The organism is Treponema bryantii (genome assembly GCF_900111035.1).
GTDB classification, from domain to species: domain Bacteria; phylum Spirochaetota; class Spirochaetia; order Treponematales; family Treponemataceae; genus Treponema_D; species Treponema_D bryantii_C.
Window position 1 is genome coordinate 173,015 of the sequence record NZ_FOFU01000001.1, and the last position, 57,671, is coordinate 230,685.

52 protein-coding genes (2 of these 52 running past the window's edge) are annotated in these 57,671 nt (G+C 39.7%); 45 read left to right on the forward strand and 7 right to left on the reverse strand.

What is annotated here, in order from left to right:
- Positions 1 to 901: the 5' portion of a class II fructose-bisphosphate aldolase gene (locus BMY21_RS00825; RefSeq protein ID WP_074640875.1), read on the reverse strand. The gene continues 98 nt to the left of window position 1, outside the view; the window shows 901 of its 999 coding nt (coding positions 1–901); its start codon is at positions 899 to 901; its stop codon lies off the left edge, out of view.
- Positions 902 to 1,238: 337 nt separating this feature from the next.
- On the opposite strand from BMY21_RS00825, the gene BMY21_RS00830 reads away from it, so the two are divergent.
- Positions 1,239 to 1,997, forward strand: a complete 759-nt coding sequence (locus BMY21_RS00830) for a flagellar filament outer layer protein FlaA (RefSeq protein ID WP_074640005.1) — start codon at positions 1,239 to 1,241, stop codon at positions 1,995 to 1,997.
- Entirely contained in the window at positions 1,997 to 2,719 is a 723-nt protein-coding gene (locus BMY21_RS00835) for a flagellar filament outer layer protein FlaA (RefSeq protein WP_074640007.1), read from the forward strand. Before BMY21_RS00830 ends, BMY21_RS00835 begins: the two co-directional genes overlap by 1 nt.
- Before the next feature lie 53 nt (positions 2,720 to 2,772).
- On the opposite strand, the gene BMY21_RS00840 is transcribed toward BMY21_RS00835, so the two are convergent.
- The gene (locus BMY21_RS00840; RefSeq protein WP_074640008.1) at positions 2,773 to 3,522 is read right to left on the reverse strand and encodes a DUF8091 domain-containing protein; all 750 of its coding nucleotides are present in this window, start codon (positions 3,520 to 3,522) and stop codon (positions 2,773 to 2,775) included.
- Positions 3,523 to 3,684: 162 nt separating this feature from the next.
- On the opposite strand from BMY21_RS00840, the gene mraZ reads away from it, so the two are divergent.
- The 29 genes from mraZ to hslU all read left to right on the forward strand — a co-directional run bounded on the left by mraZ (position 3,685) and on the right by hslU (position 37,090).
- Entirely contained in the window at positions 3,685 to 4,128 is a 444-nt protein-coding gene (gene mraZ, locus BMY21_RS00845) for a division/cell wall cluster transcriptional repressor MraZ (protein WP_083379651.1), read from the forward strand.
- 28 nt (positions 4,129 to 4,156) lie between these two features.
- Positions 4,157 to 5,143: a 16S rRNA (cytosine(1402)-N(4))-methyltransferase RsmH gene (gene rsmH / locus BMY21_RS00850; protein WP_074640010.1), complete on the forward strand. Its 987-nt coding sequence runs from the start codon at positions 4,157 to 4,159 to the stop codon at positions 5,141 to 5,143.
- 3 nt (positions 5,144 to 5,146) lie between these two features.
- Positions 5,147 to 5,449, forward strand: coding sequence for a septum formation initiator family protein (locus BMY21_RS00855; RefSeq protein WP_074640011.1), 303 nt, complete (start codon positions 5,147 to 5,149; stop codon positions 5,447 to 5,449).
- Positions 5,446 to 6,912: a UDP-N-acetylmuramoyl-tripeptide--D-alanyl-D-alanine ligase gene (locus tag BMY21_RS00860; protein ID WP_074640012.1), complete on the forward strand. Its 1,467-nt coding sequence runs from the start codon at positions 5,446 to 5,448 to the stop codon at positions 6,910 to 6,912. The genes BMY21_RS00855 and BMY21_RS00860 overlap by 4 nt, the downstream gene beginning before the upstream one ends.
- A gap of 2 nt (positions 6,913 to 6,914) precedes the next feature.
- Entirely contained in the window at positions 6,915 to 8,102 is a 1,188-nt protein-coding gene (locus BMY21_RS00865) for an FtsW/RodA/SpoVE family cell cycle protein (protein ID WP_074640014.1), read from the forward strand.
- 15 nt (positions 8,103 to 8,117) lie between these two features.
- Positions 8,118 to 8,963, forward strand: coding sequence for a cell division protein FtsQ/DivIB (locus tag BMY21_RS00870; RefSeq protein WP_074640016.1), 846 nt, complete (start codon positions 8,118 to 8,120; stop codon positions 8,961 to 8,963).
- 19 nt (positions 8,964 to 8,982) lie between these two features.
- Positions 8,983 to 10,254, forward strand: coding sequence for a cell division protein FtsA (gene ftsA / locus BMY21_RS00875; RefSeq protein ID WP_074640018.1), 1,272 nt, complete (start codon positions 8,983 to 8,985; stop codon positions 10,252 to 10,254).
- Between the two features lie 62 nt (positions 10,255 to 10,316).
- A complete protein-coding gene (gene ftsZ / locus BMY21_RS00880; RefSeq protein ID WP_074640020.1) occupies positions 10,317 to 11,669 on the forward strand; it encodes a cell division protein FtsZ in 1,353 nt (450 codons plus the stop codon).
- A gap of 8 nt (positions 11,670 to 11,677) precedes the next feature.
- Positions 11,678 to 12,556: a tyrosine recombinase gene (locus tag BMY21_RS00885; protein WP_074640021.1), complete on the forward strand. Its 879-nt coding sequence runs from the start codon at positions 11,678 to 11,680 to the stop codon at positions 12,554 to 12,556.
- A 162-nt stretch (positions 12,557 to 12,718) separates the two neighbouring features.
- Positions 12,719 to 13,438, forward strand: coding sequence for a tetratricopeptide repeat protein (locus BMY21_RS00890; RefSeq protein WP_074640023.1), 720 nt, complete (start codon positions 12,719 to 12,721; stop codon positions 13,436 to 13,438).
- Complete coding sequence (locus BMY21_RS00895; protein ID WP_074640025.1) at positions 13,419 to 14,483, forward strand: DNA-processing protein DprA; 1,065 nt, start codon at positions 13,419 to 13,421, stop codon at positions 14,481 to 14,483. The genes BMY21_RS00890 and BMY21_RS00895 overlap by 20 nt, the downstream gene beginning before the upstream one ends.
- A 32-nt stretch (positions 14,484 to 14,515) precedes the next feature.
- Positions 14,516 to 16,639 carry a type I DNA topoisomerase gene (gene topA / locus BMY21_RS00900; RefSeq protein WP_074640027.1) on the forward strand — a complete coding sequence of 708 codons (2,124 nt, stop codon included), beginning with the start codon at positions 14,516 to 14,518 and terminating at the stop codon, positions 16,637 to 16,639.
- Between the two features lie 55 nt (positions 16,640 to 16,694).
- Complete coding sequence (gene glpK / locus BMY21_RS00905; protein ID WP_074640029.1) at positions 16,695 to 18,194, forward strand: glycerol kinase GlpK; 1,500 nt, start codon at positions 16,695 to 16,697, stop codon at positions 18,192 to 18,194.
- 82 nt (positions 18,195 to 18,276) lie between these two features.
- Positions 18,277 to 19,731 (forward strand): NAD(P)/FAD-dependent oxidoreductase, encoded by a 1,455-nt coding sequence (locus tag BMY21_RS00910; protein WP_083379617.1) that lies wholly within the window; start codon positions 18,277 to 18,279, stop codon positions 19,729 to 19,731.
- A gap of 11 nt (positions 19,732 to 19,742) precedes the next feature.
- Positions 19,743 to 21,020 (forward strand): NAD(P)/FAD-dependent oxidoreductase, encoded by a 1,278-nt coding sequence (locus BMY21_RS00915; protein ID WP_074640031.1) that lies wholly within the window; start codon positions 19,743 to 19,745, stop codon positions 21,018 to 21,020.
- Positions 21,020 to 21,412, forward strand: coding sequence for a DUF1667 domain-containing protein (locus BMY21_RS00920; protein ID WP_083379618.1), 393 nt, complete (start codon positions 21,020 to 21,022; stop codon positions 21,410 to 21,412). The genes BMY21_RS00915 and BMY21_RS00920 overlap by 1 nt, the downstream gene beginning before the upstream one ends.
- A gap of 122 nt (positions 21,413 to 21,534) precedes the next feature.
- A complete protein-coding gene (locus BMY21_RS00925) occupies positions 21,535 to 22,134 on the forward strand; it encodes a restriction endonuclease subunit S (protein WP_074640033.1) in 600 nt (199 codons plus the stop codon).
- Entirely contained in the window at positions 22,131 to 23,663 is a 1,533-nt protein-coding gene (locus tag BMY21_RS00930; protein WP_074640034.1) for a type I restriction-modification system subunit M, read from the forward strand. The genes BMY21_RS00925 and BMY21_RS00930 overlap by 4 nt, the downstream gene beginning before the upstream one ends.
- A gap of 47 nt (positions 23,664 to 23,710) precedes the next feature.
- Positions 23,711 to 24,550, forward strand: coding sequence for a DNA damage-inducible protein D (gene dinD, locus BMY21_RS00935; RefSeq protein WP_074640036.1), 840 nt, complete (start codon positions 23,711 to 23,713; stop codon positions 24,548 to 24,550).
- The gene (locus BMY21_RS00940) at positions 24,547 to 26,148 is read left to right on the forward strand and encodes an AAA family ATPase (RefSeq protein ID WP_074640038.1); all 1,602 of its coding nucleotides are present in this window, start codon (positions 24,547 to 24,549) and stop codon (positions 26,146 to 26,148) included. The genes dinD and BMY21_RS00940 overlap by 4 nt, the downstream gene beginning before the upstream one ends.
- A 3-nt stretch (positions 26,149 to 26,151) precedes the next feature.
- Positions 26,152 to 27,402, forward strand: coding sequence for a restriction endonuclease subunit S (locus tag BMY21_RS00945; protein WP_074640040.1), 1,251 nt, complete (start codon positions 26,152 to 26,154; stop codon positions 27,400 to 27,402).
- A gap of 13 nt (positions 27,403 to 27,415) precedes the next feature.
- A complete protein-coding gene (locus BMY21_RS00950) occupies positions 27,416 to 28,102 on the forward strand; it encodes a DUF4145 domain-containing protein (protein WP_074640041.1) in 687 nt (228 codons plus the stop codon).
- A gap of 3 nt (positions 28,103 to 28,105) precedes the next feature.
- Positions 28,106 to 29,059 (forward strand): hypothetical protein, encoded by a 954-nt coding sequence (locus BMY21_RS00955; RefSeq protein WP_074640043.1) that lies wholly within the window; start codon positions 28,106 to 28,108, stop codon positions 29,057 to 29,059.
- Between the two features lie 20 nt (positions 29,060 to 29,079).
- Entirely contained in the window at positions 29,080 to 29,991 is a 912-nt protein-coding gene (locus BMY21_RS00960; protein ID WP_074640045.1) for an ORF6N domain-containing protein, read from the forward strand.
- A gap of 16 nt (positions 29,992 to 30,007) precedes the next feature.
- A complete protein-coding gene (locus BMY21_RS00965; protein WP_074640047.1) occupies positions 30,008 to 33,160 on the forward strand; it encodes a type I restriction endonuclease subunit R in 3,153 nt (1,050 codons plus the stop codon).
- A complete protein-coding gene (locus tag BMY21_RS00970; protein ID WP_074640048.1) occupies positions 33,161 to 33,898 on the forward strand; it encodes a M48 family metallopeptidase in 738 nt (245 codons plus the stop codon).
- A 52-nt stretch (positions 33,899 to 33,950) separates the two neighbouring features.
- The gene (locus BMY21_RS00975) at positions 33,951 to 34,850 is read left to right on the forward strand and encodes a tyrosine-type recombinase/integrase (protein WP_074640050.1); all 900 of its coding nucleotides are present in this window, start codon (positions 33,951 to 33,953) and stop codon (positions 34,848 to 34,850) included.
- Positions 34,851 to 34,914: 64 nt separating this feature from the next.
- The gene (hslV, locus tag BMY21_RS00980; protein WP_074640051.1) at positions 34,915 to 35,460 is read left to right on the forward strand and encodes an ATP-dependent protease subunit HslV; all 546 of its coding nucleotides are present in this window, start codon (positions 34,915 to 34,917) and stop codon (positions 35,458 to 35,460) included.
- A 100-nt stretch (positions 35,461 to 35,560) separates the two neighbouring features.
- Complete coding sequence (gene hslU / locus BMY21_RS00985; RefSeq protein ID WP_074640053.1) at positions 35,561 to 37,090, forward strand: ATP-dependent protease ATPase subunit HslU; 1,530 nt, start codon at positions 35,561 to 35,563, stop codon at positions 37,088 to 37,090.
- A gap of 89 nt (positions 37,091 to 37,179) precedes the next feature.
- Here the strand turns inward: hslU and BMY21_RS00990 are convergent, their stop codons facing one another.
- The 3 genes from BMY21_RS00990 to BMY21_RS01000 form a co-directional block, all read right to left on the reverse strand.
- Complete coding sequence (locus BMY21_RS00990; RefSeq protein WP_074640055.1) at positions 37,180 to 37,926, reverse strand: SDR family NAD(P)-dependent oxidoreductase; 747 nt, start codon at positions 37,924 to 37,926, stop codon at positions 37,180 to 37,182.
- Positions 37,927 to 37,944: 18 nt separating this feature from the next.
- Positions 37,945 to 38,940 carry an NAD-dependent epimerase/dehydratase family protein gene (locus BMY21_RS00995; protein WP_074640057.1) on the reverse strand — a complete coding sequence of 332 codons (996 nt, stop codon included), beginning with the start codon at positions 38,938 to 38,940 and terminating at the stop codon, positions 37,945 to 37,947.
- Between the two features lie 104 nt (positions 38,941 to 39,044).
- Positions 39,045 to 40,229 (reverse strand): iron-containing alcohol dehydrogenase, encoded by a 1,185-nt coding sequence (locus BMY21_RS01000; RefSeq protein WP_074640059.1) that lies wholly within the window; start codon positions 40,227 to 40,229, stop codon positions 39,045 to 39,047.
- Positions 40,230 to 40,428: 199 nt separating this feature from the next.
- Between BMY21_RS01000 and BMY21_RS01005 the strand changes: the two genes are divergently transcribed.
- From BMY21_RS01005 to fliJ, 9 genes are all read left to right on the forward strand, one after another.
- Positions 40,429 to 41,136, forward strand: coding sequence for a PrsW family glutamic-type intramembrane protease (locus tag BMY21_RS01005; RefSeq protein ID WP_074640061.1), 708 nt, complete (start codon positions 40,429 to 40,431; stop codon positions 41,134 to 41,136).
- 90 nt (positions 41,137 to 41,226) lie between these two features.
- On the forward strand, positions 41,227 to 41,643 hold the full coding sequence (gene flgB, locus BMY21_RS01010; protein ID WP_074640063.1) for a flagellar basal body rod protein FlgB: 417 nt from the start codon (positions 41,227 to 41,229) through the stop codon (positions 41,641 to 41,643).
- Positions 41,644 to 41,727: 84 nt separating this feature from the next.
- Positions 41,728 to 42,186, forward strand: coding sequence for a flagellar basal body rod protein FlgC (flgC, locus tag BMY21_RS01015; RefSeq protein ID WP_074640066.1), 459 nt, complete (start codon positions 41,728 to 41,730; stop codon positions 42,184 to 42,186).
- 31 nt (positions 42,187 to 42,217) lie between these two features.
- Entirely contained in the window at positions 42,218 to 42,610 is a 393-nt protein-coding gene (gene fliE / locus BMY21_RS01020; RefSeq protein ID WP_074640068.1) for a flagellar hook-basal body complex protein FliE, read from the forward strand.
- 115 nt (positions 42,611 to 42,725) lie between these two features.
- Entirely contained in the window at positions 42,726 to 44,429 is a 1,704-nt protein-coding gene (gene fliF / locus BMY21_RS01025; RefSeq protein WP_074640070.1) for a flagellar basal-body MS-ring/collar protein FliF, read from the forward strand.
- A 3-nt stretch (positions 44,430 to 44,432) separates the two neighbouring features.
- A complete protein-coding gene (fliG, locus tag BMY21_RS01030; protein ID WP_022930906.1) occupies positions 44,433 to 45,545 on the forward strand; it encodes a flagellar motor switch protein FliG in 1,113 nt (370 codons plus the stop codon).
- 19 nt (positions 45,546 to 45,564) lie between these two features.
- A complete protein-coding gene (fliH, locus tag BMY21_RS01035) occupies positions 45,565 to 46,497 on the forward strand; it encodes a flagellar assembly protein FliH (protein ID WP_074640072.1) in 933 nt (310 codons plus the stop codon).
- A 15-nt stretch (positions 46,498 to 46,512) separates the two neighbouring features.
- The gene (locus tag BMY21_RS01040; protein WP_074640073.1) at positions 46,513 to 47,931 is read left to right on the forward strand and encodes a FliI/YscN family ATPase; all 1,419 of its coding nucleotides are present in this window, start codon (positions 46,513 to 46,515) and stop codon (positions 47,929 to 47,931) included.
- Positions 47,932 to 47,997: 66 nt separating this feature from the next.
- Complete coding sequence (fliJ, locus tag BMY21_RS01045; RefSeq protein ID WP_074640075.1) at positions 47,998 to 48,429, forward strand: flagellar export protein FliJ; 432 nt, start codon at positions 47,998 to 48,000, stop codon at positions 48,427 to 48,429.
- Here the strand turns inward: fliJ and BMY21_RS01050 are convergent.
- Complete coding sequence (locus BMY21_RS01050; RefSeq protein ID WP_074640077.1) at positions 48,419 to 50,086, reverse strand: nucleoside kinase; 1,668 nt, start codon at positions 50,084 to 50,086, stop codon at positions 48,419 to 48,421. The genes fliJ and BMY21_RS01050 overlap by 11 nt on opposite strands.
- 363 nt (positions 50,087 to 50,449) lie before the next feature.
- Between BMY21_RS01050 and BMY21_RS01055 the strand changes: the two genes are divergently transcribed.
- From BMY21_RS01055 to ruvC, 3 genes are all read left to right on the forward strand, one after another.
- A complete protein-coding gene (locus BMY21_RS01055) occupies positions 50,450 to 51,370 on the forward strand; it encodes a hypothetical protein (RefSeq protein WP_074640079.1) in 921 nt (306 codons plus the stop codon).
- A 157-nt stretch (positions 51,371 to 51,527) separates the two neighbouring features.
- Positions 51,528 to 52,271, forward strand: coding sequence for a YebC/PmpR family DNA-binding transcriptional regulator (locus BMY21_RS01060; protein ID WP_074640081.1), 744 nt, complete (start codon positions 51,528 to 51,530; stop codon positions 52,269 to 52,271).
- 118 nt (positions 52,272 to 52,389) lie between these two features.
- Positions 52,390 to 53,010: a crossover junction endodeoxyribonuclease RuvC gene (gene ruvC, locus BMY21_RS01065; protein WP_083379620.1), complete on the forward strand. Its 621-nt coding sequence runs from the start codon at positions 52,390 to 52,392 to the stop codon at positions 53,008 to 53,010.
- Here ruvC and truB read toward each other — a convergent pair.
- The gene (gene truB, locus BMY21_RS01070) at positions 52,983 to 53,996 is read right to left on the reverse strand and encodes a tRNA pseudouridine(55) synthase TruB (protein WP_074640083.1); all 1,014 of its coding nucleotides are present in this window, start codon (positions 53,994 to 53,996) and stop codon (positions 52,983 to 52,985) included. The genes ruvC and truB overlap by 28 nt on opposite strands.
- A gap of 107 nt (positions 53,997 to 54,103) precedes the next feature.
- On the opposite strand from truB, the gene BMY21_RS01075 reads away from it, so the two are divergent.
- Entirely contained in the window at positions 54,104 to 55,642 is a 1,539-nt protein-coding gene (locus BMY21_RS01075; protein ID WP_083379622.1) for an ABC transporter substrate-binding protein, read from the forward strand.
- Between the two features lie 14 nt (positions 55,643 to 55,656).
- Positions 55,657 to 57,671, forward strand: partial view of a methyl-accepting chemotaxis protein gene (locus BMY21_RS01080; RefSeq protein WP_074640085.1) — the 5' portion only. The gene runs 82 nt beyond the window's last position; 2,015 of the gene's 2,097 nt are visible here — the first part of the coding sequence; it begins with the start codon at positions 55,657 to 55,659; the stop codon falls past the right edge of the window.

Genomic DNA, 57,671 nt, shown 5'->3' on the forward strand with positions numbered 1-57,671 from the left:
GGTCAAAGTCCTCTGGATGCTCAACAAGGTGCTTACGGATAGCAGCTGTCATAGCAAGACGTCCGTCTGAGTCTACGTTGATTTTACATACTGCAGACTTAGCAGCCTTGCGGAGCTGTTCTTCTGGAATACCTACAGAGTTAGGAATCTTTCCGCCGTACTTTTCGATTTCTGCAACGTAAATCTGTGGAACTGAAGAAGATCCGTGGAGTACGATTGGGAAACCTGGGAGCTGCTTTTCGATTGCTTCGAGAACATCGAATGCCAGTGGAGGTGGAACCAAAGTTCCATCTTCGCGGCGTGTACACTGCTCTGGAGTGAACTTACAGCGTCCGTGTGAAGTTCCGATAGAAATAGCAAGTGAGTCACATCCAGTCTTTGAAGTGAAGTCAATTACTTCTTCTGGCTTTGTATATTTAGATTCTTCAGCAGCAACATCCTCTTCTACACCACCGAGAACTCCGAGCTCTGCTTCTACAGTTACGTCGAACTGGTGAGCATAGTCTACAACTTTCTTTGTGAGGGCAATGTTGTCTTCGTATGAGAGTGAAGAACCGTCGATCATTACAGATGAGAATCCGTTGTCGATACAGTCTTTAGCTACTTCGAAGTTTGGACCGTGGTCAAGGTGAAGAGCGATAGGAATATCACATCCGAGTTCGTGAGCATACTCTACAGCACCGCGAGCCATGTTGCGGAGGATATTTGCGTTTGCGTAAGCGCGAGCTCCTTTTGAAACCTGGAGAACAACAGGAGATTTTGTCTCAACACAAGCCATGATGATAGCCTGCATCTGTTCCATATTATTGAAGTTATATGCTGGAATAGCATATCCGCCTTTCATAGCCTTTGCAAACATATCACGTGTGTTTACGAGGCCGAGATCTTTGTAACTAATAATGTTAGCCATAATTAACATCCTTTATTCAGACGTACATCGCCTGAGATTTCTTTGAATAAATAATAAATAAAATTGTAGATTTATTCAATAGATTGCAAAGTGGGGGACAGGTCGGGGGCGTTACGGGGGTGTCCCCCGTTAGAGGGGGTAGCGGAAAACGCCGGAGGCGGTTGGAGCGAGGGGCAGACGCCCCTGAATCATCTAAAACTAGAATTTCGTTTGACAAATAATATCATAGGAAATATAATTGAATGAGTTATAAATTTGACTGTTATTGCCGATAATTAAAGGGTATAAATCTTTTTATCGGTCTGATAAAAGTTTCAAGGAGTTTTGCATGAAAAGGGAACTTAAAGTTCTTATTGGTCTTGCATGTCTGTTTGTAATAGGTTTGCCAGCTTTTGCTCAGCCTAATTCACGCAGCATTGAGACATTCGTATTGGATGATTTTGATTCTGCCGGTTCGCAGAATTATATGTACAACGGTAAAGCTTACAGCTGGGACTGGGAAGTTGGTTCAAGCCGCTTTATTGCAGATGGATATCCTAAAACAGGCTATTTTGAAGGTGTTCCAAATTCTTTAAAACAGCTTCATAAGGGTGAAGATAAGGAATTTAAGGTTTTCGGTGTAAAAACTGCTTTCAAACGTAAGGGTGATAACTGGTTCGAAGTTTATCCTACAGCAGACGGAAAGTCTTTCGAGATTCCTTTTGTAGGAACTGTTTCTCAGATGGATTTCTGGATCTGGGGTGCTGGTTATAACTACTATCTTGAAGTTATGGTAAGAGATGCTCTTGGAACTGTAAAGGTTCTTCCTGCTGGAAGTCTTGCATTCCATGGCTGGAAAAATATTATTGTAAATATTCCTGGCTGGATTCAGCAGAGTTCACATCTTCGTTCTGGTCCTGAAAACCTTACATTTGTAGGTTTCAGAATCCGTTCAGATGCTGAAGAGTATGTTGATAACTTTGTTGTTTACTTTGATCAGATCAAATACACATCTAATTCTCTCTCTCTCATCTACGATGGTTATGAGTTGAATGAAGTTGATTTTGGTGACAGTTCGGATTCAGATGATGTTTCGGAGGCTAAATAATGAAAAAGCTTGTAACAATTAGTATTATTGCTGTGCTCGCTATGGGTGTTGCTTTCGCTCAGAATTCAAGCCTTCAGGAGCCTAATCCGGAAAATGTTGGTGCAGATTCAGCTGAGTCAGCATTGCGCGAAGTTTCTGTAGACAAGTTTGAGCGTGAAGGTTCATGGAACGTTCACATGTCTGCTGATGATGGTGTAATTACAAGTCGTCTTTTTGAAGGTAATCCTGCTATGAAGGAGCCTCTTCCAGAAGATGAAGGTAAAGAAGCAGAAGATGTAAATGTACTTGGTGTAAGAGTAGATTTCTTTCGCCGTGGTAGAAACTCTTTCACAATTAAGTCTGGACGTCCTCTTGCAATTGAGGGTGTAACAAAGACTGTTTCTGTATGGGTTTGTGGACGTAATCAGGATCACGAACTTTATGTTCTTGTTCAGGACTATTTTGGACGCAACTATGAGCTTTACATGGGCAGTCTTGGTTTCTCTGGATGGAAAAAGCTTATCTGTGTAGTTCCACCAAGTCCAGATGGAGAACATGGTATTGTTCAGAACAGTGCTTACTACGGTGATAAGCCTGGTCTTAAGATTCTTGGTTTCCGTGTAGACTGTAATCCAATGCAGGCTCGTGGTACATACTATATGTACTTTGATGACCTTCGTGTTGTAACAGACCTTTATGACATGGAAAACCACGATGAAGATGACATGGCTGATAACTGGTAGTCTTCTATAAATCATGCAAAAGAAAGACCGTTCCGAATGGGACGGTCTTTTTTTTATAATTTTTTCTCTGTGGGCTCCGTGTGCTCTGTGAGGAATTTGTAATATTTTGTACGGCCCTTGGACTCTGAGTGTTCGAGGAGGCCTGCATGGGAAAGTACCCACACGATGAGGTGTGCGTTGGCGGTGTGTTTTGGGATGTTCGGATTTTTATCTAAGGCTTGCTTGAGATCTTTTGCGCAAAACGGCTGGGGTAGTGAAGGAAGAAGTTTTAAGTAATCTTCCGGCTTTGAAAATCTTGTTGTGTTTATTATGGTGTCCAGACGTTTTCCGGTTTTGATCCAGTTTCGGCGGAATCGGCGGCGGCCATTTTTTGATTGAACGGGTTCTGTCGTTCGTGTCCGTTCTTCTGTCATTTCTATTTCTACAACTTCCAGTGAAAAGTGTGGGTTTGTGATTACGGGATAAAGTCCAGTAAGCTCGCGGAAAATGCTGTAAATACTTCCTTTCTTTGGGCTTTTTCTTTTTGATATTATTGTTCCCTGTTCGTCTTTGAGTTCTATTCTTGTTGTTAATGGAACCGGATGAATCAGTTTAATATTATGACCGTTCTCAATTGTTTTTAGAATCTTGGGTAACAGCTTTGCAAGGTTCTTTGTCTGTATTTCTATTATATTTCCGTTTTTAGTAACTATATCGTAAATAAAGCCATCCTGTTCTGTTTCTGTCTGGCCTTCATAAATCTCCTGATAAAGGATTTTTAGAGAATTGTGTAGTTTGCTTTCATTTAGTGTGGAAAACGCCATATACAGTGTGTCAAAGAGTATAGTATTTAACCGTATAAGTAAAATATAAAAAATCGAAAAATTTTTTATATTATCGTCAAAAAAAGTGGTTGACTTTAGGAATTTTTGGTATAAAATGATAGATAAGTGGGAAAAAGTGGTAAAAAGTGGTAGTAAGTGGGTATGAATCTGTTGACTGGTGAATACAATAATACGATTGATGAAAAAGGACGTGTCTCGTTTCCTGTAAAATTGAGAACGGCCGTTAATCAAAACGTACTTATGGTTACCAAAGGTTTAGATCGCTGCTTATGGCTTTTTACTACTGATGAATGGGAAGCTTTTCAGGGGAAGCTTATGAGTAATGCTTCTATGATGAAAAGCAAAAGTTTAGGAGTTTTACGACACTTTGTTGCACCTGCACAGCCTGTAGAGTTCGATAAGAACGGCAGGCTTTCCATTCCTCAGAGTCTTCGTGAATATGCAAATCTTTCTAAGGACTGTGTAGTTCTTGGAATTGCAAAGTACATGGAACTCTGGGATTCTCAGACTTACAAGGATTACCTGGCTGAATCTGAGGATTCGTTCCGCGATGCAGCTGAGGAATTCAACGATATTAATTTTTAAACTTTTTAAAATTAGGTGGGATTAAAAAGTGGAAATCGTACACACTCCGGTTTTATTAAATGAGTGTCTGGAATATCTTTCTCCAGTAGGTGAGCCATTCGAAGCTGATGCTTTAATGATTGACTCGACTCTGGGTGAGGGCGGCCATACTTATAACTTTTTGAAAAACTATCCGTCTCTTTCTATAATCGGTCTGGATGCTGATAAGGTTATTCAGGCACGTGCAAAAGAACGTCTTAGCGAGTTTGGCGAGCGCGTGCATTTTTACAACGGCTGGTTTCAGGATTTCTATGCTGATTATCCTTCTGAATATAAGCGTCCAAATATTATTCTTTTTGATCTCGGTATTTCTGTTTTTCATTATGAAAAATCTGAAAGAGGTTTTTCTTTCCGTTATGATGAAAAACTTGATATGCGTCTGAATTCTTCTGAAGGTGAGTCTGCTGCTGATTTAGTAAATGAACTTCCTGAAGAAAAACTCGCAGATTTAATCTATCTTTATGGCGAAGAAAAACTCAGCCGCCGTATTGCGCGTGCTATTGTTGAAGCCCGCAATGGTGGACGTATTGAATCCTCTAAAGCACTTGCTGAAGTAATCTGGAATGCTGTTCCTGCCAACTACCGCTATGGTCCTATTCATCCTGCTACAAGAACTTTCCAGGCTCTGCGTATTGCTGTAAACGGCGAATTAAAACGTCTTCCAAAAGCTTTGCATGATGCATTCGGCTGTCTCCAGCCTGGCGGAAAAATGGGTGTAATTACATTCCATTCTCTTGAAGACCGTATTGTTAAGAATTATTTCCGCAATCTCGGCAAGCAGTGTGTATGTCCTCCTGAAGTTGCTGTATGCCGTTGCGGTGGTGAGCAGTGTGCAGAGCTTATTACCCGTAAGCCTGTTGCACCTACAGATAAAGAAGTTAAGGAGAATTCTCCTTCACGTAGTGCCAAGCTTCGTGTAATCCGAAAAATCAAGGATGATACTCCATATCATCTGGATGGAGTGATAGGTTTTTAGTTTATGAAGCGTGGTGTTAAGGATTTTATAGTTAAGTTTTTCTTCTGTGTATTTGTACTTGCTATCCCTCTGATTTTGTGTCTTTACGCAGCTCAGGCAAGGCGATACATGGCTCTTACCAGCGAAATCAGAGAGCTGGAAAAGAAGCAGGAAAAGCTGATTGAAGAAAATAAGAAGCTTGTCAGTGACATTGCTGTGCTTTCAAGCGCTGATAGAATTGAAAAGATTGCAGTTGAAGAACTTGGAATGCACAAGGCTGAAACTGAAGATATAGTTCGTGTTGAGATGACGGGAGAGAAAAAATGATAGAGAGTCTGCTTACAAAAGAAGAGCTTCTTACAGCGGTTAAGGGCACTCAGATTGGCAGTGCTCCATGTTTATTTAACGACGTACAGACAGACAGCCGTAATGTAAGTTCTGAAAAGCCTTGCATGTTCGTGCCTCTTATGGGTGAGTTCCAGAATGGCCATAAATATATTCCTGATGTTTTGAAAAAGGGAGCATCTGTTGTTCTTATGAATGAAGCTGAATATCAGGAAAAAGTTTCTTATTATGAGGAACTTGCAGCAACTAATTCTGACGTTTGTTTTGTTCGTGTTGAAAATACTCTTCATGCTTTACAGGATGCTGCAGAGGCTTATGTTACAAAGAAATGCCGTAATATGATTCTTGTAAGCATTACAGGTTCAAGCGGAAAAACAACTACTAAGGAAATGATGGTAAGTGTAGCACGCGCTCATTTTGGTGATGCTGGTGTTGCATATACATACGGAAACCTTAATTCTGAAACAGGACTTCCACTTTCTGTATTCAAGATTCGTGGTGATGAAAAAATCGGAATCTTTGAAATGGGTATGAACCGTGTAAATGAAATCGGTGAAATCTCAAAGGTTTTGAAATCTCGTTTTGGGATTATTACAAATATTGGAACTGCACATATTGGAATCCTTGGAAGTCAGCAGAATATTGCAACTGAAAAACGTAAGAGCCTTGCTTATATTCCTGCTGATGGTGCTGCAATTGTTGGTGCTGCTGATCCATTTGCTGATTACTGTACAGAAGGCGTTCGCGGTAAAATTGTAAAGTTTGGTAAGGATGTTCCTTCTGACAAGAGTGGTGTAAAATTTATTGAAGATAAAGGACTTTTTGGAACAGCTTTCGAACTTGATGGTCTTACTGTAAATCTTCCTCTTTCTGGAAGTTATAACTATCTGAATGCTCTTTCTGTAATTGCCTGTGCAAAGGAAATTGGAATTCCTTCAGCTGATATTAAGCGAGGTCTTGAAGCTGTAGCTGCAATTTCAGGTCGTATGGAAGTTTGCCAGTCTGTACTTTGCAATGGAAAGAAAGTTGTTCTTATTAAAGACTGCTATAATGCTAATCTCGACTCAATGATGAAGGTTATAGATTTCTGTGGTGAGCTTAAAAATGTAGGCAAAAAGATTTTTGTTCTTGGTGATATGAAGGAGCTCGGTGCAGAATCAGAAAAATCACATGAGACTGTTGGTACACGTATTAGTGAAACTGATGCATCTCAGGTATATCTTGTTGGTCCTGAAATGAAAGCTGCTGAAAAAGTTCTTCAGACTGGTTCAAATATTTGTGTAAAATGGTTCAGTGAATCAAATGATAAGAATTTTAAGGAAATAGCAGAATCAATTAATTTAACTGCGAACGACAACGATGTAATTCTTCTTAAGGGCTCTCACAGTATGCAGCTTGAAAAGCTCGTGCCACTTCTTTGTGGCTCAGATGAGGAGGCTCGCTAAGAATGAATCAGTTTACGTTCTATGCGAATAAACCTTCGCAGAATTATAATAAAGTTGATATCTGGCTTCTTGGTTCAATACTTCTTTTGTGGGGACTTGGAATCTTTACTCTGTATGTATGTTCACAGAATTTTGCTATCAGAGCTTTTGGAAATCCTTTGTATTTTGTAAAGCGTCAGCTTTTGTGCTCAGCAGTTGGTTTTGTACTTTTTGCAGGCTTTATGATTACTGATATGAGATATATCAGAAAGTTTGTAAGTGTAATTGTAATTGTTTCTCTGGTTTTGTGTTTCCTTACATTTGTTCCAGGTATTTCAATTATTAAAAATGGTGCACGTCGCTGGATTAGACTTCCTGGTAATTTTACATTCCAGCCTTCTGAACTTGTAAAATTTGCAATTGTTCTTTTTCTTGCTAATTATTTTGATAAGCAGGATAAGCTTTTGAATCCGGAAGAAAAAACAGTATTCCCTTGTGTGATTGCCCTTATAGTCTTTGCTGGAATCGTATTTGCTCAGAAGGATTTTTCTACTGGTGTATTCATTACACTGATCGGAATCCTTTTGTTCTTTGTTTCTGGTGCTAAGCTTGTATGGATATTCCCGTTTGCATTGATTGCAATACCGGCTGCTTTTCTTATGATTACCCTTAATCCATATAGACTTCAGCGTCTTATCGGCTGGATCAGTCCTGATGAATTCAGTTCAAGCATTAACTATCAGAGCCTTAATGCAAAGCGTGCAATCAGTGCTGGTGGAGTATGGGGCAGTGGAATTGGTGCAGGTCTTTCTAAAATTAACAGCATTCCTGAGGTTCAGGCAGATTACATTTTTGCAGGCTGGGCTGAATCAATGGGATATATCGGTGTAGTAATTTATTTTGTACTGCTCGGATTCTTTGCTTACAGAGGTTATAAAGCAGCTCTTTCTAACCCTGATAAATTTAGTGCACTCTCAACTTTTGGTTGTGTTTCTGTAATTGTTTTGCAGTCTCTTGTAAATACCATGGTTGTTAGTGGTGTACTTCCTTCAACAGGAATTAACCTTCCGTTTTTCTCTCTTGGAGGAACTTCAATTATTATAACACTCGCAATGTGCGGCTTTATTGTAAACGCTTCACGCTGCGAAAAAATAGATGAAAAAATGACAGAAAGTGACGAAATTAATATAGAGTCACTTTCTTACTTATAATAAAAGGTGGATAAAATGAGTGATGTGAGTTTGTTAGTTGCTGAAGACTATCTTGAGAATGATTATTTCCTTTCTGAAGAGTATGAAGGGGCAGACAGCAAGGCTGAAAAGAAAATTAAATTTATTAAGGTAATTTTCTGTGTACTTTGTTTTGCGCTTTTCTGTGAGCTTGTTATTTATAAGTATATTATGCCTAGTTTCTCAAGCCCTAAGGTAACTGTTACCGGGCAGAAGGATTATTCTGCAGAAGAAATTGCAAGAATGCTGCTTCCTATGAACAGTACAAGCTGGTTTGATTTTGATGTAGAACAGGCTGTGGCATTGTTGTCTTCTGAAGCTGGAATCGGTCATGTTTCAGTAGAAAAGAAATTCCCGGATAAAATTTATGTGAATATTGAAGAGCGTGAACCGGTGGCTGTTACATTTGTGATGGAAAACGGCCGCACATCACCTGTTCAGATTGATAAAAACGGAGTTCTTTTTCCTGGAAAAAGAGGCGCTTCTGCAAAACGAGAAGAAGTTCTTCCTATTATTTCAGGACTTCCTGTTGAATATATGTCAAAGGGAATGAGAATTCCTGCAAAATACAGACCTCTTATTGATCAGATTTCTAAAATCAGCGAAATGCCTCAGCATTATTTTGCAAGTGTAGCAGAAATTTGTGTACTTCCAAAGGATTCTGGAAACTACGAACTTGCTCTGATTCCTGCACAGTCAAAAGTTAAAGTTCTTACCGATCGTGCATTGAATGAAGACGCATTAAAGTATATGATGGTAGTACTTGATGTAGTGAATCAGATTGGAACCGATGTTGCAGCAGTAGATTTGCGTTATGGTTCTGTTTCATACATCACAAGATAATTCAGAGGTTATTTAGAAAATGGCAGATGGAAAAGTAGTCGGACTTGATATTGGAACAAGTATGATTCGCGTGGCTATAGGAGAGATAGATCCTGACACAGGAAATATCCGCATAGCCGGAACCGCATCCAGAAAATCAGCCGGACTTCGCAACGGTGTAATTGTAAATATTGAAGATGCAAAAAATGCCATTAAAGAGACAATAGATGCCGCAGAACAGAATGCGGGTACAACAGTAGAATCTGTAATTACAGCAATCGGCGGTTCTCAGATTGAAAGTCAGAATTCACGTGGAACAGTTCCGGTTTCAAGTGCAAATAAATCAACAAAAGAAATTTCCCGCGCAGATGTAGAGCGTGTAATTGAATGCGCTACTGCAATTAAAGTACCAGATGACCGTGAAAAGCTTCATGTAATTCCACAGAATTATATTGTAGATGGAATTGGCGGCATTCAGGATCCTATCCACCGTATGGGAACCCGTCTTGAGGCTGAAGTTCATATTGTCACAGCGGCAAAAACAATCATTCAGAATATTCGTTCCTGCATTTCCCGATCAGATTATATTCTTGATGGGGTAATGCTTAAAACTCTTGCACAGACTCAGTCTGTTTGTCATCAGGATGAAATGGAGCTTGGTTCCATTTTGATTGATATGGGTGCGGGAACTACAGATGTTCTCTTGCTTTTGAAGGGTGCTCCTATCGGAACTTTCTCAATTCCAGTTGGTGGAAATCTTGTAACAAATGATATTTCTGTTGTCGGCGGTATTTCAACTGCTGCTGCAGAAAAAATTAAAATTGAAAACGGCTGCTGCTGGGTAGATTCAATTACAAAAGATACAGATCTTGATGTAATTCTTCCTGGTGTTGGAGGTCGTGCTCCTGAAATCATGAAAAAGAGCCAGCTTGCTCAGATTATTCAGGCTCGTGTAGAACAGATTTTTACTCTTGTAAAAGTAGCTCTTAAAAAGAATGTCGGAGATTCTATTAAAGAACTCTCTGGAAATATTATTCTCACCGGTGGCGGCGCAATGATGGAAGGTGTAATTGATCTTGCGCAGAAAGTGTTCCATACAACTTCTGTTCGTCTTGGAGTGCCTGAAAGTCTTGGTGGAATTGAAGAAGACTATAAGAGACCTGATTTTGCAACAGTAATTGGTCTGGTCCTTGCAAATAAATCTCTTGCAAGTGGTAAAGACAGAAGCCGCAGAACAAAAGGTCGTCCTGTGCATAAGGAAAAGCAGAAGGGTGAGAGTGTTCTGAAGAAGATATTTAAATCATTATTCTGATATTGTATAATTAAATCACTTAAAAAGTGTACGCTTGGGGAAGCGTTTGAGTGGGAGGAAATATGGGAAATCTTGGCATTTCAATCGTAGACGATGAAACTGGTTATGAGGCAGAAGCTTCTGGCTGCAGCCCTACCGTAATTAAGGTAGTTGGTTGTGGTGGCGGCGGTTCAAACGCTGTAAACAGAATGATTTTCCGCGAGCTTAGCAACGTAGATTTTATCGTTCTTAATACTGACTTACAGGCTCTCGGCCGTTCACGTGCTGCTACAAAGCTTGCAATCGGACAGAAAGTAACAAAAGGTCTCGGAGCTGGTGGTAAACCTGAAGTAGGTGAACAGGCAGCTGAAGAAGACAAAGAGCTTATTACAAATGAGCTCCGTGGTGCAGATATGGTATTCATCACAGCCGGAATGGGTGGTGGAACAGGAACTGGTTCTGCTCCAGTTGTTGCACGTATTGCAAAAGAACTTGGATGTCTTACTGTTGCCGTTGTTACAACTCCTTTTGAATTTGAAGGAAATGTTCGTATGCGACAGGCTCAGGAAGGTCTTAAAAAACTTCACGAACAGGTTGACTCTCTCATTGTTATCCCAAACGAACAGCTTTTCAAAAATATTGATAAAAACCTTACTGTAAAAGAATCCTTCAGAAAGGCAGACGAAGTACTCTGTCAGGGTGTTGAAGGTATTTCAAATATCATTACAAACCCTGGTGATGTAAATACTGACTTTGCAGATGTTCGCAATGCAATGGCCGGACAGGGTAATGCAATCTTTGGAATTGGTATTGGTGAAGGTGAAAACCGTGCTACAGACGCTGCTTACAATGCAATTCATAATCCAATGCTTGAGAATTCTAAGATTGACGGAGCAAAGAATCTCCTTGTTAATATCTGTGCATCAGAAGAAATTACACTTGCTGAGGTTGGAGAAATCTGTAAGATTGTTTCAGCTTCTGCAGATAAAGATTATAACATGTTCTGGGGACAGGTTACTCAGCCAGAACTTGAGGGTAAAATCAGCGTAACTGTAATAGCTACAGGTTTTGAAGATACAGGAAGAATTGCTGTTGAAAAACAGGAAGCTGTACCAGAGGTTAAATCTGAACCAAAACCAGTTAGAGAAGATACTTTCAGCCTGAATGATATGAACAGTATTCTTCATAAGACAGGTTCATCTACTGGTTCTGCTCTTGGTGGAGAATTTGTTGCATCTCACAGCATTCCAAAAACTCCTGACGCAGAAAAGAAAGGTTCACTTGTAGAAGGAATCTTCAGCGAAGAAAATACATCTTCTTCAGGATCTGGTTCTTTTGCACCTCCAGCAGGATTCATTCCTGATGAAAATGATCTTGTAAAACCTGCAATCTGGAATAAAAGCGAATACAGCAGAACAATCCGCCTGGATGACTAACTTGTTGAATGACTAAGGATATTTTTTTGAATCAGTTTTATACGGATCTTCTCCTTGTAAAACGTGATTCAAAACAGACTGCAATAACATATAAGATTTCTGCAGAAGAATTTCTGGACTGGCTTGCTACCGAAAGAATTAAACTGAAAGATGTGTCCGTCCAGAACTTATTGTATTATCTTATAAAAAGGCAGACTGACGGTTGTTCTGAACTTACAATAGCTAAGGATATTTCAGGAATAAGGGCATTGGGTGACTATCTTGTCCGCAAAGGTATGTGGGAAGAAAATGTTGCTCTTGCACTGGATAAGCCAAAGGCTGCAAAGCATCTTCCCAAGGTGCTTTCAGTTGAACAGATTGATTCTCTCTTAGGCTGCATTGATACTTCCACTCCAAGCGGTAAGAGAGATGACGCTCTTTTTGAGCTTATTTATTCCTGTGGACTTCGTATTAGTGAAGCCTGTACACTGCTGCTGGCAAATGTTCATCTTGATGAAAAACTGATTCTTGTGCGGGGTAAAGGTGATAAAGAGAGAATTGTTCCTTTTGGAGACCGGGCTCTTGAAAAAATTCTTGTGTATCTTAATGAAGTTCGGCCCGAACTTGTAAAGGGACGTAATGTGCCTGAGCTTTTTGTAAATTACAGAGGCCAGCCAATTTCACGGAAGGGAGTATGGAAGCGTTTTCAGGAGCTGGAAGCGCTCAGTGGAGTAGAAGCAAAGGTTCATACCCTCCGGCATTCGTTTGCAACTCATCTTTTGAGTGGTGGGGCTGATTTACGTTCCGTACAGGAACTTTTGGGCCATAGTGATTTAAGTACGACGACTATTTACACGCATGTTACAGACCGTCAGCTGGAAGATGCGCATGAGAAGTATTTTAGGTGATAGGTAATAGGTTTTAGGTGATAGGGAGCAGGCGTTGCGGGCGGCGTTTGAGCCCGCAGAGGGGGTAGCGAGCAACGTAGTGCGAGCGAGGGGGAGACTTCCCCCTAATAATCCTAGAACCTGGAACCTAACACCTGGAACCTATAAAAAGGAGACATAATAATGAAAAGATTAATTCCTTTAGTGATATTCGCTGTAGTTTTGATAACCTCATGCCGCGTCTCTAACAAGCAGATTATCCGTCAGCAGCATCTAGAAGAAGGTGTTGAAAGCCCGACAACTGTTGAAGAACTAAAAGATGCTATTGAAAAATATCAGAAAAGAGTAGCAGATATTCAGCTGGCACAGAGTCAGATTGGAATCTGGTATAAAATCCTTGGAACCCGTTATCTTGATCAGAAAATGTACGGAGAGGCTTTAAAATGCTTCCAGGAGGCCCTTCAGTACTATCCAAATAATCAGAATTTGTATTATTATGTAGGTGTGTGTGCAGGCTATATGTCGCATGCAGCAATGGACTTTGGTGGCAGCGGAAGCACCGAGGTAAAATACAATTACCTTAAACTTGCAGAAGAAGCTTACCTTAGAGCCATTGATATTGAAGACAGATATGTGCGCGCTTTATACGGACTTGGCGTGCTGTATGTGTTTGAGCTTGATGAACCGGCAAAGGCAATTCCACATCTTGAAAAGGCTCTTTCAATAGACACCAAAAATATTGACGCCATGTTTGTACTTGCAAGGGCATATTATTCAAATTATGATTTTGAAAAATCTGCTGCAATGTACGATAAAATCATAAACACCACAAAATCCGCCGAGAAAAAAGCAACCGCAGAGGAGAACAAAAAAACAGTTTTAGATGCAGCATATTCTAACTGATTTCGATGATTCGCTTATTCTGGCGCTTTCTGTAGCGAGAATTTCCTTTTTAGACTTTAATCAGAAAAAAAAATTATTAAAAAAACTTGACAGTCCTCATTCGCTTGCATTACAGTTTATAGAAGAAATATTAAAACTTGCAGAGTGCGGAGAGAAGCCTCGGGCTGTGTGGAATGGCCCTGAAAACCTGCGGTTGGCACAGGCAGAAGCCTGGCAATGCAAGCGTCTTGGGATAAAAATTCTTTTTCATTATGATGAGGGATACCCGGAACCTTTACGGCAGATAGCAGATCCGCCGTTTGCTTTGTTTGTACGCGGTGATGTGTCACTTTTGAACGGTAGATGTGTTTCTGTTGTTGGAACAAGGCGGCTTAGTCAGGTTGGCCGTGAAGCGGCTAGATGTTTTGCTCATGATGCGGCTATAGATGGCTGTAATGTTGTCAGTGGCCTTGCTTCGGGTGCAGATTCGTATGCGCACCTTGGTGCGATTGATGCCTTTTATGAAAGGGCTGAAAAAAACGGTAATTACGATGGTGCCGTTCTAGGTCACACGATTGCGGTTTTACCGAGTGCAATTGATGATATAGTGCCGCATACTAATAAGAGGCTGGGAGCCGCGGTGCTTCAGAGCGGGGGCTGTATTTTGAGCGAGTACGGGCCGGGCTCGGGGACCGGGAAGTGGCAGTTTATTGCACGGAACCGGATTGTTGCAGGGCTCTCTGAAGCTACGGTGGTTATTGAAGCACCGGCTGGCAGCGGAGCGCTTATAACTGCTGATCTGGCACTGGAAGACGGCCGCGACGTGATGTTTCATGAAGCAGCGTTTGGTGAAGCGGCTTCAAGGATTTCTGCGGTTGTACGCGAAGATCTGGAAAAGAGCTTTGCTGCAGGCCGTGTAAGCAGGTATAAAAGGGAAAATACACCGGAAAAGTTCCTTTCAGCTGGAGCCCCGGTGATAAAAGATTATAAAGACTACTGTGTCGCTCTGGCAGAACCGCCTGGTGAACGCAGTGCACCTCCCGTTCAGGGAGAACTATTTACATAAGACTTAAAGGATTTTGTTACAAGGATTTTGTTATGGCTAAAAAGACTAAAACTCCACAGACTCTCGTAATCGTAGAGTCTCCTACAAAAGCACACACTATTGAAAAGTATCTTGGGCCTGGCTATGTGGTTAGAGCTTCTGTAGGTCATCTTATTGATCTTCCTAAGTCTCGAATGGCTATTGATATAGAAAACGGATTCCAGCCTGAATATATTACAGTGCGCGGAAAAGCAAAGCTCTTAAAAGAACTCCAGAAGGAAGCAAAAAAATCAGAAGCTGTCCTTCTCGCATCCGATAACGACCGCGAAGGAGAGGCTATTGCCTGGCATTTGAACCGTGCTCTGCGTGATAAAACTGATGCAAAAATCAGCCGTATTGTATTCAATGAAATTACACCAACTGCAATTACAGAAGCTGTAAAGCATCCTGGTGAAATTGTAGAAGCCAAGGTAAATGCTCAGAAGGCTCGCCGCGTTCTTGACCGTCTTGTAGGTTATAACTTAAGTCCGCTTTTGTGGGTAAAGGTAAAGAATGGTCTTTCTGCAGGCCGTGTTCAGTCTGTAGCGCTCCGTCTTATCTGTGAGCGTGAAAAAGAAGTAGAAGACTTTTTGCCGGAAGAATACTGGTCACTTGATGCAGACTTTACAAAGGGAAAATCTTCATTTACAGCTCAGCTTGTAAAATATAACGGTGAAGCTCCTGAACTTAAGAGTGAAGCTGCCGTAAACGAAATCATTGAGAAAATCAAAAACTCTCCTTGTACAGTTTCATCAATCAAAAAGACAGAAAAAACTGTTCGCCCTAAGCCACCGTTTACAACTTCAAAACTTCAGCAGGCAGCTGCAAACCGTCTTGGTTTTACTTCACGCAAGACTATGCAGATTGCGCAGCAGCTTTACGAAGGTATTCAGATTGGTGAAAATCATGTCGGTCTTATTACTTACATGCGTACTGACTCTGTCCGCATTTCTGAAACTGCTCTTGCCGATGTTCGCGAATGGCTTTCTAAAAATCATCCATCTGAACTTCCTGCAGAACCAATTCACTATGCTGTTGGAAAATCAGCTCAGGATGCCCATGAAGGTATTCGTCCTACATACACAACTTACACACCAGACAGCGTAAAGGAATATCTTTCACACGACCAGTTCCGTCTTTACTCAATCATCTGGGAGCGCTTTGTTTCTTCTCAGATGAACAATGCAAAGATGGTAACTACATCTGTTGAAATTGAAGCAGGAGATGCTTTGTTCCGTGTTGCTGCAAGTAAGATTGCAGAGAAAGGTTTTTATCAGGTAATTAAACTTCTTTCTTCAAAAGAAGAAAAATCTTCTTCACTTCCTGCAATGAAGGAAGGTGAGACTTTGAACGTAGAAAACTTCCATCCGGAGCAGCACTTTACTCAGGGACCTGCACGCTATACTGATGCTTCGATTGTACGCATGCTTGAGGAAAAGGGAATAGGTCGTCCTTCAACTTATGCAACAATTATTTCTGTATTGCTTGACCGCTACTACGTAACCCGCAGTAACAAGCAGCTTGTTCCAACTCAGCTTGGTAAAATGATTAACAAGATTCTCGTTGAATCTTTCCCAGCTGTAATTAACGAAGAGTTCACTGCTAAAGTAGAAAACGAGCTTGACCAGGTAGAAGAAGACGAGCTTGTTTGGAACGATATTATCGCTGATTTCTATGGTCCGTTTAAACAGACTGTTGATAATGTAATGGAGCACCAGGAAAGTATTAAGGGCTTCCTTGATGAACAGACTGACAAGGTTTGTGAGCTCTGCGGTAAACCGATGGTAAAGAAGCTTGGACGTTTCGGTTTCTTCCTTGCATGTTCAGGATTCCCAGAGTGTCATAACACTAAGTCTATTCCTCTTGCTAAGTGTCCTGTTTGCGGCGATGGTGAAATTGTTGAGCGTAAGACTAAGGGCCGCGGTAAGGCTTTCTATGGTTGTACAAATTATCCAACCTGTACATTCATCAGTCACTTTAAACCGATTGACCAGTACTGTCCTAAGTGCGGCTGGTTCCTTGTTGAAAAGTTCGACAAAAAGAACGGTGCTTACAAGTCTTGTATTAACCCAGACTGTGATTACCTCCACACAAGCGGCGAAGAAGAAGCTGTAATGCCGGTAGAAGGTGAAGAGTAAAAATACTTTTCAATAAAATTTGCTTTATACTGATAGCAATGCTATCATATGAAGCATGGAAAATAAGAAAAAATATGTAATTTCTCTTGATGAAGGCACGACATCCTGCCGTGCTGTTGTTTACGATAAGAACGGTTCGCCTCTTGGTTCTAAGCAGCGCGAATTTAATCAGATATATCCGCACCCAGGGTGGGTTGAGCATGATGCCGAAGAAATCTTTAAGTGTCAGCTTAAGGTTCTTCAGAGTCTTTTAATTGAAAAAGAAATCAGACATGACGAAATTGCCGCTATTGGAATTACCAACCAGCGTGAGACGGTTGTAATCTGGGATAAGAAAACCGGAAAACCTGTTTACAACGCTGTGGTCTGGCAGTGTCGTCGTACGGCTGATTACTGCGAAAAACTGATTGCAGACGGCTGGTCGGATAAAATCCGTGAGAAGACCGGACTTCTCATTGACGCATATTTTTCCGGTACAAAAATCAAATGGATATTGGATAACGTTCCAGGCGTTCGAGAACGCGCTGAGAAGGGCGAACTTCTTGCGGGAACTATTGATACCTGGCTTATCTGGAAATTGAGCGGTGGCCGCGCGCATGTGACTGACTATACTAACGCCTGTCGTACGATGCTTTTCAATATCTATAAGCTTGAGTGGGATAAGGAGCTTCTGGACCTGCTTGGAATTCCTGCAGGACTTCTTCCTGAGGTTCGTGATTCTTCATGTGTATATTGTAATACAGATCCTGAAGTTTGCGGTTTTGAAGTTCCTCTGGCTTCGGCTGTTGGTGATCAGCAGGCAGCTCTTTTTGGTCAGGGCTGTTTTAAGAAGGGTGATGCTAAGAATACTTACGGTACCGGTTGCTTTATGCTTATGAATACCGGTGACAAGCCTGTTCACTCTAAGGAGCTTTTGACTACGATTGCGCTTGGTATGAACGGCAAGATTGAATATGCGCTTGAGGGAAGTGTATTCATTGGCGGTGCTGTTATTAAGTGGCTTCGCGATGAACTTGAACTGATTTCCAGTGCGCCAGAAATTGACCGCCTGGCAGAGTCGGTTCCGGATTCAAACGGCTGTTATCTTGTACCTGCCTTTGTAGGTCTTGGTACTCCTTACTGGGATATGTATGCGCGTGGAACTATTGTTGGTCTTACCCGCGGTGTAAAGAAGGCTCATATCTGTCGTGCTGCCCTTGAAGGAATTGCTTACGAGGTGCGCGACGTTCTCGATACTATGGTTGCAGATTCCGGTACTCCTATAAATACACTGAACGTAGACGGTGGTGCGTGTGTCAGCAACGTAATGATGCAGTTCCAGGCTGATATTCTGAATACTAAGGTTTGTCGTCCTGCTAATGTTGAAACTACTGCGCTTGGTGCTGCGTATCTTGCCGGTCTTGCAACAGGATTCTGGGAGAGCCGCGACGAGATTCTTGCTCATCACAAAATTGACCGCGTGTTCGAGCCTGTGATGGATGACGGCCAGCGACAGAAATTGTATGCAGGCTGGAAAAAGGCCGTGGAACGTGCTGAGCACTGGGAGGATGTGTAAGGCCGCTGGCGGCCGTTGTTAAATAGCAGAGCGTTAAAAAAAATGCGAAAGCATTTTTTAGCTCTACCATATTGAGGTGTTTATGATTTATGATATAGCAATTATTGGTGCAGGCGTTGTAGGTGCTTGCATTGCGAGGGAGCTCGCGAAGTACCGGCTGAACGTGTGCATGATTGAGAAATCAGATGATGTTGCCTGCGGTACTTCTAAGGCGAACTCGGGAATTATTCATGCGGGCTTTGATGCTAAAACCGGCACTCTGATGGCTAAGCTTAATGTAGAAGGAACTGCAATGTATCCCGAGCTGGCTCAGTCTCTTCATTTTGATTATAAGAATAACGGTTCGCTTGTTATCGGCTTTTGTGATGAAGATATGGACCACATCAAAAAGCTGTATGAACGTGGTGTGGCAAATGGTGTTCCGGGCCTTCGCATTATTGATGGTGAGGAGCTTCATAAGCTTGAGCCAAATGTAAGTGAAGAAGCCTGTGGCGCTCTGCTTGCAGAGTCTGCAGGAATTGTAAGTCCTTATATGGCAACCTGGGCTTTTGCAGAAAATGCTGTTATGAATGGAGTAAAGCTTTTTCTTGAAACTGAAGTTCATGGAATTGATAAGGCTGATGGGCTGTTTGTAATCAAAACAGGAAAAAGCGACATTTCTGCAAAATGCGTAGTAAATGCTGCCGGCTTGTATGCAGATGTTGTTTCTGAAATGGCAGGGGCCCGCAAGTTTAAAATTGTGCCTCGCCGTGGTGAATACTATCTGCTTGATAACAAATGTGCATATCTTGCAAGTCATACTTTGTTCCAGACTCCTGACAAGATGGGGAAAGGTGTTCTGGTTACTCCAACTGTAGACGGAAATATTTTATCTGGGCCGACTGCTGCCGATGGAAACGATAAAACTGCAACTGAGACAACTGCTGCCGGTCAGGACGAGGTTTTCAGAAAATCTGGAAAAACTATTCCGGATATTCCACGCCGTAATATCATAAACTCTTTTGCGGGTGTTCGTGCCCTTGCTTACAATGAGGATGGTACTCCGGTAAATGATTTTATTATCGAAGAAGATAGTGGGGTACATGGCTTTATAAACGTTGCGGGAATCTGTTCGCCGGGACTTTCTGCGGCTCCTGCAATCGGCTGCTATGTGCGTGAACTTGTTGAAAAATCACTTGGTGTAAAGCTTGAAGCTAACCGTGACTTTGTGGCTGTTCGTAAGGGTATTGAATCCTTTAAAGATGCTGATGATGAGCGCCGTGCTCAGCTGATTGAAAATAATCCGCTTTATGGAAGAATTATCTGCCGTTGCGAAATGATTACTGAAGGCGAGATTGTTGCGGCAATTAAGTCTCCTGTTGGGGCTGTGGATCTTGATGGTGTAAAGCGTCGAACCCGTGCCGGAATGGGACGCTGCCAGAGCGGTTTCTGTTCTCCACGTGTAACTGAGATTTTGAGCCGCGAGCTTGGAATTCCGATGACGGACGTTTGCAAAAACGGCGGCTGCTCATATATTCTTACAGGAAAAACAAGGTAGGGGGCGCTGTTATGGAATACGATATAGTTGTAATTGGCGGCGGTCCTGCCGGGATGGCGGCGGCAATTGCTGCAAAGAAAGCTGGTACTGACAGCATTTTGATTTTAGAGCGCGATACAAGAATCGGAGGAATCCTGCTTCAGTGTATTCATAACGGATTTGGTCTTCATTATTTTGGTGAAGAGCTTACCGGTCCGGAATATGCTGCACGCTTTTCTGATGAAGTTGAAAAGCTTGGTATTGAATATAAAACTGATACTATGATACTCGAGGTTGCGCAGAATGAAGGTTATCGCCTTGTTACTGCAATCAACACTGTAGACGGTCTCATGCACATTAAGGCAAAGGCTGTCGTTCTTGCGACCGGTTGTCGTGAAAGAACCCGCGGTGCGCTGATTATTCCGGGTACAAGACCTGCCGGTATCTTTACTGCAGGTGCGGCTCAGCGCTTTGTAAATATTGACGGATATATGCCTGGACGTAAGGTTGTAATTCTTGGTTCCGGAGATATCGGTTTAATTATGGCACGCCGTCTTACTCTGGAAGGTGCTGAAGTAAAACTGGTCTGTGAGGTTATGCCTTTCAGTTCCGGTTTGCGCCGTAATATTGTTCAGTGTGTTGAAAACTTTAATATTCCGCTGAAGTTCAGTCATACGATTGTTCAGATTCACGGAAAGGAACGTGTTGAAGGAGTTACTGTAGCGGCAGTTGATTCTAACCGTAAGCCTGTTCCTGGAACTGAAGAGTTTATTGAGTGCGATACAGTTTTGCTTTCTGTAGGCCTTATTCCGGAAAACGAAATCGCTTCAGGTTGTGGAATTGCAATTGACTCTGCTACCAGCGGTCCTGTTGTAAATGAGCATATGCAGACTTCTTCCGAAGGTATTTTTGCCTGCGGAAACACAGTTCATGTTCATGACCTCGTAGACTTTGTAACTGCTGAAAGCTTAAGGGCAGGCGAAAATGCAGCAAAGTTTGTTCAGGGAAAAATTGTTCAGGATGGAAAGAAAATCACCCTGCGCCCTGGAAACCGTGTGCGCTACACCGTGCCTCAGTATATTGAATCAGCTGTACAGGACGGAAATGTTTCAATTATGTTCCGTGCAACAGATGTTTATAAAGATGTTTATATCGAAGTTTCAAGTAATAATAAGATATTGAAATCTGTGAGAAAGAAGGTTGTGCGCCCTGGAGAAATGCAGGTAACAGAACTTACTCCGGCCCAGCTTGCAGAAGCCGGCGATGACATTACAGTTTCAGTTCAACTTTCAGGGGAGGTAGCAGAATAATGGAAAATACAATCGAAAAAATCCCGCTTACATGTATCATCTGTCCGATGGGCTGTTCAATGGAAGTTGAAGTTGAAACCGATGCCGACGGCAACAAAAAAGTTCTGTCCGTAAAAGATAACGGTTGTAAACGCGGCGAACAGTATGCTGCCAAAGAACTTCAGAACCCAACACGTACACTAACTTCAACAATAAAAGTGAATGACGGTGTCCTCCCTGTAGTTCCTGTAAAAACTGCAGGTGAAGTTCCAAAGAATATGCTTCTCCAATGCATGGAAGTTGTGCGTCGAGCCAGCTGTAAAGCTCCGGTAAAACGCGGTGACATTCTGCTGTACGATCTGCTTGGTACGGGAATTAATGTAATTGCCTGCGCGGATGTGGATAAGGTGTAAGATAAAATTGTTTTAGAGTGATTTTTGTAAATCACTCTAAATTTTTGGTTAATAATGTTATTTATTATACATAACAAAATATTTTACTTGACTTTTGAGTTTTCTAGAATTATATTTTAGGCATGCAGTTAGGTTGTTGCGCAGAAATACGTAGCGGTTTGGTTCTTTCGAGAAAACAGGCGCGAGTGAAAACAGAAAACAGATACTCTCTTTTGACCTTAAAGTCTATAAAGCCTGATGCTACTGTGTCTGAGCGGGATTTGGGTGTTTTTGATGCTGTTGAATCGTTAAATAAAGAGTATCTGACTGAAATTGGAGATGTAATTGTTCGTACAAGTATGCCTTATACTTCAGTTTTAATTGATAAAAAAACATATGGTATGGTTGTATCATCAAATTTTGTAATAATCAGATGTTACACTGATAAACTTTTGCCAGAGTATCTTTTTTGGCTTTTGAATACAGAAACTGTGAAGAGAGATATTTTCAAAAATAGTGCAGGAAATATGCTGGCGGCAATAAAACCCCAATATTTCTGTGATTTGGATATTGAGCTTCCAAGTTTACGGGAACAGAAATTAATTGCAGATTTTAATATGACTGCAAGAAAAGAACTGGAATTGTTAGAACGATTGAAAACAGAAAAAGAAAAACTTTATCAGTTTTGCCTTGAGGATAAAAATTTTGAGTTTATTATAAATAAAAAAGGAGCGGTAAAATGACAACTAAAAATGATATTGAAAAGACATTGTGGAGTGCATGTGATACATTTCGCGGAAAAATCGACAGTTCACGTTATAAAGATTACATTCTTTCCATGCTCTTTGTAAAATACCTGAGCGATGTTACTAAAGAAAAATATGCCGCGTATCAAACTCAATATAACGGAGACGCAGTAAGAATTGAGCGTGCAATGAACCGCGAACGTTTTTTTGTGGATAAGGAATCAACTTTTGATTATTTGTATAATGAGCGCAATAATAATCAGATTGGTCAGATGATAAATGTTGCGTTGAGCCATATTGAGGAACGGAACTCTGCAAAACTGCGTAATGTATTCCGGGCAATTGATTTTAATTCCCAGGTTGATTTTGGAAATCAGAAAGAAAAAAATGCAATTCTTAAAAATTTGCTTGAAGACTTTTCAGTGTTAGATTTGCGTCCAAGTCAGCTCTCTTCAGCAGACATAATTGGCGATGCTTACGAATATATGATTGCCAATTTTGCTTCAGATGCTGGGAAAAAGGGCGGGGAGTTTTTTACACCGAGTCAGGTTTCTCATCTGCTTGCACTTCTTGTTCAGCCGAAAGAAAATGACCGTATTTACGACCCAACCTGTGGTTCTGGCGGACTTTTGCTTAAAGCGTATAAGGAAGTTCCAGATGGAAAATGTGCTGTGTATGGACAGGAAGCAAATGCTCAGACTTGGGCCTTGTGTACTATGAATATGTTCCTGCACGGTGTTGATGACGCAAAAATCTATCAGGGAGATACTCTTTCAAATCCACAGACTCTCGAAAATGATTGTTTGATGAAGTTTCAGGTTGGGGTTGCAAATCCTCCGTTCAGTTTGGATAAGTGGGATTCTGGATTTTTATCAAATACTGAAAAAGACAATGAAAAGAAAAAAGAAAAGATGACAGCATCCATGGATTCTTATGGTCGTTTTGGCTGGGGAGTTCCGCCAAGTTCCAAGGGGGATTATGCGTTTGTGCTTCATATGCTTCACAGCCTTGATGATAATTCCGGTCGTATGGGAATTGTTCTGCCTCATGGAGTTCTTTTTCGTGGCGCGAGTGAAGGAAAAATTCGTAAAGAGATTATTGAGTTTAATCTTCTTGATGCTGTAATCGGGCTTCCTGCAAATCTTTTTTATGGAACAGGAATTCCGGCCTGTATATTGATTTTCAAAAAAAATCGCACCCGTGATGATGTACTTTTTATTGATGCTTCGGGCGAAGGTCATTTTGAAAAAGGCAAGAATCAGAATATTCTGCGTGACGAAGATATTTCAAAAATCGTTGATACTTACAATAAGCGTGAAGCAGTTGAAAAATACAGTGCAGTTGTAAGTCGAGACCTTATTCGTGAAAACGATTATAACCTTAACATTCCGCGCTATGTTGACACCTTTGAGGAAGAAGAACCAATTGATATTAAGGAAGTTCAGAAAAATATAGCCAGCATAGAATGTGAACTTTCACAGGTACAGAAGGAGATGGCGGGGTATTTGAAAGAACTTGGGTTATAAATATCGAGGTCAATTTTTTTTGGTCTTGCTGAAAAGGAGGTTTGTTTATGTTTTTTTTCTTTGATGGTGATGAAAATATTTTTGATAATATCAAGCATGTAAATGAATATGGACAGGAATTTTGGTATGCACGTGAGTTACAACCCGTACTTGAATATTCTCAGTGGCGATATTTAAAAGAAGCAATAGAGCGTGCTAAAACAGCATGCTATAATAGTGGACAAAATGTAGCTGACCATTTTGCGGAGGTGCGCAAAATGGTTGATATTGGTTCTAATGCTAAACGAAGTGTTGAAGATTATGAACTTTCTCGTTATGCATGTTATCTGATAGTTATGAATGGTGACCCGCGAAAAGAAATTATTGCGCTTGGTCAGACATATTTTGCTGTAAAAACACGTCAGCAGGAACTAATAGAAGATTACGAACGTCTTTCAGAGGAACAAAAGCGTATCGCAATCCGCAATGAAATGAAACGCCATAACTCGGCTTTGGCCGATGCAGCTCATGATGCTGGGATAAAAGAACCGCGTGATTATGCAATTTTCCAGAATTATGGTTATATGGGATTATATAACGGTCTAAAAGCAAAAGATATAAAAGAACGAAAAGGACTTAAAAAGAATCAGGATATTCTTGATTATATGGGAAGTACAGAACTTGCCGCAAATCTTTTCCGTGCAACACAGACAGAAGAAAAACTTAGGCGTGAAAATATCCAAGGAAAATCTGAGGCGAATAAAACTCATTTTGAAGTAGGAAAGAAAGTTCGTCAGACTATCAAAGAACTTGGCGGTACAATGCCAGAAGATTTGCCAACACCAGAAAAAAGTGTAAGGCAAATTGAAAAAGAACATGAGAAAAAGATGATTGGAGGGGAAAAATGAATAAGTTAAGAAAAATTACTTTTAGAGATCATCCAGTATTAGGAAATTTAAATCTTGATTTTTGCGATGAAAATGGAAATGCCGTAGATACCGTTATTTTTGCTGGAGAGAATGGAAGTGGCAAAAGTACAATTCTTAATTGTTTATATCAAATTTCTTCCTCAACTGTCAATTTTAGTGCTGAAATAGAAATGGAGAATGATATAGGTATAAGAAATATGCTGTATTTCCAACATCAGAATGGTGGATATTATTGCAGAGAGAATATTGTAGGGCTTATAAGAGATGTTCCTGTTGCTGCGTCAAATCGAATTGATTATTTTAAGAGTAATCCAATTTATGGTATTTTTTCCGATGTAGATATTAATTTTCATACAGATTTTATAAATACAGTAACAAGTAAAAATATAGATATGGAAAAGAATAGTCGTCGTTCTGATTTGAATCTAACAAGGCAAATTAATCAGCTTCTGATTGATGTTCAAGCTCTGGATGATGCAGATGTTTCAAAGATATTTCGTTCTGCAAGAGACGCAGGGGAAGATACAAATCGACTTGTTATTTCAGAAAGAATGTCTCGATTTAAAAATGCATTTGCAAAGATTTTTGATAATCTGACTTATAATCGCATAGAGAATCAAAACGGACATAAATCAATAATATTCAAGAAGAATAATGCAGAAATACCTATTGAATCCCTTAGCTCTGGTGAAAAGCAAATTGTTTATAGAGGATGTTTTCTTCTGAAAGATGCGAATGCATTAAATGGGGCTTTTGTTTTTATTGATGAGCCTGAAATTAGTTTGCATCCAAATTGGCAAAAGAAAATAATGGATTATTACAAGGGAATTTTCACAGATGAAAATGGTAATCAGACTTCACAGATTTTTGCCGTTACACATTCCCCTTTTATAATTCATAATGAAAATCGTCGTAATGATAAAGTAATTGTAATTGAACGTGATTCCCAGGGAATAATTGTTGTAAAAGATAAACCTGAATATTATAAATGTGATTCTCTTGAGCTTGTTCATGATGCTTTTTTAATAAAAGATTTTTCGTTAGGGCAACCAACTGTTTATCTTGAAGGGCGTACAGATGAAAAGTATTTTACAAAAGCACTTGAAGTTTTTGGGTATAGCAATATTCCTTTTAGATTTAAATGGATAGGTTATATTGATGATAATGGTCAGGAACGATTTACAGGAGACAAATCATTAAATCAGGCTTTTGATTTTCTTGTTTCTAAGAATTTGCCCTATAAAAATGTTTTACTATATGATTGTGATACAAACAAGCCAAAAATAAACAAGAATAATGTTATAACGTTATGTATGCAAGATTTTGAAAATCATAGAGGTTTTACAATAGGAGTTGAAAATGCTCTTATACTTGATGAGAGTTTTGAAGTAGATAAATATAAAAAAACAACAGAAAAGATAGATGATTATGGATGTAAAAATATAATTCAAAAACTAGATAAAATGTCATTATGTAATTATATTTGCGGCCTTGAAGATGAAAAACTCAGAAGCGTCTTTGCGAATCTAAAAACGGAAATAGATATCCTTATAGAATTGTTTAACGGAGATTTATAAAGAATGAAATTACCTGATGGTTGGAAATATATAAAACTTTCGGATATTACAACCCCATTGACAGAAATGGCTGGGGATAAAAAATATGAAACCCTAAGTATTTCTGCAGGAATAGGATTTGTTAATCAGGCTAAAAAATTTGGAAAAGAATTATCTGGAAAACAATATGGAAAATATACAGTTTTACAAAGAGGTGATTTTTCATATAACAAAGGGAACTCAAAAAAATATCCACAAGGTTGTATTTATCAATTAACAGATAGAGATTGTGCTGCTGTTCCAAATGTTTTCGAAAGTTTTAGATTTATTTTGGGTATAAATGATTACTATGAACAGCTTTTTATGTCTGGATTTTTAAATCATCAGTTAGCGTCAAAGATAAATCATGGGGTTAGAGATGATGGCTTGTTAAATCTTACAGGTAAAGATTTTTACGATTGTTTTGTTCCTTTTCCATCGCTTGCAGAACAGCAGAAAATTGCTGAGATTCTTTGCAAACAAGATAAGATAATCTCTTCCAAACAAAAGTTATTGGAACAGAAGCAGCAACAAAAAAAATGGCTCATACAGAAACTTCTGGAGGTTCCACACACAAATGCTGATTGCGAAAAAGTTTTCTCGCTTGGCGGTGTGGTGATTGATAAGAGCGGATGGAAGAAAGAGATATTGGGCTGTATATGTACAATTACTGGTCGAATTGGTTTTCGTGGATATACGATGTCTGATATAACTTCAAGTGATAAAGGTGTATTATCGTTAAGTCCAAGTAATATTATTGATGGACAGTTAAATATGGAAGATTCTACCTTTATCACATTAGAAAAATATCTTGAATCTCCAGAAATAATGATACAAAAACATGATATTGTATTTGTGAAAACAGGTTCAACTTTTGGAAAAGTTGGATACTTAGATTCTATTTATCAAAAAGCAACTATTAATCCTCAGTTAGTAATCGTTCGTTCTAATAATTTAGTACGACAAAATCTTTTATATTATATTTTGAAAAGTGACTATTTTCAAAACTTCGTTAATAAGATTGTTGTTGGTGGTGCAGTACCAACTTTGTCGCAAGAACAATTATCAAAAATAATGATTCATCTTCCAACTCTCCCCGAACAAGAAATCATTGCCCAAGTTCTTTCTGCCGCAGATAAAGAAATTGCCTTGCTGAAATCAATCATCGAACAAGAAAAACAAAAGAAAAAATCACTTGCACAGCTTCTGCTTACCGGAACAGTGCGGGTAAAATGAATTGAGGTGCTATATGAAATGTCCACATTGTAATACAAGTATTAATGTTGAATGGTTTGATGATACATTCCCATGTGAGAATAATCGGGGTGTAAAGCAAGACGGATTTTCAATCTTGTATGGTTTTTGTCCTGAATGTGAAAATCTGATTATAAAACTTTTACATGGAAAAAAATGTGTTCATGAAGATTTTACAGGAACAGACTTTGTATTACAAAATAAAGACAGAGAGGATATTATTTATCCTAAATTTCCAAATACAAAAACTCTTAGTCAGTATATACCAGAGAAATATGCACAAGTTTATAAAGAAAGTGAGCAAGTAAATAATATCAGTCCAAGAGCTAGTGCAACTTTAAGCCGATATTTGCTGCAAATGATTTTGCATGAAGAATTGAAAATTAGTAAAAAGAATTTGGCTGAAGAAATTGAAGAGCTGGAGACTAAATCAAATGTTCCAACAGAATTGATTACTATGCTTCAGGTAATGCGTAAAGTTGCGAATTTTGGTGCACATCCAAAGAAAAGCACAAATAGTAATGAAATTATAGATGTGGAGAAAGGTGAATCTGATGTTATGCTGGAATTGATAAATCAACTTTTTGATTTTGTATTTGTACGTCCAAAAATGCAGCAGAAATATTTAGATGACATAAAAGCAAAATATGGCATTGAAACAGAAAAAACGCTGGAGAAGTGAAATATGGAAAAAGAAATAAAAAACGAATCTGAAAAAACATTTTTTACAAATATTGGAGATTTTATAAAAAAAGTCGGTGAATATTCTGATGGTCTGAAAGTTTTATGGAGCGCTATAGTTATAGTTTCTGTTTTTCTTGTATTTTATTATGAAGATGAATATTTAAAGTTTTTTGGTATTTCTTTGACTTCAATTGATTTTGACTGGAAGTATATTGTATACAAGGCTGTTACAAATATAATCATTTATTCAGCTCTTTTTTTCGTTTATATTTTTTCTGAATATTTATTTATCTGGGCGGATTGTATAAAAGAGACATTAAAAAATGGACTAGCTGCATATTTTTTATTGTTTATAGTTTCATATCTCGTTGTTTTTCTGTTATACAGCTGTGAAATAAAGGAGACAAGTAAAACAGCAGTACTTATGGCACTGATTCTTCTAATTCTTGATTTTTTAGCTGCTTCAATTTCTAAGGGTGTCAAAATAAAGCCTTCATCTGAAAAGAAAATAAATAAGAATGTAATTCAATATCTTAGTCTCATATTGTGCTTGATTGGTGTTTTATTGATTTTACACATAATAAAAGATGCGGCAAACGATAATGCTTCGAAAATAAAACAGTTTAAAATTCTTCAAGATGAGCCTGACAGAATTGTTTTGCATGAAACAAAAGAAAAATATATAACCTGCCCGTATGAAATTAAAAGTATCAAAAAAACAGAAACTATAACTATTGAGGAAGATCTAGATAATAATTCATCAAATGTAATAGATACAAAAACAAATATAACAAAACAGGAAACTCTTATTTTGTATACATCTGAGCAAGAAACAATCAATAAAGATAACCGCAAAACTAAGCTGATAGCAATAGGAAAGAAAGATACACTTACGATTGAAAAAGAAAAGGATTTTAAGGAAACAAATAGTAGTCAACTAGAAGATTCAGAATAGAAAAAGTGTTGAGGGAATTTATGGAAAAAGAAATGACAGTTATAGATAGAAACTCTATTGAATCAAAAATATTAAATATCAGAAACAAACAGGTCATGCTTGATTCTGAGTTAGCCGCTATTTATGGTATTGAAACTAAAGTTTTTAACCAAGCCGTTAAACGTAATATCGAACGTTTTCCAGATGAGTTTAGATTTCAATTGACGGAAGAAGAAACGAATACGTTTTTTAAGCCAGCTTCAAGGTCACAATTTGTGACCTTGAACAGTAGCGGTAATTTACGAGGTTCAAATATAAAATATCGCCCTTACGCTTTTACCGAACAAGGTGTTGCAATGCTTTCTGCCGTCCTTCGCAGCGAAACAGCTGTAAAAGTCAGTATAGAAATTATGAATGCTTTTGTTCAGATGCGGCATTATTTGCAGGAAAATGTAAATATTATAAGCCGATTAACAAATACTGATACAAAGCTTTTAGAACATGATAAGAATTTTGAAAGAATATTTGCGGCTTTGGAATCTAATCCAAAACCTAAAAAAGAAGGTGTCTTCTTTCAAGGGCAGATTTTTGACGCTTATGTATTCTTTCAGAATATCATTCAGAAAGCAAAAAAAGAAATTATTCTGATTGACGGCTATGTAGATTTAAGTGTACTTGAACAGCTTTCCAAAAAGAAATCTGGCGTTCAGGTTACGATTTATACCGATAGCAAAACAAAAATCAGCGCGCTTGATGTACAGAAATTTAATTCGCAATATCCTCAACTAACTCTAAATTACACATCAAAAATGCATGACCGATTTCTTATAATCGATAATAAGACAGTGTACCATATAGGTGCATCACTCAAAGATTTAGGCAAAAAGTGTTTTGCTTTTGAACTTATGGAAGAGTCTGCGGTTCTTATCCCAGTAATATTAAAAAACTTGTAATACAGGAGGCCCGGCAATGACATCACCATCAAAAGACGATTACCTTGAAAAAAATGCTTCTCAAAATCCAGCGATCGAACTGCTTTGTGCAATGAGTCCGGAGAGAATCCCGGATGGCGGTTATGTTTATATTTCTCCTGAAGAATGTGCCAAGCAGCGTGGCGGGGCTTATAATGTTATCTTAAAAGATATTCTTCGCGGACAACTTCGCAAAATAAACCGCTATTCTTATTGCGGGGCGGAAAATGAATTTTCAGCTGCAAATATAGAGCGAGCCATTGATGATCTTGATGTTTCTCTTTCTGACGGACTAATTACTGCAAGTGAAAAAATCTATGATAAGCTCTTGTTAGGTGAAAGTTATCCTGAAATTGTTGGTGAAGGTGACAAAACACAGAACTTTAATCTAAATTATATCGACTGGGATAATCCACGTAATAATGTACTTCACGTTACGCGCGAGTTTTTTGTTGAAAGTCAGGACAAAATGCACAACGCTCGCCCGGATATTGTTCTTTTTATAAACGGTATTCCTTTTGCGATTATTGAATGCAAGGCGCCAACTGAAAGCGTGGATGCTGCTGTAAATCAGAATTGGCGTAATCAGCAGAATGAATATATTCCTCAGCTTTTTAAGTTTTCTCAAATAATAATTGCAACAAACAAAAACGAAGTAAAATATGCTACTACAAAAACACCTCCAAAGTTCTGGAGTGTTTGGAAAGAAGATTCTGATTTTTATGAACAGAGACTTGATCGTTTTATTACGGATAGAATGGAAACTGTTCAGGATATGTCTTTGATTTCGCTTTTGTATCCGAGCCGTGTTTATGATTTTATTAAATACTTTATTTTGTATGATGCAAAGGTTAAAAAGATTGCACGGTATCAGCAGTATTTTGCCGTTAAAGAAATATTAAAGACGATCCAGCAGGATGATGGCAACGGCAGACGAAAGGGTGGTGTCGTCTGGCATACTCAGGGCAGTGGAAAAAGCCTTACAATGGTAATGCTTGCAAAGTATATTCTGATGGAGCTTTGGGGGTGCAACGATGGAATAGAGTCAATTAATCCTCGTGTAATTGTTGTGACCGACCGCAAGGAGCTTGACCGTCAGATTACCGATACTTTTTCTCATACAAAGCTACGACCTGCGCAGGCAACAAGTGGGCGTAATCTTGTGGAGCTTATAACAAAAGGAAAAGCAGATGTAATAACTACAATCATAAATAAGTTCAACACTGCAGAGCGTCTTGATACAAAAGATTATTCTCGTGATATTTTCCTTCTTGTTGATGAAAGCCACCGTTCAAATTATGGACAGCTGGCAACAAAAATGCGTTCTGTTTTTCCAAATGCCTGTTATATTGGTTTTACAGGAACGCCTCTTATGAAACGCGAGAAAAATACGCTTTCAAAATTCGGCGGCCTTATTCATAAATACACGATTGCAGACGGAGTTAATGACAAGGCAATTGTTCCGCTTATTTACGAAGGACGTTTTGTTGAACAGCATGTTGATGAAGAAAATATTGATTTATGGTTTGAACAGACAACAAAAAGACTGACCGAAAGTCAAAAACAGGATTTAAAGCAAAAATGGAGCAGTATCCGCCGGCTTACTTCTACTGATGCACGCATAAAAAGAATTGCACTTGATATAAGTAATCATTTTGAGCAAGGGTATAAAGCAACCGGCTTCAAAGCTATGCTAGCCGTAAATTATAAACGTGATGCAGTGCGTTATCTTGAATGCTTTGAACAGTGGGGTGAATTTAATTGCGCTGTTCTGATTTCTGCTCCTGATGTACGGGAAAGTGTTGATGATGCAGATGAAGGAGCGGACGATAAAGTCCTTCGCTTCTGGCATAAGATGATGGAGCAGTATGGAGATGCTGATGTTTATGAAGAAACAATAAAAGATAAATTCCGTAACGGAGATATTGATATTCTGATTGTATGTAGCAAACTTCTTACTGGATTTGACGCTCCAATCTGTCAGATTTTATATATTGATAAGGAATTGAAAGAACATGGCCTTTTGCAGGCGATTGCTAGAACAAACCGTCTTGCAGAAGGAAAGGAATATGGCCTTATTGTAGATTACAGAGGTCTTGTTGAAAATCTTAGTGAAGCGATGGATTTATATACCGGAGCTGGTTTTGAGAATTTTGAAACTTCAGATATTCAAGGAGTTATGACAGACATAATTTCTGCTGTTGGAAAATTGCGAGAATCATATTCTCAAATGCAGGAACTTTTCATAACAGTTGAGAATCCAAATGATACGGAAGAAATTGAAGTTTTTCTTTCTGGTAATGAAGCTCGTGAACAATTTTATAATCTTCTTTGCGCTTTTGGTAAGGCTCTTCATGTCGTGTTAAATTCTCAAAGTGCTTATAATGCAGTTCCGCGTGAAGAAATTGAAAAATACAAAAATGCATTTGCATTTTATGAGCGTGTTCGTCGCAGTGTTAAAATTCGTTATTGTGACGGAATTGATAACCGCGAATATGAACCTCTTATGCAGAATCTTTTGGATACGCATCTTTCTGTTGTAGCATTAAAGAAAATCACTCCTCCAATCGATATTTTGAATCGCGAAGAATTTGAAAAAGAATTGGGGATTCTTACTACTGATCGTTCAAAGGCAGATGCTATTACTTATCATCTTGCAAAAGCAATTCGTCAAAATCGAGATGAAAATCCTGCTTACTATGATTCTTTTTCTAAGCGAATAAAAGAAGCGCTTGAACAGTATAAGGATAAAGTAATTTCTGATGCAGAATATCTTTCTAAAATGCGTGAGATTATGAAAGATTACCAAAATGGCAGAACGCAAATAGAATATCCTTCCAGTATAAAAAGTAATCTTCATGCACAGGCATTTTATGGTGTGATTACGGCTCTTTTTGCACAGAAGGAGCGTGAAATGGATGTTATGCCAGATAATGATTTTATGGCTCAAATGTCAATTGATATAACTGAAATTTTCAAATCTCATATACAGGTTGGATGGGAGCAGAATATTACAATTCAAAACCGTATTTCGCAGGACATTGATGACTTGTTCTATGAATATGAAAAATCACTTGGCTTCAAAATTTCTTTTGATTTGATAGACAAGATAATTGAAAACTCAAAAACTGTTGCAATGAGGAGATTCTAAATGAGCTTAGAATCTAGAACTATCTTTGTGACAGATAAAAATAATGAGCCTCAAAAATTAACTTATGAATTGGAAAGAAAGAGAGTTAAAAATATCAACCTGCGCATCCGTTCTAATGAAACTCTTTTTGTTTCTGCCTCACCACTTGTTGCTGTAAAAAATATTGATGATTTTATTCTTTCAAAAAGCGATTTTATCTTAAAATCATTAAATCGTTTTTCGGAAAAAAGAAAATGGGAAATAGATAATAAAAAGTATGTGAGCGGTGAAAGTTTTTATCTCTTAGGAAAACAGATGAGGCTGATTGTAAAACAGGCTCATCAAAATCTTGTTGAAGAGGATGGTATTTATATTACACTTGCTTGTAAACATTCAGATGATTATTTATTAAAAAAACGTTTGATTGAAAAGTTTTTTTGTCTAAGATGTTACGAAGAATTTAATAAAATAATAGAAAGATGTTATCCTCTATTTAAGAAATACAAAGTTCCATACCCAAATCTAAAAATTCGGAGAATGAAAACAAGATGGGGAAGCTGTATTCCGTCAAAAAAACAGATAACGCTGAATGAAAATTTAATCCATTTTTCTGAGCGGTGCATAGAATCTGTTGTAATTCATGAATTCTGTCATTTCCGTTATCCGAATCATTCTAAAGAGTTTTATAACTTTATGACAATCCTAATGCCAGATTGGAAAGAGCGAAAAAAAGAATTGGATGAAACGGTATTAAATTGATTCCAAAATAACGTGCCTTGAGAATCTTATATTTTTTGCCGATAATCAAAGTATGACTTTACGTGAGCTTACAGAGGAATTTTTGCTTTATCTTTCGGCGGTGAGGGGGCTGTCGGAGAATACTGTGAAGGGTTATGGGAACGACCTTTTGCAGCTGCAGGAATTTTTGACACCGGAGCTGGATGTTCAGGCTATAACCCGCGAAAATCTGATGCTTTGTATAGGGCAGCTTTCTAAGCAGAGAAAGTCGGCCGCTACTGTGAACCGTTTTATTGCGGCAGTGCGTACACTTTTTGCCTATGCCGCTAAATTGAAATATATCGAAAAAAATCCTTCCCTTGAAATGAAGACTGTAAAGCTGCCAAAGCGGGTGCCAAATTTTATGACCACCTCCGAGGTAAACGAGCTTTGCGAGGAGCCGGTAAACGACGAGCTTTTGTGGAAAAGCCGCGACCATGCACTTTTTCTTATGCTGTATTCTTCCGGCTGTCGTGCAAGCGAAATTGTCAGCCTCAAGCTTACAGATTTCATGGATGGTGGGCGTTCAGCTATTGTTACGGGAAAGGGCAATAAACAGCGTAAGGTTTATTTTGCTGAGGAATCGCGTAAAGCTCTTGCTGAATATCTGAAAGACCGCAAAAAACTCCTGATTGACCTGAAAATTGAAAAGATTCCCGCTGAACTTTTTATAAATCTTAAAGGGCATCCTCTTACAACTGGTGGTCTCCGATATATTCTTAACCGATACTCAGGAGTTGAGGGAACAAACCGCCATGTAAATCCTCATGCTTTCCGTCACACTTTTGCTACAAATATGCTTGGAAATGGTGCTGATGTCCGTATTGTTCAGGAAATGCTGGGGCACAGTTCTATCAGTACAACACAGCGATATACTCATATTACTACCGAAAAACTCATCGATATCTACAATAAAGCCCATCCGCATTCTTAATCACTTTTACGATAAACACCTTTTTTATTTGCCGAAAGTTCCGTAAATCATTATATTTTAACTCATGGGAAATAAAACAAAAATCAGAAGCACCACAATTCTTGCAGTACGCAGAAATGGACAGGTTGCTATGGCTGGTGATGGCCAGTGTACTTTGGGCGAGACTGTTTGTAAGGGAAATTCTCGCAAAGTTCGAAAGATTTATGATGGAAAGATTCTCACCGGATTTGCGGGTAGTGTTGCAGATGCTTTTACTCTGCTTGACCGCTTTGAAGCCAAGGTGAAAGAATATAACGGAGATATTATGCGTTCAGCTGTTGAGCTTGCAAAGGCCTGGCGTACAGACCGCACTCTTCAGAAGCTCGAGGCAATGCTCCTTGTTGCAGATAAAAAACAGATTCTTTTGATCAGCGGCGACGGTAACGTTATTGAGCCGGAAAAGGATGCAATTGCAATCGGTTCAGGCGGAAATTATGCATATTCTGCAGCCCTCGCTTATCTTGATTCTTCAGATTTGAGCGCAAAGGAAATTGCGGAGCGTTCTCTTAATATCGCCGGCAGCATCTGTATTTATACAAATCAGAATCTGACAATAGAGACTCTTGAGTAAAACGTCATTGCGAGGAGCATAGCGACGAAGCAATCTATTAATATGGATTGCTTCGACCTTCGGTCTCGCAATGACGTATTAAGAACTGGGAATACTTTTTATGGAAAATAACGAAAATAAAACAGAACTTACACCAAAACAGATTGTAGAAAAACTCGACGGATATATTATCGGACAGGAAAAGGCAAAACGTGCCGTAGCCGTTGCGCTCCGTAACCGCTTCCGCCGCCTTAAGCTTCCGGAAGAAATTCGCGATGAAGTTGCTCCAAAAAATATTTTGATGATTGGACCAACCGGTTGTGGTAAAACAGAAATTGCCCGCCGCCTCGCAAAGCTTTGCGGTGCTCCATTCTTAAAGGTTGAAGCAACAAAATACACCGAAGTCGGCTACGTTGGCCGCGACGTTGAAAGTATGATCCGCGACCTTATGGCTGTAGGCTACAATGACGTTAAAGCCGAGATGGAAGATCAGCTTCGCGAAAAATCAGTAAGCGTTGTTGAAGAGCGCCTTCTTGATTTGCTTTTACCTGGAACTGGAAAAGACGATAAAAAGAAATCAGATGGTGAAAAAGACAAGAAAACTGAAATTAAGCCTCTCGGTTTTTTGAGTCAGCCAAGTGCAAATGAAATTACAATTGACTTAAACAAGGTTGCAGCAGATATGCAGGAAGCCTTGAATCAGGCAAATCAGGCAGCTGCAGAACAGCAGAAAGCTGATGAAGAATCAGCTGAAAAGGCTGCAGAAAATCATACTCGTGAAAAATTCCGCCAGATGCTCCGCGAAGGCAAACTTGAAGACCGCGAAGTAGACATGGTTGTTCACCGTCCACAGGGAATGCCTAATATGGAAATTATTGCCGGTGGCAGCATTGATGACCTTCAGAACAGCATGCAGGGAATCCTAAATATGATGAACGGTCAGGGACGTAGTAAAAAGCGTACCCTTACTGTAAAAGAAGCACGTAAGATTCTTACAGAAGAAGTTCTCGACGGAATGGTTGATCACGATAAAGTTGCCGATGAAGCAAAGAAGCGTGTAGAGCAGAGCGGAATTATCTTTATTGATGAAATTGATAAGATTGCCGTTCACGGCGAAAGCCATGGACAGGATGTAAGCCGCGAAGGTGTTCAGCGCGATATCCTTCCAATCGTTGAAGGAAGCAATGTAAATACAAAGTTCGGTGTAATCGATACAACACACATTCTCTTTATTGCAGCCGGTGCTTTCAGCGTTGCTGCTCCAAGTGATTTGATTCCGGAACTTCAGGGACGCTTCCCGCTACGTGTTGAACTTGATTCTCTCCACAAAGATGATTTTAAGCGCATCCTCAGCGAGCCTAAGAACAGCCTGATTATGCAGTATACATCACTGCTCGAAACAGAAGGTGTTAAACTCGATATAACAGAAGATGCTTTGGACCGCATGAGTGTGGTTGCAGAAGAGGTTAATTCAAGTGCCGAAAATATTGGTGCCCGCCGCCTTCACACAATCATGGAAAAGGTTCTTGCAGACATCAACTTCGAAGCTGATGAACATGCCGGCGAAACTATCAAGATTGATGCCGCATATGTAGACGAAAAACTTGAAGGCATCAGCCAGAATCAGGATTTGTCTAGATATATTCTTTAGAAGTTGATAAATCCTCCATAAAAGAAACTGATTCAGCCTAGGCGAGCTGAATCAGAAGGAGAGGAGGACTTTTTCAATATAGTGTATTGCTACTTAAAAAGCTGCGGATAATCTGCAGCTTTTTTTACTGCTTCTTCAAGTGTGAGGCCTGCAAAGTCTTGTGCACCAAGCCAGCGGCCGCTCTTCTTGTCATCAATGAAAGCTCCGACAACAATTCCAGGAATTACGCTGTCAGGATCATTTGGAGCGTTCGGACCACCGAGGTCTGTGCGGCACCAGCCCGGGTCTGCGAGGTTGATGCAGACATCTGTGCCGTCGAGTTTACCACCGATATCAGATGTTACTTTATCGAGGGCTGCTTTACTTGCGCTGTAGCCGGCCTGTTCCGGTTCGTTGCGGATTCCGCTTGTTGTGTTGATTACACGGCCCCAGCCGCGTTCAATCATCTTTGGAATAAAGCGGTAGCAGAGCATCATCGGAGCAATTGTGTTGATTACAAAGCTCTTTGAATAATCTTCAACCGGTGTTTTCCAGTAGTCTGTGCGGTAAGCAATCTGAACTGCGGCGTCGTTGAAAAGAATATCAACCGGCTTTCCGCGTTTTTCAATTTCGTTCATCATTGCTTCTACCTGAGAAAGATCGCTGAGTTCTGCAGCAATATCGTAAGCTTCTACGCCCATTGCTCGGACTTCTTCAAGTACGGCCTTAGTATGCTCGAGTGAGCGGCTGTGTAAAATCAGATTACAGCCTTTGCTGGCCATAAACTTTGCGATTCTATATCCGATTCCTCGGTTTGCGCCGGTAACCAGCGCCCATTTTCCTTTTACGTCAACCATTTGTCGGCTCCTGTATTTTTAGTTCATTTTTGCGATTATCTCATCGCACCATTTATCAAAGTACGGGTCTTCTGTCTGGCATTCAGGGTGTGCAAGAACATATTCAACTGTTTCTCTGATTCCCTGATCTGCGCGTTTTGTTGCAACAAAATCCGGTACAAGTGATTTCAGTTTACTGCAGTCAAAAACAACAGAGTTTGCCTTGTCTCCAATCAGACTTCCTGTAAAGTCGTAATCAGAATGTGCTGCAAGATAGCTTGATGAAACATAAACCGGCTTAAGCTCAACGCCAAGCGATGTTGCAATGCACTGGTAAATCTGATTCCAGGTAACGCTTTCGTCGCTCATAATCTGAACTGCTTCACCAATTGCGTGAATGTTTCCCATCAATCCGACAAAGCCCTTTGCAAAATCAGAATTATGTGTGATTGTCCAGAGCGAAGTTCCATCTCCATGAATAATCACAGGCTTTCCTTCTTTGATTCTCTTTACAACCTGCCAGCTGCCCTTGTCGCCGTGAACTCCAAGTGGCACCGAACGTTCATCATAAGTATGGCTCGGTCTTATAATCGTAACCGGGAACTGTTCATCTCTGTAAAGTTTCATCAGATAGTCTTCGCAGGCAATCTTATTGCGTGAATATTCCCAGTAAGGATTTGCAAGCGGAGTTTTTTCGCTGATTATATAGTTTCCACAAGGCTTTTGATAAGCAGAAGCTGAACTGATGTACATAAACTGACGTACCTTGCCCTTAAGCAGGCGATAATCGCGTTCCAGCTGTGAAGGTACAAAGCCGATAAAATCACATGCTACATCAAACTGCATTCCTGCAAGCTTTTCTGCCGCTGCTTTTTCATCATTTATATCAACTGTAATAAAATGCGCACCTTTAAGACGCTCATCGTTATTACGGTTTCCTCTGTTTATAAGATACAGCTCCCAGCCTTTTTCCAATATCAATTTAGAAATTGCCATGCTGATTGTACCGGTTCCGCCTATGAATAGAACTTTCATGAATCCTCCTGAAAAAAAATCCTCACAGAGCTAAAGAGTACACAGAGTTATGTTTTTTTTTATTATATCCCTCTGTGGCCTCCGTGCCCTCTGTGAGAAATCCTTTATAATGTAGCTTTAGCCGCAATCTTGTAGATTTCAGCAATATCTTCAGAACTCAGCTTTACAAATCCGCCGGTTCTTCCGCCTTCCGGTAGACCGAACTTCATTACGAGCGTAGGGATATCTTCTTCCTTTGCACCAAGCTCAGCAAAATTGATAGGCATTCCAATGCTGTGAAGGAACTCGCGGAAACGCTTGATACCTTCGCATGCTGTAGCTTCCGGATCAGCAAAATCCATCTTGCAGCCCCAGACGCGTGTAGCCCACTGAGCAAAACGCATTACATCATGCTTATAAACAAATTCCATCCATGAAGGCATGATAACTGCAAGTCCTGCACCGTGAGCACAGTCATAAAGGCCTGAAAGTTCATGTTCAATTCCGTGGCTGTTCCAGTCCTGGTCACGGCCAACACCAACGATATTGTTATGAGCAACCATTCCTGCCCACATGATGTTAGCGCGGGCTTCATAATCATTTGCGTCAGCGATTACTTTAGGAGTTTCGTGGATCATAGCCATCAGAACTGCTTCACACAAACGGTCTGTAGTTTCTACATTCTTTGTGTTTGTAAAGTAACGCTCGCAAACGTGAGCTATAATATCTGTCGCACCACACGCTGTCTGGTATGCAGGCAGTGTCTGTGTCAATGCAGGATTCAAAATAGAGAACTTAGGACGGATACATTCACCGCCTGTTCCACGTTTTATCATTCCATCTTTTTTAGTGATTACAGAGTCTCCGGAACCTTCACTTCCGGCAGCTGCAATTGTGAGAACAGTTCCAACAGGAAGAGCCTTTTTTGGCTGTGCAGTATACGAGTAAAAATCCCAGAAATCTCCGTCATAGCAAACGCCCATTGCAATAGCTTTAGCACTGTCAATTACAGAACCTCCGCCAACAGCAAGAATAAAGTCCACACCGTTCTTACGGCACAAATCTATTCCTTCATAAACTAAATCATCAAGAGGATTAGGATGAACTCCACCGAGTTCTACAAAATCAACACCGGCTCCTTTCAGAGATTCTCGAACTCTTCCAAGAAGACCTGATTTTTCTGCAGATTTACCGCCAAAATGAAGCAAAACCTTGCTTCCACCAAATTCCTTTACAAGTGCACCTGCCTGCTGTTCAGTATCTTTTCCAAAAACAAACTTAGTTGGGCTATAAAATGTAAAATTATCCATCAAAAATCTCCTTAAAAGTCCGCGTTTACGGTGATTTATATTTTGTACAATCATTTTACCCCGTTTTTCGCAAAATCAAAAATAAATCATCTCTGATTAAATTGTATAAATCTATATAATTGTCCGCCGCCGGCTCATAAAATTCCCACCTGTGGCCTGATAAATTGACCTCGCTAAATCTTCGTTGTACAATAAAATCATGAAATTCATTTTATATTTTATTCTGATTCCGGCCTTGCTTCCGGTTTTTCTGATTCTAAGATATGTATATTTACTCGATAAAAACGAGCGTGAGCCATTAAACTTTGTTCTGAAGGTTGTTATTTACGGGGCTTTTTTTTCTATTCCTTGTGCCGCTGCAGAACGTTTTCTTATTTCAATGATCAGCATGTATTATGATCCTGCAACAATTCAGATTGCATGGATGGAAAATACAGTTGGTGTTGCTCTGGTAGAAGAATTTTCTAAATGGCTTGTCCTTATGCTGATTGTCTGGAAAAACAGGAATTTTGATTACAGATATGATGGAATTGTTTACGCAGTTTCTGCCTCTTTAGGATTTGCAGCGCTGGAAAACATTTTGTATGTAGTTTCTTATGGAACAGGCGTTTCTATTGGACGTGCTATTTTTGCTATTCCGGGCCATGCAACCTTCGGCGTTTTCATGGGCTACTGGCTCAGCCGTGCAAAAACTTTCTGGCTGGATGGTAAAACAGGCAGAATGAAGTTCTGTAAACTTCTTGCATTGGGTATTCCTATGCTGATTCATGGAGCTTATGATTTCCTCCTTTCTGAACAGGTAGCAGCGCTTGGATATCAGTATGTCTTCTATATTTATGTTATTCTGCTTGATTTCTTTGCATGGCGCATTATTAAGCATGAATTCCGTACAGATAGACCACTGTAAATCTTTCTGATAAAAATTCCTAAACCTTTTCCTCCAGATTCCGAAAATCAACTAGATGTAAACAAAAATCAGAGGAGGAAAAAATAGTTTATGAACAGTTTCACCCGTTCAATTGACCTGCTTCAGCGTGAAATGGACGTAACTTCATTGCGCTATCAGGTTACAGCAAATAACCTTGCAAACAGTGAGGTTCCTAATTTTAAGCGTTCAACAGTAAACTTTGAAAGTGAACTCAAGCGTGCTCTTGATTCTGAAAAAGAAGCTAAGAATGCTTTTCATCTTACAACAACAGATTCCCGCCATATTCAGGTAAATGTTCCATACGATTACCGTGATGTTCAGCCTCGTCGTGTTCTCGATTACACAACTACAGCAAAGGCAAACGGTAACAACGTAGATGCAGAAACTGAAGCAAACAATATCCTCCAGATTCAGATGCAGTACCGCATGCTCACCCAGCTCACAAGCTTTGAGTTTGATCAGGTGAACACAGCAATGAAAAAGTAGGTTATAGGTGCTAGGTTATAGGTTTTAGTTAAAATCCTAGAACCTAAAACCTGAAACCTGGAACCTAATATAGGAGATTAGAATATGGGTATGTTTACCAGTATTAACATCGCCGCAACCGGAATGGCTGCTGAAAGACTCAGAACAGATGTAATTTCTGATAATATTGCAAACGCTTCGACTACACGTACACAGGACGGAGGTCCTTTTAAAAAATCTACTGTAGTTATGCGTCCTGTTGCAGATGCAAATCCTCAGTGGCGTACACCGTTCACACCTTCAAGCCTCGACAATGGTCCTGGAAAAGGTGTAAAGGTTTTGGAGATTACAAAAGATACTTCTGAGGGACGTCTTGTTTATGATCCAACCCATCCTGATGCATATCAGAGTGGCCCTCATAAAGGTTATGTTGAATATCCTAACGTAAATATCGTAAACGAAATGGTAGATTTGATTTCTGCCTCACGTGCTTACGAAGCAAATGCAACAGTTGTTGACGGTGCAAAGGATATGTTCTCTGCAGCACTTGAAATCGGACGATAACGGGTGTAGAATTATAAACGGGTAGGGAAACATGAAGATTCAAGATTTCGGCACCCTTCAGATGGTGCGCACAGATAAAGCTCATTTTGGACAGGGAAAGATTCAGCCTCTTACTGCAAATATTCCCGGCATGTCGCCAATCGAAAAACTAAACAGAACAGAACAGACTACAGAAGCTGCTTCGATTCAACGTGCAGGTCAGTCAAAATCTTTCCAGTCATATCTTCTTGATGCCTTGAGCACTGTAAACAGCCAGCAGCTGGATGTTACTGCAGTTCAGGAAAAGCTCATTACAGATCCTGATGATGTTGATATTCATGATGTAACAATTGCAATGGCAAAAGCCCGCCAGAGCCTGAACCTTGCGCAGACTGTAATTGACCGTCTGGTTACCGGATGGAACGAGATTACTACTACCCGATAGTTTTTCAAAATAATTAACGTTAGTTAACATTTTTATTGTCAAATTTCTCTTCCTATGTTATACTTAATTAAATTTAGTATAAATTTCTTTAAAATTCGTTCACGGGAGGGGACAGATGAACGAATGGCTTAAAAAGGTAACAGATGGACTCAAAAATATGTGGTCCAAATGGAAGCCGATTCAAAAAGTCATATTAGTTGGCATAATCGTAATAGTAATCATAGTCATAGTTGCGTCCGTGAAGCTTTCTGCAAAGCCTTCCACTGTCCGACTCTTTAATGCTCCAGTAACAGATCAGACTTCTTTGACTCAAATTCTTGACCGTTTGTCGCAGGAAAATGTAAATGCATATACAAATGATGCCGGTTACATTTCTGTAGATGACGATAGAACTGCCCGCCGCATGAGAGAGATTCTTATTAGTGAAAACCTTGTTCCGTCATCGGTTGATCCTTGGGCAGGTTTCTATGACAGAAGCTGGTCTACAACAGATGCAGATCAGAACGTAAAACTTAAAAATACTATTCAAAAGCAGTTGAAACAGCATATCGAATCAATTGCCGAAATTCAGCTTGCAGATGTAAATATTGTTTTGCCTGAAAATCAGCTCTTTACTGCAGATCAGAATCCTGTAACTGCCAGTGTAATTATTAAAACAACCCCTCAGAGTACACTGCTTCAGGATAGAAAACGCGTTCTTGGAATCCAGCGCCTTATTCTTTCTGCTGTTGAAGGCTTGAGAGAAGAAAATCTTATCATTACAGACGTAGATGGTAATCAGGTAAATGATTTTGAAGGCATGGCTGAAAGTGACCGCGTAAGCATCATCGAAAAGCAGCAGAAGCTTATCCGTAAACAGGAAGTTGAACTTCGCGCAAAGATTCTTAAAGCTCTTCAGAAAACATTCCGTGAAGACCGCTGCCGCGACATGAACGTTGCCATTGAAATGGATATGTCGCAGAAAACAAGCGAGGCAACTGAATATTCTCCAATCGTAATTAAGCCGGATAATCCGGATACACCATATGATGACTCAGAATACCGCGATACACTTCCAATCAGTCAGCAGACTGTAACAAAAGAGTGGCAGGGTACAGGTTATAATCCGGAAGGACCTGCAGGTGTAGAAGGTCAGACTCCTCCTGTTTATTCTGATATGTCAAATGTAATCGGCCGTTCAACAGAAACTGGCGTTACACAGAACAATGTAATTAACACAAAACAGACTTCAGAAATCTCTTCTCCAAAAATCGATAAGATTTCGGTTTCTGTCAACCTCGACGGAAAATGGAAGAAGGTAAAAGATAATAATGGAAATCTCATTATTGAAGACGGTGCAATTAAGCGTGAATATACTCCGGTTTCTACAGAAGAAATGGCAGAAGCTGTTCGCCTTATTCAGGGTGCTATCGGATATGACAGAACCCGCGGTGACCGTGTAGAAGTTACAAACATTGCTTATGACCGTGATGATGAGTTTGAAGCAGAGGATGCAGAATACTTCGCAGCAATTCAGAGAAAACGTACAATACTTCTTATTCTTATTGCAATTGTTGTTGTGCTTGTTGGTTTTATCCTCTTCCGTATTATCAGCCGCGAAATGGAACGCCGCCGCCGCGAAAGAGAAGCCCGCCTTCTTGCAGAGCAGCAGGCAGCCCGCGAGCGTGCACTTTGGGAAGCAAAAGACGATGGAATGGAGGTTACAATGTCTGTCGAAGAGACAAGACGTATGGAACTCCAGGAAAATGCAATTTCCATGGCAAAGGAACATCCGGAAGATGTTGCTATGCTCATAAGAACATGGTTGATGGAGGAATAGTTTATGTCAGACGAAGCTACAGAAGCACCGAAATCAAATCCAAAGCCGGTACCAAAGCCTGGTCAGCTTAAGCCTGCAGGTTCTGGTTCATCATCAAAAAAAGGCAACAAGGATTATAAAAGTTTAACTGGTCGCCAGAAGGCTGCCATCTTCCTCATTTCGCTTGGACCAGAAGTTTCTGCCGAAATCATGAAGCATCTTCGCGAAGATGAAGTTGAAACCCTTACCTTTGAAATTGCACGTCAGGAAAAAGTAAATCCTGAATTTAAAGACGCCGTACTCGAAGAGTTCCAGGAGCTCATGAATGCTCAGAACTTCATTACAACCGGTGGTATCGACTATGCCCGCGAGCTCCTCGAAAAATCTCTTGGTTCTCAGAAAGCAATCGATATTATCAACCGCCTTACTTCAAGTCTTCAGGTTCGTCCATTCGACTTTATCCGCCGTACAGACCCGGCACACTTGCTCAACTTTATTCAGCAGGAATATCCGCAGACTATTGCCTTGATTCTTGCTTACCTCGAACCTGGAAAAGCTGCTGTAATCATGCAGAACCTTCCTGAAGATATGCAGGCCGAAGTTTCAAAACGACTTGCAACAATGGACCGTACATCTCCAGATGTATTGCGCGACGTTGAACGCGTATTGGAAAAGAAACTTTCTACACTGTCTTCAGAAGACTACACTGCTGCCGGTGGTGTTGAAGCAATCGTTGAAATCCTCAACCTTGTTGACCGTTCTTCTGAAAAGTCTATTATCGAATCCCTCGAAGAGGACGATCCGGATCTGGCAGAGGAAATCAAAAAGCGAATGTTCGTATTCGAAGATATCGTTATGCTCGACGACCGTGCTATTCAGAAGGTACTCCGCGATGTCGACCAGCAGGAACTCGCAAAAGCGCTTAAGTCTGTTGATACTGAAGTACAGGATAAAATCTTCCGTAACATGTCTAAACGTGCCGCATCTATGCTTAAGGAAGATATGGAATTCATGGGACCTGTCCGCTTGAAGGACGTTGAAGAGTCTCAGCAGAAGATTGTATCTATCATCCGACGTCTCGAAGATAATGGTGATATCGTAATTGCCCGTTCTGGCGAAGACGAACTTGTATCATAATTTGCAAAAGGAATAAAGTATGGCAAAAGCAGTATTTAGACCTGGTGAAGCAAAGAACATTGAAGAAAAAGTAATGCTCCCTCTCTACAAGGACTATTCTCCGATTGAAGATGTAGAAGTAGAAGAGGAAGAAGTATATACAGGTCCTACTGCAGAAGACTTGCGCCGTGAAGCTGAAGAATATAAACTTCAGTTCGAGCAGGAAAAACTGCAGCTTAAAGCAGATGCTCAGAAGGAAGCAGAACGCATTATTAAAGCTGCTGAAGATACAGCCTTTGCAGAAGTAAAACGCCAGACAGATCAGGCGGCCGTTATAAAAGCAGATGCAGAAAATGAAGCTGCTTCAATCATAGAAAAAGCAAAAGCTGAAGCTGCACAGATTGTTGCAGAAGCACAGGCTCAGCATGATAAACTTGTTGCAGATGCACGCTCAGAAGGTTTTGAGCAGGGAAGTTCTGAGGGCTACGAAAAGGGTAAAGCCGAAGTTGAGCGCCTTATTGAAAGAATGCACAAAGTTCTCGAAGCCGTAATGCAGCGCCGTGAAGAAATTCTGCAGGATACAGAAAGCCAGATTGTTGAACTTGTAATTTTGATGGCCCGCAAGGTTATTAAGATTCTTTCTGAAAATCAGAAGAACGTTATTATGGCAAATACTGTTGCTGCTTTGCGCAAGGTAAAGACCCGTGGTAACGTAACACTTCGTGTTAATATTGAAGATGTAAAGCTTACTACAGCACACGCAGACGAGTTTATTCAGCATGTTGAAAATGTTCAGGGAATTACAGTTCAGGAAGATTCTGCTGTTGAAAAGGGCGGCTGTATTGTTGAAACAGACTTCGGCGCTATCGATGCACGTATCTCAAGTCAGCTTACAGAACTTGAAAATAAGATTCTTGAAGTTTCTCCTGTAAAAAATATCAAGCGCCAGGATCCTCTTACTTCGGCTGAGTAGTGAAGGGGGTGTACTGTGCGTTCTACCTATACCGGTGATTTTGATTTTAATAAATATCTCGAAAAAGTTGTTGATGCAGAGACCATCCTTTATACTGGCCGTGTAGTTGCAGTTAAAGGTCTTGAAGTTGAAAGTGAAGGACCTCGTTCTGTAATCGGCGAAATGTGTACAATCAAACTGCGTGACGGAAAACTACTTCAGGCAGAGGTTGTTGGTCTTGATGAAAAAATTGTAAAACTTGCTCCATTTGGAGAAACAAAAGGTATAGAAGTTGGCTGCGAGGTTGTTGCTTCCGGTCGAAGTCTTATGGTTCCTGTTGGACCAAAGCTTTTAGGAAGAATGATAAATGCTTCTGGCCGTCCTTGTGATGATAAGGGAGAAATTGTTCCGGAAACTTATTATCCTGCAGTTGCAAATCCACCAGCTCCTAATGAGCGTACAGATATTAACCGCCGCATTTCTACAGGTGTGCGTGCCATCGACTCTCTTCTTACAGTTGGTAAAGGTCAGCGTCTTGGAATCTTTGCAGGTTCTGGTGTTGGTAAATCTACACTTCTCAGTATTATTGCCCGTAATACAGATGCTGATATAAACGTAATCGGTTTGATTGGTGAACGTGGCCGCGAAGTTCTGGACTTCGTAAACCGCGACCTTGGTGAAGAAGGAATGAAGCGTTCCGTACTCGTTGTTGCAACCAGTGACGAGCCTTCAATCTGCCGTCTCCGTGCCGCTCAGGTTTGTACAGCCATTGCAGAATATTTCCGCGATCAGGGAAAAGACGTTATGCTGATGATGGATTCAGTTACACGTTTTGCTCATGCACAGCGCGAAATCGGTCTTGCAAACGGTGAGCCTCCTGCACAGAAAGGCTATCCGCCAAGTGTTTTTGATATGATTCCAAAACTGCTCGAACGTTCTGGTACAAATCAGAAAGGTTCTATCACAGCTTTCTATACAGTTCTTGTTGATGGTGATGATATGAATGAGCCGATTACAGATAAGGTTCGCGGTACTCTCGATGGACATATCGTTTTGAACCGTAAGCTCGCTCAGGCTTATCATTATCCTGCAATTGATGTTCTGCAGTCTATTTCTCGACTTTCTAAGCGTGTAAGTGGTGCACAAACCCGTAAGGCTGTTGGACGACTCCGCACCTGGATGGCAACTTACAGTGAAAACGAAACAATGATTACAGCTGGAATTTATCAGAAGGGTAATTCTCCAGAAATCGACCAGGCTATAGATAAGCACATGGAAATTGAGGAATTCCTTAAGCAGGAAGAATACGAGCCGTGTCCAATGAAAGAAACTCTGGAAAAACTTTCTGCTCTTACAGGAATTGAGATTCCAGAAAGTGAATATGTTGAAGCGCCAGCATTAGATATTCCATACACTGCCCAAATTACAGATAGTATTAAGCAAACGGAAGCCTAGCGTCATTTCGAGTGGCAGAGAAGTGATAAATGGCCTCGTCATTGCGAGCGCAGCGAAGCAATCCATATGGCAAAGAAATTTATTTTTGAATTACAGAAAGTCCTCGAATACCGCAACTTCGAAAAAGAACAGGCTGAAGGTGAACTCGCAAAAGCCTTGGCTGTAGAAACTGAAATAAACGAAAATCTCAAAAAAATAGCCCAGAACTATGCCGCAGTAAAAGCCCAGATGAAGGGCTCTCTGAATTTTCAGGATATGATGGCTCAAAGCCAGTACAACAATCTTTTGGAATATCAGAAAGAAGAACTGCTCAAACAGCTTGCTGAAGCAAAACTCGTTACCGAACAGAAACGCGAAGTCCTCCGCGAATGCATGAAAAAAACAACAGCCCTCGAAAAGTTAAAAGAAAAGCAGCTCGCCGACTGGAAAGCTGCTGCCGATTACGAAGAAGCTGAATTATTAGACGAAGTCAAAAATAAACTAACGACTAGTATTTGAAAGCACTACCACCAATGAACTCACGGATGATCGAGCGTGGTGGCACCGCACTTGGCGAAATTGTTGCGAAGTTCTCGAGGAACTGCAGCAGACGTCTTGCCTCGGCGTATTCCTTTTGCATTGGAGTAACCTGACGGAGAAGTGGAGCTGCGTATACTCGTAAAACTGACAATTCGTAATCAAGCGCTGTATTCAAAACTGCATCCGCATTGTTCTGGAACGGGAAGATGTGGAGCTCTTCACCACGGCGGACACTCGGCCACATTTCAATTGTTCCTGCTGCAGGCTTACCGCGGAAGTTATTGTCGCGGACAATACGGCGGATAAGACGGTTATCTGAAGTAGAAATACGGTTGTGGTCATCAAGGTTGAGCTGGGTTAGGGCAGAAAGATAAATCTTAAACTTGAGTTCTGGAGCAACTTTTGGAGTGAGCTTGTCGTTCAGACCGTGGATTCCTTCCATAATAAGAATCTCATTGTCTTTAAGAGTCATCTTATTCTTGTCTTCAAAATATGCAGTTCCAGTGTGGAAATCATAAGTTGGAACAATAATCTCTTTGCCATTGAACAAATCAACAAGCTGATTGTTTAAAAGCTCAATGTTCAGCGCTTCTAGACATTCATAGTCTGGTTTTCCGTCTGCATCAAGAGGTGTTTTGTCGTGGCCTACATAGTAGCAGTCAAGGCTGATTACCTTAGGCTGGTAGCCCATAGCCTGAAGTTCAAGTGCAAGTTTTTTAGCAGATGTAGTTTTACCTGAAGAAGAAGGTCCTGCAATTAAAACTACGCGGACTGTCTTGCGGTCAACAATCTGAGAAGCAATCTTAGAAATGTTTTTCTGCTGATAGATTTCTGTGATTTCAATGAAGTCATTAATCTTACGGCTTCCGATAAGCTCGTTGAGAGAAGCTGCAGAAGTAACGTTCATGCGCTTTCCCCATTCCTTATACTTGCTGTAGATTTCGAAAAGCTTTGGCTGATCCTTAAACTCTGTGAGCTTGTCCGGATCTGATGATTTAGGGAAGCGGAGTAAGAAACCTTCGCCGTATTTCATAAGTTCAAAGGTTTTTAGAACACCGGTAGATAGTACAAGAGGTCCAAAATACAAATCAGAAAAATCACCAATCGTATTGATTTTGATTGTAGGCGGACAGTTGTATTTAATCTGCTTGCGGGTTTCAACAAGATTGAGTTTTTCAAAGAGTTCTGCAGCCTTTGCATATGGAATTGATTCAGTTGTGATAGGAATATCCTTTTCAACAAGAGATTTCATTTCATCTGTAAGCTGTTTGATTTCCTTTTCTGTGATTTTCTTGGCACCTTCAAGAGTGTAGTAGTAGCCGTAACCAAGGCTGTGTCCTACAAGAAGTCGAGCCTTTGGAAACAGATTGTGAGCAGCAGCCGCAAGCATAAGACAAAGTGAACGTCTGTAAACGGCAGCTCCATCTTTTGATTTAGCAGGAATTGCTTCGAGGATTGCATCATAAGTAAGCGGCATATCAAGCGGGCAGATTTCATTACTTATTCGTACTGCATAAATTTCTCTATCTGGAATACCAAAATTTCCGGTTAGTACAGAAACCGGAGTACCATAAGGAACAAGTTTTTTAGTTATTTCATTTCCGTCTTTTATAAATGTAATGCTGATATCATTCATGATAGTCACCTCTCAGTTGTTATTTTTCTCTTCGATTCTTCTATTATAAGGGGTAAAATCTGATTTGTGAAATAAAAAAACTACTGTCTTTGGCGGCAGTTTACGAAGAGGTATGTATATTTTAGGATGTTCTTCAGTTCTTTCTTCCATTTCTTGAAATCACTTCATTAACTGCTGAAAATGTGTTAAGGTATGCGAAATCAAAGTTCAAAAATAATTTGAGAATCAGAATTGGTTTTAAAATGCTACAATAATTGAAAGTGTATATCATTCTTCTGACGATATATTTGGAGTTATAAAGACCAGAACCTTAGCTACAGTTTCAATAAATAATAAATCTTGGGAAGTATGGAGATTAAGAAAATGAAAAGAATATGTATAATTATTTTTGAAATGATGTTGTTTTATTCTTTATTTTGTGAAGTTAAATTAACAAAATTATATGAATACAAAAATGAAAGCAAAGGTATATACATAAGATCAGTTACTAATACTCACGATGATATTACCGGAAATGATATATTTATTAATGAATATGGGAATATAATGCTTTATCAACGTGATAAGAAACAAATATTTTTTATAGATGATAAATATCAGATTAAAAAAATAATAGACATAAAAACGAATACACATCTTCATACATTTCAAACTGTAGGAAGTAATATTTTAATAGGAAATTATACAGATGCATTTTATATTAATAATGATGGAGAAGAACTTTTTAGAGTAAAAATATATTCTATATTAAATGAATACAATGGAACAGATGGAAATTGGTTTAATGCTTGTTATTATGATGAAAAATCTGATATTATTTTTTTTACAGCGAAACATAACAAATTACATTGTATATTGAATCCAACTCTAGATGAAAAACAAAATAAATCAAATTTCTATACATCGGGAGAAACACAAAAATTATTAGAAGATGGACTCTATGCACCACATCTAACATTAAATGAATATAATTATCTATTTATAGATGGGATCAGATATAGATGGGGGGCTACAGCTTATGAAACAAAGAAATATATATGTACCTTAAATCAAGAGATGAAATACATTAGATTGTTTGATCGAAAAGATAGTAATCTAATATATTATACAATACCAGAAAATGAAGAAGTTGAATCAATTACTTATCATCCAAATGGAGATTGGTATTTTCTTACAATTAATTGGTCTACAAATGTGCATACTTTGTGGCGAATAGAAAACACCTGGGATCCAGAATTTCGTGAACAATGGTACAACAACCACCCAGAAGCATTAAAACCTTAGTTTTGTAAATTTCCGAGCAAAGCGAGGGAAGCGGTCGCCGGAAGGGAGTGGCGTAAGACGTGTTGGACGGTTGATTTGGGTTCATAATATTGAACAAATTTCACATTTATGTTATTTTATATGGATAAGACTGTAATTTATTTTAAAGGAGTTCCTAATGTCAGGACATAGTAAATGGGCCACCATTAAACATGCAAAGGGTTTGGCCGATGCAAAGCGTGGTAAGATTTTCACAAAATTTATTAAGGAAATTTCTATTGCTGCACGTATGGGCGGAGGGGATCCTAACTCTAACCCTCGCTTGAGAACTGTAATTATTAAAGCTCGTGCTGCAAACATGCCTAAAGATAACATCGAACGTGCTATCAAGAAAGGTACTGGTGAAGACGGTGGAGCAGCATACGAAGAGTATCTCTACGAAGGATATGCTCCAGGTGGAGTTGCTGTAATGGTTGAAGTTCTTTCTGATAACAAGAACCGTGCAGCTGCTGACGTTAAAAACATTTTTGCTAAGAACGGTGGAAACCTTGGAACTTCTGGTTCGGTTTCTCGTATGTTCCAGCGCAAAGGTACAATTGAACTTGATGCTGAAAAGGTAAACGAAGACGAAGTAATGGAAGTTGCTCTTGAAGCAGGTGCTGATGATATCGTAAACGAAGATGGAATCATCACTGTAACAACAACTCCAGATGCTTTCTCTGGTGTTGCTGAAGCTCTTCAGGAAAAAGGATTTGAAACACTTTCTGCTGACGTAGGAATGGTTCCAGATGCTTATACTCCAGTTGATAAGGATACAGCTAGCAAGGTTCAGCGCCTCATCGATCGTCTTGAAGACAACGATGATGTTCAGAACGTATACCACACCGCTGAATATCCTGATGACTTCGAGCCTGAAGCATAGAAAATGCGTTAAAAAAAATTGCGAATACATGGAGCAATTTTTTAGCATTTACCATTTTGCTTAGGTAAAGAATCCGTTCCTCTTAAGGAGCGGATTTTTTTTGTCCGATAATAGTTTTATGAGTGAAAAGTTTTCTTCTCTGCCGGGAAGTGAAAAAGCTGAAGATTGTTTGAGTTCTCATAATGCAGCCGTGTCTGGTGTTAATGGGGCGAGTTCCAGTAAAGGGCCGGGAACACGCGAAAGGCGTCGTATCCGCCGTGTTCTAGGTATTGACCCTGGACTTGCGAATACCGGTTTTGGCGTTGTTGACTTTTATGATGGCCGCTACCGTATGGTTAGTTATGGCTGCATCACTACAAAAGCTGACCAGCCGCATGGAGAGAGACTTCTTACTATATACAGTCGTTTATGTGCGGTGATTGACGAGTTTCAGCCGGATGAAGCTGGAATGGAAACTCTGTATTTTGCGCGAAACGTAACTTCTGCATTGAGCGTTGCAGAGGCGAGGGGTGTGGTAACACTGTGCCTTGCGCAGCATAATATAAAACTCGGTGAATACCAGCCGAACCAGATTAAACAGGCGGTAACGGGAACGGCCGCTGCTGATAAGGAACTGGTGGAGCGGTATGTAAAAATTCTGCTGGGGTTAAAAACTGAGCCGAAGCCGGATCATGCGGCCGATGCACTTGCCGGAGCAATAACTCATCTTCATTATTCTGCCGGAATGACAAATTTATAAGATACCCGACTTTCTGGATTTTTGTATATCAAGCCTAAAAACTTTTCATTTTGACTAAAAACTGCAATTTGTGTGTCTGGTTTAAAACTGTGGAGATTTGTAGAGAACATTGCGCTCAGTAGTTTTTTGCCGTTCTTAAAGTTTGATTCTGCTTCGACTGAGGTTGTTTTTGTTGTTTCAAAACCACAGACTTTTGCAGTTGCTTCATCAAAATCAAGCATATGGCTTTTTATTTCGGCGTATAATTCTTCTGAATCCTTTTCTTGTGTGGCTGGAGCTTCACTGTTTTTTAGAAACTCAACTGCAGTCTTTATTACATTATCAATTGAAAAATCTTCAAGTAAAGAAAAACCTGCAGAATCTTCTATATTAAAGTTTCCTACCTGGGTTCTGTATAAACCAATCAGATGAGCAGCACTTCCACATTCTGCTGCAATGTCACGGGCGAGGCTTCTTATATAGGTTCCTTTTGAAACTGAAAAACTGATAAGAGCGTATTCAACAAGGCCTTCTGAATTATGTTTAAGGTCTTCAATTTCAGCATTAAACACTGTAACAGGACGGGCTGGAAGCTCTTTTGTTTTTCCTTCGCGTGCAAGATCACTGGCACGTTTTCCATCAATATGAATTGCGCTGAAAAGCGGTGGAGTCTGCATTATGTTACCTGTGAACTTTTTAACGGCCGTTTCCAGCTGCTCTTTTGCAGGAAGTGGAGCTGTTTTTATAGTTTTTCCCGTAAACTCCAGTGTATCAGTTTCTTCTCCAAATCTTATTACGGCTTTGTATGTTTTATCGAAGGCTGTAATATTGCCTGCCAGTTTTGTAAGGGAACCAATGCAAACTACAAGAAGTCCCTGTGCAAAACTGTCCAGAGTTCCAGTGTGTCCTACTTTTGTCGTTTTAAGGGCTCTCTTTACTGTTCCGATTGCAGAAAAAGAAGTTGGACCAGATTGTTTTGCAAATAATAAGATTCCGTTCTGTGACATGCCGTAAATCATATCAGAAAAAACTGGAAAATAAAAGTTGCGAAAATTTATAACAGGATTTAATATTAAATATTAAGAAGTTGATATTTTTCTTTATGGGAGTTTGTATGCAACGGAAATATTTAAAGACTTTCTTTTTACTTACATTATTGTTTAGTCTGATTTCTTGTGGAAAAAATAATAAACAGACACAGGAATCGGATATCGCTAATCACCATGTAATTATTACATATCTTACAACAGGTAATAAGCCAAAAGACAGCGGAACTTCAGAAATGCTGGAAAAGTTAAATGAAAGGCTTAATGAACTTGTGAATGCCGAGCTGGAAATTTATTACATTCCGTGGAATAACTATCAAACCAATTATAACCTTAAGCTGTCAGAAAAAGATGGTTCTTTGGATCTTATTGGTACTGCAACTGACTGGCTGGATGCCTGGAAAAACGTTAATCTTGGTAATTTTATGCCGTTGCCAGACGAAATACTTAAAACTTATGCGCCAAAGACCTGGGCTCAGGTTTCGGAAGAGCACTGGAATGTCTGCCGTGTAAATGGAATGATTTACCTTATGCCGGAAGATAACTTTACTCAGTGGACTAACCACGGTTTTATGTATCGAACTGACTGGGCTAAAGAAGCAGGCCTTAATGGTGTTCACAGCTGGGAAGATCTGACTAAATATCTTTCTTTCGTAAAGAAAAATAAAAATGTAATGCCTTGGGATAGTGATGGTGCTTCCAGTTCCTTCCATCCGGAAGGTTATATTCAGTCTAAGAGTGATTTTATAATCGCCGATGGTATTACTTCAACAAACATGTTTGGAACAAGAAAATCAAACATGAAGAAAATCTATTCACCTTTATTTGAAGGAAATGAGCTTGTTGAATATGCAAAGCTTATGAGGGAATGGAATCAGCAGGGGTTCTGGCCAAAGGACATAATGACTAATGGTAACGGCAACAGAAGTAACCGCGATGAATTCTGTGAAGGTCTTGTCGGTGTAGAACAGCATCATACACAGACCTGGTATACTCAGGTTTACAATAAACTTAAGAAAAATGTTCCGGGTGCTGATTCAGGTTTCTTCTGGTTTGGTGAGGAATCTGGAAATATCGTTTATCAGACAATTACTCATGGTGCTATGGCTATTTCTGCTGCTTCAAAACATCCGGAACGCGCTTTAATGGTTTATGATTTAATTCGTAATGATGAAGAATGTTATAAGCTGTTTAACTATGGTATCGAAGGTGTGCAGTTTACAAGAAACTCGGAAGGTTTAAGAGAGCCTGTTCCGGGAGTGCCTGGAATTACTACTAACTACTGGTGGGGCCGAAATGATCAGCTTGAAGTTCGTGATACTGGTACCAATTGGGAAGTTTTTGATAGCATTAATGCCACTTACAGTAAGTATAAGATTGACTATCCGTTCGGTCAGATTGTCTGGGATTTGTCGAATATAAGTTCAGAAATTGATGCTGTTGCTGATGTTTATGGTCAGTATATGGGAAATATCTGTTACGGTCAGAATCCTAATCCGGTACAGTATGTGGCTGATTTTAGACAGGATCTGCGAAAAGCGGGAATAGAAAAAATCATTTCTGAATTACAGAAGCAGCTTGATTCCTTCTATTCAAATAACAAATAAGCGGGGTGATGTGTATGAAGAATTCCAATAGAAAAACAAGCCTTATCGGCGTTTTGATTGCAACCATCGCTTTAGTTTTTATTGTTCTGACTGCCGGCCAGCTTTTTATGGTAACGAATTATTCGAATAAATCAACTGGTAAGAGTTATGGGGAAAACTGTACTGAAATTACACAGGCTTATTCTATGATGCTTACTAACCGTCTTAATATGTACATTCGTGAAATTCGAACTTATGTTGATGCGGATATTGTTCAGTCTCTTGATAATGATAAGATTATTGCGTGGATGTGTGCCAGAAATGAAAGAAAGAGTTCTAATATTGATGCTATGTATTTTGTAACTCTTGATGGTACGGCATATCGTGATGATGGAACTATTGCAGATTTTCGTAATGAAGAATTTTATAAGGCGATTGCGATTGATGGAAGTTATCAGTATGTAAGTAATCCAAAAATGGATGAGGTTATTAAAAAGCCGATTTTTTACGTTGCGCATGTTTTAATTGTAAATGGAAAAAAACTTGGTATATTTGCCGGTGTATATCCTTTAAGTACAATGCAGAAGATGGTTAGTGATATTCAGCTTGGTGAAACTGGTAATGCCTGGATGCTTGATGGAAATGGAACTGTTATCAGTTATCCTGAATATGGTTATTCCATGAAGAAAAACTTTATTGCAGACCTTTCCAACGACCATGCAGATTTAAAACAAATTGCCCAGAATATGACAGCCAGAAAAATCGGTTCCGGCTGGATAAAATCACTGACATCTGATGAACGTTTATTTGTAACCTATGCACCGGTTCATAATGCTCCATGGAGTATTGGTTTTAATATTTCTGAAAGCCAGATTTATTCTGCCGGTCATTCTATCCGAAAAATTATGCTGATTTCGTTTGGTGTTATTGTTGTTGTTCTTCTTTTAATTACAGGACTTCTTTTATTCTCCTTATTGCATCCTCTTAAGAAGGTTGAGCAGACAATCAATGAAATTGCTTCTGGAAATGCAAATCTTACTAAACGAATCAGTATTTCTTCGAATAATGAAATTGGTGCAATTGTAGTTGGCTTTAACCGGTTTACAGAAAAGCTGCAGTCTATAGTTTCTGAATTAAAGAAATCACAGATTACACTTTCTAGTGCGGGTGATATTCTTGCAAAGACAACAGAAGCTTCTGCTGATGCAATTGAAAATATTAAAGACAGTATTATTGAAACTACTTCCGGTATTCAGGAACAGACAGATGGTATAAATGAAACATCAACTGCTGTAAATGAAATAGCTTCTAATATTACATCACTTGAGAAAATGATTACAAATCAGGTCGCAGGTGTAACTGAAGCTTCCAGTGCTGTTGAACAGATGATTGGTAATATTGATTCTGTTACTAATACAGTAGAGAAGATGGTAGGCTCGTTTAATATACTTTCTGAAAGTGCCCGCGATGGTTATCAGAAACAGTCTGGTGTAAATGAGATGCTTTTGAAGATTGAATCTGATTCTAAGCTGCTTCTTGAAGCAAACCAGGTAATTGCAAATATTGCACGTCAGACAAACCTGCTTGCCATGAATGCTGCAATTGAAGCGGCTCATGCTGGTGAAGCAGGAAAGGGCTTCTCTGTCGTATCTGATGAAATCCGTAAGCTTTCTGAAAACTCTACAATTCAGTCTTCAACAATTGGTGAACGACTTGAGCATATTCGTGCTTCTATTGAAGAGGTAGTAGCTGCTTCTAAACAGTCGAGTGAAGCCTTTAGTACTGTAGAAAACGGAATTAAGAATACCGATGAACTTGTACAGCTTATTCAGAATGCTATGGCTGAACAGAAGGTTGGTTCTTCTCAGATTATTGAAGCCTTGCGTGATATGAATGACAGTTCATCTGAAGTAAGTTCTGCCTCTAAAGAAATGGCTCAGGGGAACCAGTTGATTCTTGAGCAGGTTGAACGTCTTAAATCTAGTGCTGACAGAATGCAGGCCTTCATCAATCTTATGGATTCTAATACTAAACAGATTGATAAGAGTAG

What these genes read in the sequence shown, in the direction of transcription:
- dinD (WP_074640036.1), top strand. Translation starts at nt 23,711, where the DNA reads ATGTTTTTTTTCTTTGATGGTGATGAAAATATTTTTGATAATATCAAG.
- mraZ (WP_083379651.1), top strand. Translation starts at nt 3,685, where the DNA reads ATGAATCTGTTGACTGGTGAATACAATAATACGATTGATGAAAAAGGA.
- ftsZ (WP_074640020.1), top strand. Translation starts at nt 10,317, where the DNA reads ATGGGAAATCTTGGCATTTCAATCGTAGACGATGAAACTGGTTATGAG.
- BMY21_RS00860 (WP_074640012.1), top strand. Translation starts at nt 5,446, where the DNA reads ATGATAGAGAGTCTGCTTACAAAAGAAGAGCTTCTTACAGCGGTTAAG.
- hslV (WP_074640051.1), top strand. Translation starts at nt 34,915, where the DNA reads ATGGGAAATAAAACAAAAATCAGAAGCACCACAATTCTTGCAGTACGC.
- topA (WP_074640027.1), top strand. Translation starts at nt 14,516, where the DNA reads ATGGCTAAAAAGACTAAAACTCCACAGACTCTCGTAATCGTAGAGTCT.
- BMY21_RS00995 (WP_074640057.1), bottom strand. Translation starts at nt 38,940, where the DNA reads ATGAAAGTTCTATTCATAGGCGGAACCGGTACAATCAGCATGGCAATT.
- BMY21_RS00865 (WP_074640014.1), top strand. Translation starts at nt 6,915, where the DNA reads ATGAATCAGTTTACGTTCTATGCGAATAAACCTTCGCAGAATTATAAT.
- fliE (WP_074640068.1), top strand. Translation starts at nt 42,218, where the DNA reads ATGAAGATTCAAGATTTCGGCACCCTTCAGATGGTGCGCACAGATAAA.
- BMY21_RS00870 (WP_074640016.1), top strand. Translation starts at nt 8,118, where the DNA reads ATGAGTGATGTGAGTTTGTTAGTTGCTGAAGACTATCTTGAGAATGAT.
- BMY21_RS00960 (WP_074640045.1), top strand. Translation starts at nt 29,080, where the DNA reads ATGGAAAAAGAAATGACAGTTATAGATAGAAACTCTATTGAATCAAAA.
- BMY21_RS01055 (WP_074640079.1), top strand. Translation starts at nt 50,450, where the DNA reads ATGAAAAGAATATGTATAATTATTTTTGAAATGATGTTGTTTTATTCT.
- BMY21_RS01075 (WP_083379622.1), top strand. Translation starts at nt 54,104, where the DNA reads ATGCAACGGAAATATTTAAAGACTTTCTTTTTACTTACATTATTGTTT.
- fliF (WP_074640070.1), top strand. Translation starts at nt 42,726, where the DNA reads ATGAACGAATGGCTTAAAAAGGTAACAGATGGACTCAAAAATATGTGG.
- BMY21_RS00965 (WP_074640047.1), top strand. Translation starts at nt 30,008, where the DNA reads ATGACATCACCATCAAAAGACGATTACCTTGAAAAAAATGCTTCTCAA.
- BMY21_RS00910 (WP_083379617.1), top strand. Translation starts at nt 18,277, where the DNA reads ATGATTTATGATATAGCAATTATTGGTGCAGGCGTTGTAGGTGCTTGC.
- BMY21_RS00945 (WP_074640040.1), top strand. Translation starts at nt 26,152, where the DNA reads ATGAAATTACCTGATGGTTGGAAATATATAAAACTTTCGGATATTACA.
- BMY21_RS00895 (WP_074640025.1), top strand. Translation starts at nt 13,419, where the DNA reads ATGCAGCATATTCTAACTGATTTCGATGATTCGCTTATTCTGGCGCTT.
- BMY21_RS00990 (WP_074640055.1), bottom strand. Translation starts at nt 37,926, where the DNA reads ATGGTTGACGTAAAAGGAAAATGGGCGCTGGTTACCGGCGCAAACCGA.
- BMY21_RS00955 (WP_074640043.1), top strand. Translation starts at nt 28,106, where the DNA reads ATGGAAAAAGAAATAAAAAACGAATCTGAAAAAACATTTTTTACAAAT.
- BMY21_RS00940 (WP_074640038.1), top strand. Translation starts at nt 24,547, where the DNA reads ATGAATAAGTTAAGAAAAATTACTTTTAGAGATCATCCAGTATTAGGA.
- BMY21_RS00975 (WP_074640050.1), top strand. Translation starts at nt 33,951, where the DNA reads ATGACTTTACGTGAGCTTACAGAGGAATTTTTGCTTTATCTTTCGGCG.
- ftsA (WP_074640018.1), top strand. Translation starts at nt 8,983, where the DNA reads ATGGCAGATGGAAAAGTAGTCGGACTTGATATTGGAACAAGTATGATT.
- BMY21_RS00855 (WP_074640011.1), top strand. Translation starts at nt 5,147, where the DNA reads ATGAAGCGTGGTGTTAAGGATTTTATAGTTAAGTTTTTCTTCTGTGTA.
- BMY21_RS00930 (WP_074640034.1), top strand. Translation starts at nt 22,131, where the DNA reads ATGACAACTAAAAATGATATTGAAAAGACATTGTGGAGTGCATGTGAT.
- fliJ (WP_074640075.1), top strand. Translation starts at nt 47,998, where the DNA reads ATGGCAAAGAAATTTATTTTTGAATTACAGAAAGTCCTCGAATACCGC.
- fliG (WP_022930906.1), top strand. Translation starts at nt 44,433, where the DNA reads ATGTCAGACGAAGCTACAGAAGCACCGAAATCAAATCCAAAGCCGGTA.
- truB (WP_074640083.1), bottom strand. Translation starts at nt 53,996, where the DNA reads ATGTCACAGAACGGAATCTTATTATTTGCAAAACAATCTGGTCCAACT.
- BMY21_RS00950 (WP_074640041.1), top strand. Translation starts at nt 27,416, where the DNA reads ATGAAATGTCCACATTGTAATACAAGTATTAATGTTGAATGGTTTGAT.
- fliH (WP_074640072.1), top strand. Translation starts at nt 45,565, where the DNA reads ATGGCAAAAGCAGTATTTAGACCTGGTGAAGCAAAGAACATTGAAGAA.
- BMY21_RS00840 (WP_074640008.1), bottom strand. Translation starts at nt 3,522, where the DNA reads ATGGCGTTTTCCACACTAAATGAAAGCAAACTACACAATTCTCTAAAA.
- BMY21_RS00890 (WP_074640023.1), top strand. Translation starts at nt 12,719, where the DNA reads ATGAAAAGATTAATTCCTTTAGTGATATTCGCTGTAGTTTTGATAACC.
- hslU (WP_074640053.1), top strand. Translation starts at nt 35,561, where the DNA reads ATGGAAAATAACGAAAATAAAACAGAACTTACACCAAAACAGATTGTA.
- BMY21_RS01000 (WP_074640059.1), bottom strand. Translation starts at nt 40,229, where the DNA reads ATGGATAATTTTACATTTTATAGCCCAACTAAGTTTGTTTTTGGAAAA.
- BMY21_RS00925 (WP_074640033.1), top strand. Translation starts at nt 21,535, where the DNA reads ATGCAGTTAGGTTGTTGCGCAGAAATACGTAGCGGTTTGGTTCTTTCG.
- BMY21_RS00835 (WP_074640007.1), top strand. Translation starts at nt 1,997, where the DNA reads ATGAAAAAGCTTGTAACAATTAGTATTATTGCTGTGCTCGCTATGGGT.
- flgB (WP_074640063.1), top strand. Translation starts at nt 41,227, where the DNA reads ATGAACAGTTTCACCCGTTCAATTGACCTGCTTCAGCGTGAAATGGAC.
- BMY21_RS01060 (WP_074640081.1), top strand. Translation starts at nt 51,528, where the DNA reads ATGTCAGGACATAGTAAATGGGCCACCATTAAACATGCAAAGGGTTTG.
- glpK (WP_074640029.1), top strand. Translation starts at nt 16,695, where the DNA reads ATGGAAAATAAGAAAAAATATGTAATTTCTCTTGATGAAGGCACGACA.
- BMY21_RS00920 (WP_083379618.1), top strand. Translation starts at nt 21,020, where the DNA reads ATGGAAAATACAATCGAAAAAATCCCGCTTACATGTATCATCTGTCCG.
- BMY21_RS01050 (WP_074640077.1), bottom strand. Translation starts at nt 50,086, where the DNA reads ATGAATGATATCAGCATTACATTTATAAAAGACGGAAATGAAATAACT.
- BMY21_RS01005 (WP_074640061.1), top strand. Translation starts at nt 40,429, where the DNA reads ATGAAATTCATTTTATATTTTATTCTGATTCCGGCCTTGCTTCCGGTT.
- flgC (WP_074640066.1), top strand. Translation starts at nt 41,728, where the DNA reads ATGGGTATGTTTACCAGTATTAACATCGCCGCAACCGGAATGGCTGCT.
- ruvC (WP_083379620.1), top strand. Translation starts at nt 52,390, where the DNA reads ATGAGTGAAAAGTTTTCTTCTCTGCCGGGAAGTGAAAAAGCTGAAGAT.
- BMY21_RS00970 (WP_074640048.1), top strand. Translation starts at nt 33,161, where the DNA reads ATGAGCTTAGAATCTAGAACTATCTTTGTGACAGATAAAAATAATGAG.
- BMY21_RS00915 (WP_074640031.1), top strand. Translation starts at nt 19,743, where the DNA reads ATGGAATACGATATAGTTGTAATTGGCGGCGGTCCTGCCGGGATGGCG.
- BMY21_RS00830 (WP_074640005.1), top strand. Translation starts at nt 1,239, where the DNA reads ATGAAAAGGGAACTTAAAGTTCTTATTGGTCTTGCATGTCTGTTTGTA.
- BMY21_RS00885 (WP_074640021.1), top strand. Translation starts at nt 11,678, where the DNA reads ATGACTAAGGATATTTTTTTGAATCAGTTTTATACGGATCTTCTCCTT.